The sequence below is a fragment of the Taibaiella koreensis genome, from assembly GCF_003545715.1.
Lineage (GTDB): Bacteria > Bacteroidota > Bacteroidia > Chitinophagales > Chitinophagaceae > Taibaiella > Taibaiella koreensis.
The window spans coordinates 1-57,671 of record NZ_QVNU01000002.1 but is presented as its reverse complement, the minus strand read 5'-3'; the positions used below and the strand labels follow the sequence as shown (position 1 = coordinate 57,671).

Below are 57,671 nucleotides of genomic sequence, written 5' to 3'. Positions count from 1 at the left end.
GGTGATCACACTCATATTCGGTAAGCGGCTGATACGCTTCCTGCAACGCAAGCAGATAGGAGAGACCATCCGCGATCTTGGCCTGCAGGGCGAAGAAAGCAAGCGGGGTACACCTACTATGGGCGGACTCATCATTATAGCCGGTATCCTGCTGCCGACACTTTTGTTTGCCCGTATCGGGAACGTGTACATTCTCATGATGGTGCTCTCAACGGTATGGCTGGGCCTTATAGGTTTCCTTGACGACTATATCAAAGTGTTCAGGAAAAATAAGGAAGGTCTGGCAGGCCGTTTTAAGATACTGGGTCAGGTGGGCCTCGGGATCATCATAGGCTTTACTATGTATTACAACCAGCATGTAGTAACCACGCGGGAGATCCGTAGCGGGCAGCCCATACTGAACAATAGTGCAGAGACATTGGCCGGCGAGCCATACACACGCATGGATGAGCAGGGCAATCTGCACACCTATGTGCAGGTGCAGGCAGCAGTGACCACAGTGCCTTTTTCCAAGAACCATGAGCTGAGTTATGCCAAGATAGCCTCTATTTTCGGCCAGGGGGCCGTAGGTTGGCTCACGCCTACGATCTATATCCTGTTTGTGATCCTGATCATTACCGGGATATCCAATGGGGCCAATATTACGGATGGCATCGATGGGCTGGCCACCGGGACCTCGGCCATTGCCGGCCTCGCTTTCGGTGTGTTTGCTTACGTATCGGGCAACTATGTGTTTGCCGGCTATCTCAATATAATGCATATTCCCAACCTGGGCGAACTGTCGATTTTCGTCGGTGCTTTCGTTGGAGCTTGTATCGGGTTCCTATGGTACAATTCTTACCCGGCGCAGGTATTTATGGGCGATACCGGGAGTCTGGCGCTCGGTGGCATTATTGCTTCGCTGGCGATCATTGTGCGTAAGGAGTTGCTGGTGCCCATCATTTGCGGCGTCTTCATCGTGGAGAACCTCTCGGTAATGATACAGGTGAGCTATTTTAAGTATACCAAGAAGAAGTACGGCGAGGGCCGCCGCGTTTTCAAAATGTCGCCATTGCATCACCACTACCAGAAGCTGGGCTATCATGAAAGTAAGATCGTTACCCGTTTCTGGATCATAGGGATCATATTGGTGGTAGTGAGCGTCGTGTCTTTGAAAATTCAATAAAAGAAGAACATGCAGCGGACATATAACAGTATTGTAGTGCTGGGTGCAGGGGAAAGCGGGAATGGTGCGGCTATACTGGCAAAGCAACAAGGGCTCCCGGTGTTTGTATCGGATAACGGGAAGATAAAGGAGCAATACCGGAAAGAGCTGGAGGCCGAAGACATTGCTTTTGAAGAAGGCGGGCACGATACAGAGCGGATCATGGCGGCCGATCTTATTATCAAGAGTCCCGGTATCCCCGAAAAAGCACCTTTGATCAAAGCATTGAGGACGGCAGGCAAGGAGATCATTTCTGAGATAGAGTTTGGCTACTGGTACAAAGGAGAAGGAAAGATCATTGCGATTACGGGAAGTAACGGGAAAAGCACCACGACGAGCCTGTTGTATTACCTGCTGAAGAGTGCGGGCCTGGATGTATCCATGGTGGGCAATATCGGGATCAGCTTTGCAAAGCAGGTCGCCCAAAAGCCAACGGCATGGTATGTAATGGAGATCAGCAGCTTCCAGCTGGACGATATCCAGACCTTCAGGCCGGAGATAGGTGTACTGCTGAACATTACGCCCGACCACCTGGATCGTTATGAGTACCAATTTGAACGATATGTCAACTCGAAATTCAGAATAGCCAGGAACCAGACAGCAGAAGACCTGCTGGTCGTCAATGTGGATGATCCCGCGATCGGGGCCTATTTGACACAACATATATTTAAACCGAAAATTATACCTATAACGATGAGCGAACACAATCTGACCCAGGACGACGGAGCTTTTATGAAAGATGAAGAAATGCACCTGAGGTATCGGGGTGACGATACGAATTTATCTATACACGACCTGGCCTTGAAAGGCCGGCACAACCAATATAATTCAATGGCAGCTGGAATTTCAGCCATGGCTTCAGGCATCCGGAAGGAAAAGATCAGGGAAAGCTTCTCCACTTTTGAAGGATTGGAGCACAGGCTTGAATTCGTAGCGACGATAAGGGGCGTAGACTTTATTAACGATAGCAAAGGGACTAATCTCAACTCAGTATGGTTTGCATTGGAAAGCATGAAGCAGCCGGTGGTGCTGATCCTGGGTGGACAAGACAAGGGTAATGACTACAATGAGATCATGGACCTGGTACAGGAAAAGGTGAGGGCGATTGTTTGCATGGGCGTAGACAATGCACCCATACACAAGGCGTTTGAGCATGTGATCAAGAATATTGTTGATACGGGAAGCGCCGTCGATGCAGTAAAAGCGGCTTATGCGCTGGCCGAGAAAGGTGATGTTGTGTTGCTGTCGCCGGGCTGCGCCAGCTTCGACCTCTTTAAAAACTATGAAGACAGGGGAACGCAATTCAAGCAGGCCGTAAGAGAATTGTAAATCCTTCCGGAATCTAATATCTAATATCTAATATCTAAGGCCTAATATCTAGTATCTAAGGTCTAATATCTAACATCTAATATCCAAACCATGCAGCAGGTACTGCAAAGAATAAAGGGAGATAAGGTTATCTGGTCGGTAGTATTGGTACTATCGTTGCTGAGCCTGCTTGCCGTATATTCCGCCACGGGTTCGCTGGCCTGGCGCATGGATAAGAGCTCGGGCTTTTACATGGTAAAGCAGCTGGGCGTGCTTGTAGCCGGCCTGGGCATCATCTTCGTGGTGCACCGGATCAACTACACTAAGTTTGCGCGCTTCTCGGTGATGCTGTTCCTGATCTGTATTCCGCTGCTGATCTATACGCTGTTCTTCGGAACCAAGCTGAACGAAGGCTCGCGCTGGATACGCTTACCCTTGATCAACCTTACTTTCCAAACCTCCGACCTGGCCCGCCTGGCTATCTTCATGTTCCTGGCCCGGCAGCTCAGCGTCAAGCAGAAAGTGATCAAGGATTTTAAAAAGGGATTTTTGCCCGTATTGATACCGGTGCTCATCATTTGTGGCCTGATAGCGCCGGCCAACCTGTCGACGGCCTTACTGCTGGGATTGACCTGCTGTATTTTGTTTTTCATCGGCAGGGTAGATATCAAACATATCATGCTGCTGGCTGGGGTAGGGCTTGTTGGCGTGCTTATGCTGTTCATGGTGTCGAAGGCGCTGGGTGTAGGACGTGGCGCTACCTGGGAAAAGCGTATTGAGAACTACATGGGCAAGGGCACCGACGACAAGGACGGCGATAGCAATTACCAGATCACCCAGGCAAAGATCGCGATCGCCAGTGGCGGTATTACCGGCCGCGGACCGGGCAAAAGCTGGGCCAGGGATTTCCTGCCCCACCCTTATTCCGATTTCATCTTTGCCATCATTATAGAAGAGTATGGTATTATAGGTGCCTCAGTATTGATTGGCGTTTACCTGCTTTTCCTATGGCGCAGCATTCTTATTTTCAGGCGTTGCCCCTATGCTTTCGGTGCTTTCCTGGCAGTTGGTCTAAGCTTTACGCTTGTATTCCAGGCGCTGATGAATATGGCAGTAAATGTGCACCTGGTGCCGGTAACGGGACTAACCCTGCCACTGGTGAGCATGGGCGGTTCGTCGATATGGTTCAACAGCATAGCGATAGGGATTATACTCAGTGTAAGCCGCTATGTCGATGAGATGGAAGGAAGTGAAGCCGTTAAGAATTAAAAAGTAAAAATGAAAAATGAAAAGTAAAAACAGGTGAGGTATGTAATGGTAGTGCAGGCGCAATTGAATGGATAGCTACCTTTTAAACTTTAGAATTTACCTTTTGAATTAATATTTATGAAAGTAGTAATAGCAGGCGGTGGTACAGGCGGGCACATTTTCCCGGCGGTGGCTATTGGCCATGCGTTACAAAGGCTGCAGCCCGGAACGGAGCTTCTGTTTGTGGGAGCGAATGGTAAAATGGAAATGGAGAAGATCCCGCAGGAAGGTTTCCGGATCGTGGGGCTGGATATCGCCGGCTTCAACCGGAGCAACCTGCTGAAGAACCTGGCGCTACCCTTCAAGTTGTGGAAAAGCCGGCAGCAGGCCAATAAAGTGATCAGCGATTTTGCGCCGGATGTCGTAGTAGGTGTGGGCGGTTTTGCCAGCTTTCCCATGCTCTATGCAGCACAGGCGAAAGGTATTCCAACTCTGATCCAGGAGCAGAATTCCTTTGCAGGGAAAAGTAATAAGATCCTGGGCAAAAAAGCAAAAGCGATATGTGTAGCCTATGAAGGTATGGAGCGGTTTTTTCCTGCAGACAGGATTATGATCACTGGCAACCCTGTACGGGCCAGCATAGCGCAGTCAAATATCAGCAGGGAGGAAGGCCTGGCTGCTTTCGGGCTCAGCCAGGAACGGAAGACAATACTGGTGGTAGGAGGCAGCCTCGGCGCGAGGAGCATCAACCAGGCCATAGCGCAGCATATACAAGAAATCGCCGGCTGGGAAGTACAGCTTATCTGGCAGACCGGAAAGCTGTTCATCGATCAGGCAAAAAAAGTGACTGAATCCCTGGGTAAGAGAATGATCGCGCAGGAATTTCTTCGCAATATGGAATATGCCTATGCAGCAGCAGATATTGTGGTGTCAAGAGCGGGGGCCCTGGCCAGCGCAGAGCTGTGTATCGCCGGAAAGCCTGTGATCTTCGTGCCTTATCCTTTCGCTGCCGAAGATCATCAGACCAGCAATGCCCTGGCCCTGGTGGAGCATAACGCCGCGATGATGGTAAAGGATAACGAAACCCAGACAGAACTGGTGCGTAAGCTGCAGACCTTGCTGGAGGATGAGAGTATGCAACAGATTATGGCGGCCAATATTGTGAAACATGGTATTAAAGACGCCGATGAACGGATTGCGCGAAAAGTGATCGGGATCAGCGGCCAATTATAGCATTAAGGAACACGACAATGAACATCGCAAATATAAAAACTATCTATTTCATCGGTATCGGCGGCATCGGTATGAGCGCCCTGGCCCGTTTCTTTAAAGAACGGGGCGCCAGGGTAAGCGGCTACGATCGTACTGAAACAGAGCTAACGCTCAGGCTGGCTGCCGAAGGAATGGATATTCATTATGCTGATGATAGCAACCTGCTTGATCAGAAGGCGGAGCTGGTCGTGTACACGCCGGCAGTGCCGGCCGATCACGGAGAGCTGAACTGGTATCGCCAGCATAACTATCCGGTGTTCAAGCGGTCCGATGTATTGCAATGGATTACCGAAAGCATGTTTGCCATTACCGTCGCCGGTACGCACGGTAAAACCACTATCAGCACTATGATTGCTTACCTGCTGAGAGAAACGGGCTACGGCTGTAATGCTTTCCTGGGTGGGATCGCGACCAACTATAATACCAATTATTGGGGCAATGAGCGGAATGTAGCGGTGATCGAAGCCGATGAATATGACCGTAGCTTCCTGAAGCTATGGCCGGATATTGCGGTGCTGACGGCCATGGATGCCGACCACCTCGATATATATGGTGACATTACTGCACTGGAAGATGCCTTTGTACAATATACCAGGAACATCAAACCGGAGGGTACGCTGTGGAGTAAGCATGGTTTAAAGCATGGCGATAAGCTGCAGGCGGCCCACAAGCATACCTACAGCCTTCAGAACGATGCTGCCGGAGCCTATGCCGGTAATGTGCAGATACGCGATGGTGGCTACGACTTCGATGTACATGGCCCCGGCTGGTACCTGCCGCAGCTACGGCTGAATATCGGTGGTATGCACAATGTAGAGAACTGTGTGGTTGCCATATCGGTGGCGAAGCAATTGGAGATCGACGATGCGCTCATCAGGCAGGCGATAGCCGGCTTTAAAGGTGTCAGGCGCCGGTTTGAATACATTGTGAGAAATGAGCAGGTTACCTATATCGACGATTATGCGCATCATCCGGAGGAGTTGGCGGCATTGATCAAAAGCGCTAAAACTTTATTCCCTGATAAGCGTTGTGTGGTGGCATTTCAGCCGCATCTTTTCAGCCGCACCCGGGATTTTGCCGAAGGGTTTGCCCATAGCCTGGACCTGGCAGATGAAGTGTTGCTTCTCGATATTTACCCGGCCAGGGAAAAGTCGATGCCGGGTGTAACCATTGATACGATTGCCGGCTTGATGGCTAATCCCAATCATACCGTGTTATCGAAGGAAGGGCTGGTACGCTATGCGGCTACAGCGCCGCTGGAGCTACTGATCACAGCAGGCGCCGGTGATATCGACAAGTTGGTAATACCTATAAAGGAGGCGATCCTTGACCGGATCAAACAAGCGCAGGATAGCGAAGCATGAGCGAACAAAGGAACATATCGACCAAAAAAGTGATCCGCTTCTCGGTGGGAGCGCTACTCGTTGCCATTTTTATGGTCGCATTGGTGGCTGCGTCGCGTAAGCAAAGCAGCAAGCATATTAATGGACTCGAAGTACATCTGAACGACGATAAAGAATATAGCTTCCTGCAGCGGAAAGACATTGAAACCTTGTTGCTCAGCAACAGGAATATCCGTCTGGCGCAGACCTCGATCGCAGACCTCGACCTGGAGCAGATGGAACGGATTGCCCGTACCAATCCCTGGGTAGCTAATGCAGAGATCTATGTCGATAGCCGGCAGGTGCTGCAGGTAAATATTACCCAGCGCGATCCCGTTGCCCGCATCTTTGATGTGAACGGGGCCAGCTATTATATGGACAGCGCATTGCATACCATGCCCGTGAGCGCCGGCTATGCCTACGCAGCTCCTGTTTTTACCAATGTGCCGGTAACGCGGCAGGACAGCGCCAACCGGCTCTTGCTACATAAGATCGCCAGGATGAGTGAGGTAATCGGCAGGGACAGTTTCTGGCAGGCCCAGGTGACGCAAATAGAAGTGCAGCCGGGCCAGACTTTTGTCGTGATCCCGCTTATAGGCGACCAGCGTATATTGCTGGGCGACACGACCCGGCTGGAAGAAAAGCTGGGCAACCTGCTGGCTTTCTACAAGAATGTATCGAACAAAATAGGCTGGGACCGCTATACGATACTCGACGCCCGTTACAAAGGCCAGGTTGTTGCCAGCCCTTCGATGGGTTGGGTGCCACCCCGGGTTACCGATACGGCGCAGATACCGATGGACGTGCCGGCCACCGCGCCGGGTGCAACGGCGGCAGACGTTAAGCCTGCTGCAACGACGGCTGCAGCTGTTAAGCCTGCAGTAACCACAGCAAAGCCTGTCACGGTAAAACCAACAGTGCAGCCTGCTAAACCATCAGCAACAATAGTAGTGCTGCCTAAGCCGGTTCATAAGCCTGTGCCCGTGAAGGCAGCCCAGACACGGATACAGCAGGCAAAAGCAAAGCCCGCTTTGCAGGCGGCGGCCAGGACAAAAGAGAAGAAAAAGGAAACAAAGGACAATCATAAAAACCCCCAAACGCAAACACCGAAATACATTTACCCAGGTAAGCATTCCGGTAATCGTTAATTTTTTAGAAGTAATCGTTATGAATAGAAAAGAACAACCCATCATCGTCGGCCTTGATATAGGTACTACCAAAGTGGTAGCGATCGCCGGTCGCAAAAATGAATTCGGAAAACTGGAGATACTGGGCTTCGGCAAAGCCGATTCTGCCGGCGTAAGTCATGGGGTGGTGCTGAATATAGAACAATGTATCCGCTCTATTGAGCAGGCCATAGATAAGTGTGTCCAGTCCAACCCTAACCTGGAGATCAATGAGGTGTATGTCGGTATCGCCGGCCAGCACATCAAGAGCCTGCAGACCAGGGGTGACCGGGTGCGTTCTATGACCGACGAAGAGATTACTAAGGAAGACATTGACATGCTGATCAAAGATCAGTATAAGACCTATATCCCTGCTGGCGACCAGATCATCGACATCATCCCGCAGGATTTTATGATCGACAATACGCCCAATATCCTGGATCCGATTGGTATGAGCGGAGTCAAGGTTGGCGCCAATTTTCATATCGTTACCGGCGATCGCAATGCGATCCGAAACATCAAGCGCTGTGTAGATAAATCGGGTCTGAAGACCAACGACCTGGTATTGCAGCCCCTGGCTTCGGCAGCCGCGGTAATGAACAATGAAGACCTGGAAGCGGGTGTGGCTATCGTCGATATAGGCGGTGGTACTACCGATATGGCTGTGTTTTATGATGGCATATTGCAGCATACTGCGGTGATTCCTTACGCCGGCACCAACATTACGAATGATATCCGTCAGGGACTGGGTGTGCTGCGGGCGCAGGCAGAAGCCATGAAGGTGCAATTTGGCATGGCGCTGGCCGATGAAGCGAAGACCAATGCTTACATCACCATCCCGGGTCTGCGGGGCTTACCGCCCAAAGAGATCTCCGTGCGGAATCTGGCCCATATTATCCAGGCCCGTACCGAGGAAATACTTGACTATGTAATGTATCACCTGAAGCAGGTGAACCTGGATAAGCGCCTCTTCGGTGGCATCATCCTTACCGGTGGGGGTAGCCAGCTGAACCACCTGATCCAGCTGACAGAATATAAGACAGGCCTTGGCGCCCGCATAGGGCAGCCCAACGAACACCTGGCCGGTGGTCATCATGAAGCGTTGAATCATCCCATGTACGCGACCTGTATCGGCCTCATCCTGCGGGGATACTCCGACTTCGAGACCGGTAAGCTGAACTTCAACAGCAGCAATAAAGAGATCGGTATTGCGAAGGAAACACCTTCAAAGGACGTATTCATCAAGATGGAACTGCCAAAAGCGGAAAAGCATGTGGAAGAGCCTGCAGCAGCTGTTTATGAAACACCCGAACAACGCCTCGAAAAGCAGGAGCGGAACAATAAGCGTTCCGAAACCATAAAAAAAGTCTTCAACCAGATCAAGAACGGCTTCATGAGCTTCTTTGAAGAGCCCGAAGATCAGAAGATGGAATAACAACCGTATTCCGGCCCGGGAAGAAGAAGGTTCCGGCCGTCAATATAAAGCGTCATAAAAAAAGACCGGTGCAAAACCATTAATTACTAACCCATCGATCAACATTCTGTACGGAATGGCGACAACATTAAAACAACAGTAGCATATGATACACTTTGAAATCCCTAAAAATCAATCATCGATCATTAAGGTGATCGGTGTGGGCGGCGGCGGCGGCAACGCGGTAAACTACATGTACAATTTAGGCATTGACGGTGTGGATTTCATCGTCTGCAATACAGACTCCCAGGCCCTTGCCCAGAGCCCGGTACCCAACAAGATACAGCTGGGACCACACCTGACACAAGGACTCGGCGCCGGCGCCAATCCCGAGATTGGTAAACAGGCGGGAGAAGAGTCGGTAGACGAAATATCCAAGATACTGAAGGTAAACACGCGCATGGCCTTTATTACTGCGGGCATGGGCGGCGGTACCGGTACCGGCGGTGCACCCATCATCGCCAAGGTTTGCCGGGAGCTGGGTATTCTTACTGTTGGTATTGTAACCACGCCCTTTGCCTACGAAGGCCGCAAGCGGCTTAAGCAGGCCCAGGACGGTATTGCCTCCATGAGGGAGCATGTGGATACTATCCTTATTATTTCCAACGATAAGCTGCGTCAGCAATACGGCAACCTGCCCTTTACACAGGCATTCTCCAAGGCCGACAATGTGCTGGCTACCGCAGCGAAATGCATCACGGACCTCATCACTGTCGACGGTAAAGTAAACCTTGACTTCAACGATGTGCAGACCGTAATGAAGAGCGGAGGCGTGGCCATTCTCGGCAGCGCTATGGCGAGCGGCGAAGGCCGTGCACGCCAGGCGGTAGAAGAAGCGTTGAGCTCTCCCCTGTTGAACGACAGCGAGATTGAAGGCGCTCAGTGGATACTGCTTAACGTTACCTCTGCAGCAGGCAATCACGAGCACACGCTCGACGAGTTGGAGATCATCCAGGGCTACGTACAGCAACAGGCCGGCAATACCTGCGACATCATTCTTGGTATGGGACACGATCCCAACCTGGAAGAGAATATAGCCGTAACCATTATCGCTACCGGTTTTCATCATCACGAGATCAATACCGATATTCTCGACCGCAAGCAGCCGGTACAGGAAAAGATCATCGTGCCGCTGGGCCAGGCCGGTGCAGAAGCGCTGGTGGAAGCCAAGGCTCCTGAAATGCCCAAGCCTGCAGCCGATCCTATGGCTCCGGTACTGGTAGAAGCGCCTACCGCTTACTACCAGGCGCCAGCCCCAGCTCCTGCCCCCCTGCCGGAACCCGCTCCTGTAGCAGAGGTCAGGACTACGTTAAACCTGGAGTTGCCCAAAATGGAAGAGCCCAAAGTAGCAGCACCGGAACCAAAGCCTCAGGAATATAAGGCGCCGGAACTAGAGTTGATCATTAAGAACGAAGAGCCGCCCGTACAACAGGAAGCAGCTAAACGCGGCGATCGCTACCTTACTGCCGATGAGATAGAAGAACAACGTCGCTTTGAAGAGCAAAAGAAGGCGTTGGAAGAGCGTGCCGACCGCCTGCGCCGTATGAGCTTCAATGTTCAGGGTACTGAAAACGCCAGCGAGGTTGAAAATGTGCCGGCTTATATGCGTCGCCAGACCAACCTCGACAATACGGTGAACTCTTCGGATAACTTTTTGTCCGGATATTCCATCAATGCCGACAAAGACGGTAAGCAAGGGAATATCAGCACCATCAACACTTTCCTTGATGGAAAGAAACCGGATTAGTGACTGATCCGCTATATGGCTAACAAAAGGCGTCCTGTTTTCGGGACGCCTTGCCTTTTATCAAGAGGTATGATAAACTTGGCGCACCCTTATCTATTTACTACTTTTAACCTCTCAAAACACGCTCATCTTTATGCAACTGTATACGATCGATACCGGACTGTTCAAGCTCGACGGCGGCGCCATGCATGGCGTAGTGCCCAAGTCTTTGTGGAATAAGGTCAACCCTGCCGATGAAAGCAATATGTGCTCCTGGGCCATGCGTTGTCTGCTGGTGGAACACGATGGCCGGCTGATCCTGGTAGATACGGGTATTGGCAACAAGCAGGATGAAAAATTCTTCGGGCATTATTACCTGCATGGCGACGACACCCTGGAACGTTCGATACAGGCCAAAGGTTTTTCGATGGACGATATCACCGATGTATTCCTTACCCACCTGCATTTCGATCATGTGGGCGGCGCCGTTAAAAGAGAAGGGGACCGCCTGGTGCCTACTTTCAGAAATGCTACCTACTGGAGCAATAAAGCACATTGGGACTGGGCCGTTCATCCTAATGACCGGGAGAAAGCTTCCTTCCTTAAAGAGAATATATTGCCCCTGGAAGAAAGTGGACAGCTACAGTTTGTTGAGACCAGAGAAGGAGAGGAGTGGCTGCCTGGTTTCCGTATCCGTTATGTGCAGGGACATACCGAAGCCATGATGCTGCCGCAGATCCGCTATAAAGACAAAACGATATTGTATGCGGCGGACCTTTTGCCCAGCATGCATCATATTCCCTTGCCCTGGATCATGGGCTACGATATGCGCCCGCTGGACACGCTTAATGAGAAGAAACGTTTATTGGCTGAAGCTGCATCCGGCGACTGGCTGCTGTTCTTTGAACATGATTATAAAAACGAGCTGTGCAACCTGCAGCAGACCGACAAAGGCATTCGTTCCGGGGATGTAATCCGTTTAGCAGCGCTTTAAACAAACATCTTTTAGCTTATTTCCCTACATGTTCCTGCGCCATATCCCTTTCCTCAAGGCAGTCTTCGCCTATTCGCTTACGGCCTTCGGCGGACCGCAGGGGCATATTGGTATGATGGTAAAGACCTTTGTGCGTAAGCGGAAAGATGTAACCGAGGAAGAACTGATCGAATACAATTCCTTTTGCCAGATGCTGCCCGGCCCCTCGTCTACGCAGACCGTGATGCTGATCGGGTGGAAGCGTGGCGGTATTCCGCTAGCCATCGTTACGCTGCTCATATGGATATTGCCGGCAACCTTGCTGATGTCGGCTTTTTCTTTCCTCGTCTATTTTCTCGATACAAAGTCCATACAGCAAAATCTTTTCCTGTATGTACGGCCTATGTCAGTAGGCTTTGTCTGTTATGCCGCCATCAACATGATGCAGCGCAGCGTATCCAATAAAATGACGCTGGCGATTATGATCGGTGGAGGCATACTCACGGTGCTCATACGATCGCCTTGGCTTTTCCCCGTATTGCTCTTGATTGCCGGCATTCTTACCAATTTCAGCAATAAACGCATTGTAAACAAGGTAGAAAAACCCAAGCCGGTCAAGTGGATCAACCTGCTGGTATTTGCATTGGTGTTTATAGCCGCTGGTGTGGTCAGCGAGATCGCCCGTCACCAGCAATGGGAGCACCGCCGTATCGTAAACCTGTTCGAGAATTTTTACCGTTTCGGCAGCATCGTATTTGGTGGAGGGCAGGCGCTGATCCCTATGATGCTGGTACAGTTTGTGAGCCTGCCTGCCAAGCGTGGCTTTACGCCTTATATGACGCCGGGCGAACTCATGACCGGCTTCGGCCTGGTACAGGCCATGCCGGGGCCGGTGTTCTCCGTTTGCGCCTTCGTGGGTGGTTTGGCTATGAGCAAGTTTGGACCGGTCTGGCAGGCCGCAGGCTGCCTGGTCAGCATCATCGCCATCTTTCTGCCGAGCACCTTATTGCTCCTTTTTCTTTTTCCTGTATACCAGAACCTCAAGCAGCATGTGGTGATCTACCGTTCGCTGGAAGGCATCAATGCCGTGATCGTAGGTGTGATATGGGCTTCGGGCATCATCCTTTTTATGGAGATCAACAGGACGGGCTTCGACTTCATGAGCTTAGTGGTCGTCATCATCACCTTCTGCCTGCTGCAATTCACCCGTATACCGGCGCCGCTCATCGTGCTGGGCTGGCTGTTGCTGGGCTGGACACTGCATTGATGCTATCGCCGGATATATGGTATAAAAAAGAGCCCGTTGCCGGGCTCCTTTAGTAAAGCTTGTTTTCGTAGTGAGCATTAGCAAACCTGGCAGGTAACGATCGAATCGCAAATGCAGTTGGTGACCCAATCGCAGGTTCCCCCATCCGAAGGGCCAGGGCATCCGACGGTATCAAACTGGCAACCTGCGTTTAGAGTGACATCTATCGGAGGGATAGGGTTGTCGTCGCTGCAGCGGAAAAACGTACCGCCACCCAGGATGTGCTTACGGTCCAGTTTGCTGATCACCTGTTTGTTTAGCGTTAGTTTCTTCAGGCTTACTTGTTTTTTCTTCATAAAAAGGTGTTTCAAGCAAAGCTGAAGTTTTTCTCCAGGCTGATCAATACCCTATCCCGGGCATATTTGTTTACCGGTTACCGGGTAGGCTTCTTCGCCGTTGTAGACACTTTCTTCTTAGGCTGATTCTTCGGCGCAGGATCTGGCATCCTTATCATACCCATGATTTGCGGCTTAAAGGTATCAACCTGTGGCACAGCTTGAGGTTTAGCGGTATCCGCCGGCTGCATTACTGCCGGTTCGCCCAGGAGCTGCTGTTGTGGTTGTTGGGTTACTTTAATCTTACCTACTACCTTCTGAGCATGCGTTTCCTGCACACTGCCCAGGCCAAAGTAAAGCACGATCACGGCAGCTATTTTGCGCAGCAGCGGCATTGCCGAGCGGAATACACCCTGCAGCAATTCCTGTTGTGAAGGCGCCGGCACGCTTGCTACTTGTTCCGCATTAAAGCGTCCGCAAACCCTTTCGCCATTTTTGTTCTGCAGGTAGGCCAGGATGCTTTCGTTGTCCCAGGTGGAAAAATCGACTACGGTCTTGCAGCAGCTCAGGCAATGCCTGCCCTGCTCTTCCCGTAACATATTGTCCCAGTTCTCATGACAGGGTTTCGGAATATGGATGCTGTTATTCATGTTCTTAAGCTTTTATAACAACAGGATGAGATCACAAACCAAATTCCACAAGGGAACCGGATATTTTTTTGCCAGGGAAAACACTTTCCTGTTTTTCATCATGCCGCATGACATTGTCTGCGGTGGCACGGCTTGCCGGTCAGAACGCGATAGCGGTTTGAACGGTGGGAGGCAGCATCTGTTTCATGGCCGATGTAGCCGGAGTGTAACAAAAAATAAAAGGCTCAAGCCTGTTTGCACGCCGGATCGCTCCATGCAACAGGCTTGAGCCTTTTTAGGGCAATTGCCGCTTATGTTTATAAGTACTGCGCCGTATGGCTCTCTTTTACCTGCTTGATGCCGTCCGGCTCGCCGCTGTACAGAAGCTGTCCGCCACCGGCGCCGCCTTCCGGCCCAATGTCGATAAGCCAGTCGGCATTACGGATCACATCGGTATTGTGCTCGATTACGATAATGGAATGACCGTGCTCGATGAGTTCGTTGAACGAACGCAGCAGTTTGTTGATGTCATGAAAGTGCAGACCAGTAGTAGGCTCGTCAAAAATGAACAGGATCTTTTCTTTGGTGACGCCCCTGCCCAGGAAAGAGGCGAGCTTAACGCGCTGCGCTTCTCCACCGCTAAGGGTATTGCTCGACTGACCCAGTTTTACATAGCCCAGTCCCACGTCGCTTAAGGGCTGCAGCCTCTGGGCCAGCACTTTCTCGTCTTTAAAGAAATCGATCGCCTCATCTACGCTCATCTCCAGTACATCGTGGATGCTCTTTTCACGATAGGTCACTTCCAGCACCTCGTCTTTAAAACGTTTGCCCTTACAGCTTTCGCACAGCAGGTGCACATCGGCCAGGAACTGCATTTCCACGATCACCTCGCCCTCGCCTTTGCAGGTATCACAGCGGCCGCCGTCTACGTTGAAGGAAAAATGCTTGGGCTGGAAACCCCGCATCTTCGCTATTCTTTGTTTGGCAAAAAGGTTGCGGATCTCGTCGTAAGCTTTGATATAAGTTACCGGATTGCTGCGGCTCGACTTGCCTATGGGGTTCTGGTCCACCATTTCCACCTGGGCGATGCTCTTGAGGTCGCCGCCAAGCGAACGGTGTAGCCCCGGCCGGTCGGTACCCTCGCCGAAATGCTTCATCAGCGCGGGATACAGGGTCTGTTTTACGAGCGTGGTCTTGCCCGATCCACTGACACCGGTCACCACGCACAGCATATTCAGCGGGAAAGCAACATCAATGTTCTTGAGGTTATGTTGCCGGCAGCCTTCCAGCTTAATAAACTGTATCGCTCTGCGTTTAACGGGCTTCTGCGTCTCTTTGCGGCTGATCACCCTGAGCGCACCGGAAAGATATTGGCCGGTAAGGCTTTTGGGGGCTTTCAGTATTTCGGGATAGCTGCCGCTGGCAATCACTTCACCACCCAGATGTGACGCTAATGGCCCCATGTCGATAATGTAGTCGGCTTCTTCCATCATCATCTCATCGTGCTCTACCACCACTACCGTATTGTTGAGGTCGCGTAAATGCTTCAGCACTTTGATCAGCCGGGCGGTATCCCTGGGATGTAAGCCTATGCTGGGCTCATCCAGTATATATAACGAATCGGTAAGGTTGCTGCCCAGGAATTTGGTCAGCTGTATACGCTGGCTTTCACCGCCGGAAAGCGAATTGGCCAGGCGGTTAAGTGTAAGATAGTTCAAGCCCACATCCAGTAAGGTTTTTAGCCTTTGGTTGATCTCTATGAGGATACGGGTAGCGATGGTTTGCTCATGCGGCGTAAGCTTGATGCGCTCAAACCAGGTATTGAGATCCGATACCGGCATGTCGCTTAAGGCAGCAATGTGCTCGCCGTTGATCTTTACATACAAGGCATCGGGTCTCAGGCGGGTACCGTTGCAGGTAGGGCATTTGGTGCGGCCGCGGTAGCGGGCCTGCATCACACGGTACTGGATCTTGTACAGGTTCTGCTCCACCATTTTGAAAAAATCGTCGATCCATTTTTGCAGTACGGTACTTTGCTCTGCGTTCAGGTCCGATACCGGCTTGTGTATAGGAAAGCCTTTTTTGCCTTCCGTACGAATGAATGAGTCTTTCCATTCCGACATCTTTTCTCCCTTCCAGCAGACTACAGCATCTTCATAGACGCTGAGTCCCTTGTCGGGGATCACCAGGTCCTCGTCGATACCCAGCACCTGTCCGAAACCTTCGCATACGGGGCAGGCACCATAAGGGTTGTTGAAGGAAAAGAAATTGGGGCTGGGCTCCTCGAAGGTCATGCCGTCGGCCTCAAAGCGGTTGTTGAAGGTATGCAGCTTGGCGCCGCCGGTCTCAAGCAGACATTCGCCATCACTCTCGTAAAATGCCGTTTGTACAGAGTCGGCAATACGGTGCAAGTCGTCCTCATCAAAGTCATCTTTAGCAACGATACGGTCGATCAACAGGTAGATCTGCGCCTTGGTACCCGGCATCAGGGCGTCATTTTCCAGCACATCCTCGATACGGACTACCTCGCCGGCCGCATTTTTCTTTTCCTGCACATAGATCCTTGAAAAGCCCTTCTGCAGCAGGATATTCATCTCTTCCGCTGCACTACGGCCGCTCAGCGTACGGAAAGGCACCATGATCTGTATCTTAGTCCCGGAAGGCATACTTTTAATAAAATCCACCACATCGGTTACGTCGTCTTTCTTCACTTCTTTGCCTGAGACGGGAGAATAGGTCCGCCCCACGCGTGCATAGAGAAGACGCAGGTAATCCTGCAGCTCGGTCATCGAGCCTACGGTAGACCGTGGGGTACGCGTGGTCACCTTTTGCTCGATAGCTATGGCCGGGCAAATGCCTTTGATAAAATCGACATCGGGCTTGTCCATACGCATCAGGAACTGGCGGGCGTAGGCGCTCAGGCTTTCTGCATAGCGGCGCTGGCCTTCGGCGAATAAAGTATCCATGGTCAGGGACGACTTGCCCGAACCGGATACACCCGTGACCACCACAAGCTTGTTGCGGGGGATCGAAACGGTAATATTTTTCAGGTTGTGCATGCGCGCACCTTGTATCACAATGGCGTCCTGCTCTGGTGCTGCTGCTGTCGTTTTGGCTCTTTTCTTCGGAGGGGCTCCTGTTGCTGGCATGGATTATTTTGCTTGAATGAATATAGGTTTCCAGGGGAAACCCATCGTTGCGGAACTTAAAAGTTCCAGGAACGTAAAGTTACGATATGCCTGTGGCAGCGCGATATTTTTTTGTTTGATCTGGCCATTAGCCGTCCCGCATGGATATACGCGGTATTTTTTGTATATTACTATAGCAGCGCGCCTTTCCGGTAGGAAAAGCGCGCTGCTATACAAGGTCTAGTAATTTATTCTTTAATGAGTTCCAGGAACTCCTGCTCGGTGAGCACTTTCACCGTACCCAGCTTTTTGGCCTTTTCCAGCTTGGATCCGGCATCTTCTCCCACGATAAGGTAATTGAGCTTGCTGCTGACACCGCTGAGCAATTTACCGCCGCGTTCTTCCACCATAACTTCGGCGTCGTTACGCTTGAAATGGGATAGTGTGCCGGTAAACAGGAAGGTCTTGCCGCTAAGGGCGCCGTCTTCAGTAGCGGCATTGCGCTTATGCGTGTTGGTGAGCGTGAGGCCCAGGGCCTCCAGCTCATTCAGCAGATGGACATTTTCATGTGTCTGGAAAAACTGGTGTACCGAACCGGCCACTTTGGGGCCAATATCTTCCAGGGTACACAGTTGTTCAACCGACCAGGATGCAAAATCCTGAAGATGGTCGATGGCATTGGCCAGCGTCTTGGCTGTCGTTTCTCCCACATAGCGGATACCCAAACCGAATATAAGCCGGTTGAGCGATTGCTGCTTGGACTTTTCAATAGCCTGTTGCAGGTTCACCACCGATTTTTCACCAAACTTATCCAGCTGTCGTATGGCATCGAAGTCGATCTTATAAATGCCGGCAATATCTTTCAACAGACCCATCTCGTAGAAACGGCGGATATTGGCATCACCCAGGCTACGGATGTCCATGGCGTCTTTCGAAGCAAAATGGATAATACGCTCTACCACCTGTGCCGGACAGCTAAGGTTGATGCAGCGCCAGGCAGCCTCGCCTTCGGGCTTAAAGAGATCTTCGGAACAAACAGGGCATTGACGGGGAAAAATGATCTCCTGCTCGGTACCGTCGCGCAGCTCTGGATTCGATTTGACGATATAAGGGATCACATCGCCGGCACGTTCCACCAGCACGGTATCACCGATCTTGAGGTCTTTCTCTTTGATCACTTCTTCATTGAACAGGGATACGCTGGTTACCGTAACACCGCCGATGGGTACGGGATCGATCTTGGCTACCGGGGTAATGCTGCCGGTGCGGCCCACCTGGAATTCTACACGCTGCAATTTGCTGGTGGCCTGCCGGGCTTTGAATTTATAGGCTATGGCCCAGCGTGGGTGATGGGTGGTCATGCCCAGTTGATCCTGTATGTCCAGGTGGTTGATCTTGACCACCATGCCGTCGATCTCAAAAGGCAGATCATCGCGATGCTGCTCAAAGTCGAGGCAATAATCGATCACCTCATCTATGGTGTTGCAGCGCTTCATGCTCTTTACCGGTGAGTTGAAGCCCATACTGTACAGCCATTCCAGTGTGCCGTAGTGGGTAGTGAGCACTTCAGGATCGGGTTGGTTGTTCTCTGTGGTATGGTAGCTCACATGGTACAGCACAGCGCTGAGGCCTCTTTTGGCAACCTCCCTGGGATCGAGCATACGCAAGGTGCCCGAAGCGGCATTGCGCGGATTGGCCAATGGGGCCAGGCCTTCGGCCACCCTTTGCTCGTTGTATTTCTTAAAGGTTTCCTTGTGTATGATTACCTCGCCTCTTATTTCCAGCGACTGGACATGCTGCTTCGACAAGGGCGCCGAAAGCGGGATCGATTTGATCTGCCGTATATTGGGGGTAATGTCTTCGCCCATGATACCATCGCCGCGCGTCGCGCCCCGCACCAGCTTATCGTCCTCGAAATACAGCGAAATGCCGGCGCCGTCATACTTAGGTTCGACCGTATACTCGATGTGGTCCACCTTCGCGCCTTCGCGGCAACGGCGGTCCCATTCTCTCAAGTCGTTGGCGTTATAGGAATTTTCCAGGCTGAGCATCGGTACCAGGTGTGCGACGGCATTAAACTGTTCGCTCAGGCCCAGGGCAATGCGTTGTGTGGGCGAGTCGGCGCTCACAAGATCGGGATGAGCGGCCTCGATATCTTTCAGCTGGCGGAACAGGGCATCGTATTCGGCGTCGGCCAGTACGGGGTTGTCCTGCACATAATATTTCCAGTCGTTGTAATTGATCACTGCCCGCAGGCGGTCTATCTTTTCAGAAGGGATTTCCGTGTCGGTATGGCCCAGCAGCTCTTTGGCCCAGAGGGAAAGGCGCTGTTCGTCTTCGGATTGGTACATGTGGAGCGTCTTGTCTGTAATGAGCAATTATCAGTGGCAATCGTTAGTTGGCAAAGATCAGTAATTCCCCAAATAACAGTATCACGCACAGGAATTATATTCATATGGGCGTCGATGCAGGCAAGCTTCCCATCCCGCTGGAAATTACTTAACCGCCACTAACCATCAATTATCTGACGGCCCATTGCCCATTACCTGCTTTCTCATCGCTGACACTTCCATTGCCCACTTTCCACCTGCCAACCCGTTATTTACCCCAGCATCGCTGCGCTTTTTTTAATGCCTTCCACCAGGCGATCCACTTCTTCTTTGGTATTGTAAAAGGAGAAGGATGCTCGTACCGTGCCGGGTATATTGAAAAATTCCATTACCGGCTGGCAGCAATGGTGACCGGTGCGTACAGCTATGCTTTGCTTGTCCAGCAGCTCGCCCAGGTCGAAAGGATGTATGCCTTCCACCAGGAAAGAAATGGTGCCGGCTTTTTCTTTTGGCTGGCCGATGATGCGCAGCCCTGGAATTGTTTGCAGCCGCTCCGAGGCATATTGCATCAGCTCATGCTCGGCTTCTATGATGGCTTCCAGCCCGATCTCGTTCACATAATCCAGCGCGGCGCCCAGGCCTATGATGCCCGATACATCGGGCGTGCCGGCTTCAAACTTAAAAGGCAGGTCGGCCCATGTGGTTTTGGCAAAAGTCACCTGCTTGATCATTGAGCCGCCGCCCTGGTAGGGCGGCATCTCGTTCAGCAGGCTTTCTTTGCCGTACAATACGCCTACACCCGTAGGTGCATAGATCTTGTGCCCGCTGAATACCAGGAAATCCACGTCCAGCGACTGTACATCAACAGGCGTATGCTGTATCGCCTGTGCCGCATCGAGCAGTACCGGTACCTGACGGGCATGCGCCCTGGCAACAAGCTCCTGCACGGGATTCACGGTGCCCAACGAATTGGAGACCCAGGTAAGCGCTACGATCTTCGTTTTTTCCGAAAACAGCTTTTCATACTCGTCCAGCATCAGGTCGCCGTTGGCGTCCATCGGAACCACTTTGAGCACCGCTCCGCGATCCTCACAGGCCAGCTGCCAGGGAACGATATTGGAATGATGCTCCATGGCAGAAATAATGATCTCGTCGCCGGGTTGCAGAAACCTTTTGCCAAAAGAATATGCCACCAGGTTAATGCTTTCCGTAGTGCCACGGGTAAAGATGATCTCGTGATCATGCCGGGCATTGATAAATTGCGCTACTTTCCTGCGGGCAGCCTCCTGGCCGTCTGTCGCCTTCTGACTCAAAAAATGAACGCCACGATGCACATTGCTGTTGTAGCTGCGATAATACTCTTCCAGGGCCTGTAGCACAGGGAGCGGTTTCTGCGTTGTGGCACCGTTGTCGAAATACACTACCGGCCTGCCATAGACCTCTGTTTGCAGCAGGGGGAAATCTGCCCTTATTTTGGCTATATCCAGTTTTGTCGTTGCAGACATATTGTTTTATTTTAAGAAATGATGTTGTGCCGGCAGCAGGCTCACCATGCCTGCCTGTGGCGCCGCTGCAAAGTTAGGCAAAAGGGAAAGGGAATCGTTATCTTGCAGCGCCAAATGTCATATCGTTTCTTTATCTGCCTATGAAGATCCTGCAGCTGGTCAACCGGATACCTTATCCCCTCAACGACGGGGGCAGCATCGGCATTCACTACTATACCGAAGGCTTTCTGCAGGCAGGCGTATCGCTCAGCATGCTGGCGATGAATACCACACGGCATTGGGTCGATACCGCAGCCTTGCCGCCGCTGTACGGGGAGCTGGACCATTTCGAAGCGATAAAAGTCGATAACCACATTAAGCCACTGGATGCCTTGCTGAACCTGTTCAAAGACACCTCCTACAATATCGATCGCTTTATTTCGCCGGAGTACGAACAGGCGCTGATCCGGCTGCTGCAGCGGGAAACGTTTGATGTGGTGCAGCTGGAGGGCCTGTATGTGGTTCCTTATGTCAATGTGATAAGGCAATACAGCAAGGCAAAGATCAGTATCCGGCAGCATAATATCGAGTACCGCATCTGGGAGCGCCTGGCTGCCCGGGCCCGCAACCCTTTGAAGAAAGCCTACCTGAAATTGCTCACCCGGCGATTGAAGCAATTTGAGCTGCAGCACCTGCAGGATTACGACCTTATACTACCTATTTCCCGCGAAGATGCCCGCCTGTACAAGGCTCTGGGTACTGAGCAACCGATGTTCCTTCATCCCTTCGGCATTGAGGTGGACAAAGTGCCCTATTGTCCCTCGGATAGCCAGCCGCTAAGCCTGTACCATATTGGTGCTATGGATTGGCTGCCCAACCAGGAGAGTGTCGACTGGTTGCTGGAAAAAGTAATGCCCCTGGTGCGCAAGCACCTGCCGGGAACAACACTCTACCTGGCAGGCCGTAATATGCCGGAGCGTTATTTGCGCCTGAAGGCGCCTCAGGTAACAGTCCTGGGCGAAGTGCCTGATGCGCTGGCCTTTGAACGGGACAAAAGCATACTCGTTGTGCCCTTGCTGTCGGGCGGCGGCGTACGGATCAAGATCTTCCAGGGTATGGCGATGGGGAAGACCATTGTTACCACACCAATGGGCCTTGAGGGTATTGAAGCGCAGGATGGCGAGCATGTTATGCTGGCCCATACACCGGAAGATTTTGTACAGCGGATAGCTGAACTGGTCCGGCAACCAGGTAAAATACAGGAATTGGGCGCGGCGGCGCGACAGCTGATGGAGGAGAAATACGACCGGAAGCGGCTTATTGCGGCATTGCTGGAGCGTTATGCCGCCTTATAACGGACAAAGGCTTGTGACAGGCGCTATTCATTCAGTTTCCTGAGGCTGCCGTCGAGATTGTAGACAAAATTGTAGCTTTTGTTCTGCTTCTTGCTTTCGAAAGATATTGCGTAATAGATCCCTTCTTCTTTCGTATTCATCTGCTGGCTGGCTTTAATTTGCGCCAGGATAACCTGCGCATCATCGGCTCCTTTTGCGGCCAATTGCTTGCGGGAGACGTCCATGAGGTCGCCCAGCTTGCCCAGGCTTATCTCTTTGTCCAGCTGGAACATGAAGGACTTGGGCGCTGCGCCCTGTATGGATAAGGTTATATCGGCCTTTTTGTCCCAGAAACCGTGAAATTGCGACCATTGCTCCTGCTTCAGCGAATTGGGGTCTTTGGTGAGGTCTACTGTAACCACATCGTCCGATCCGCCACTGTTGGCCAGCTCGATGCTGGTATACCAGGCATTGGCGTTAAATTCCTCTTTCAGTTCCTTGTTGAGCTTTTCCATGCCGGCACGGTTGTGCTCAAAGCCGCTTTTGCAGGAAAACAGGAACAAGGGGAGCGTCAGTAGCAGCAAAATGAATGATCGCATAGAGATGTATTTTTTAGCATAGTTGTAAATATACTGATGAATTCCATAAAGCGTGCCTGAGCGCCTCTTGTAAGTATCGATTTTGACGCGTTGGTGACCATTGCGGGGCCTTCCCAGGCTAACAAATCTTTATATTTTGGTTACACAAAACTCAGGGTCCATTTCTTTATCTTTGCTGCATTTCAAAAAAGATTAAAATCTAATATTCAGTAAGATACACTGTTTTACGTTAAATTCGAGCTTTGAATGAGCGCATCTTTGAAACGCCTTTTTTTATATTCCGGTATCCTTTCGGTCATCTCCTTCACCTTGTCCGCTCCCGACACTCTGGCCCAGGTACCGGTAAGTAATCGTAGCGAGTATGCCCTGCTAAAGCATGGCGTGGAACAATTCCAACAGGAGCATTATGTGCTGGCCGCGGCTTCCGTAACCGACTTTTTGAAACAACCTTTCCAACCAACCGAAAGTCTGAATAAAGAGACCCTGCTGCTGTCTATACAGCAGGCAAAATATATCTTGGCCCTGAGCAACCTGAAGGCTAATGCTTACCATGCCGTTGAAGAGATCACCGACTATATCGGCACGACCGTAAACCCGGTTTACCGGCAGCGTGCCGCCTTTGCCCTGGCGCAATATTACTTCCAGCACAACAATCTCCCGGCTGCGATCCAAAACTATGAGCTTGCCGGTATCGATAATCTGAGCAACAGCGAGATTGCCGATGCCAAGTTTGAGCTGGCTTACTGCTATTTCAATGAACGGGACTTCGATAAATCAAAGCCGTTGTTTGCCGTGATTAAGGAACTGCCGGACAACAAATACTACGATGCCGGCAACTACTACTACGGTCTGCTGGCCTACAACGACAAGAGCTACGACGAAGCCATGAAAAGCTTTGAACGTATCCATAACCAGGAAGCATACAAGGATATCGTACCTTACTATGAAGCGGAGATACTCTACTTTCAGGGTAAATATGAAGAGGTGCTTGTATTGTCCAACCGTTACCTGCGCAAAAAGGAAAAGCTATTCTACGATAAGGAAATGCGCCTGCTGACGGGGCAAACCTTGTTTGAACAAAAGAAATTCAAGGAAGCGCTGCCCTACTTCGAATACTACTACGACAATTCGGAGAAGATAAGGAAAGAAGAACTGTATGAGCTGGCTTATGCTTACTACCGGCTGGAAAAATGGCCGCAGGCGATCGAAAAATTCCAGCCCCTGAGCAACGCCCAGGATTCGCTGGGCCAAACAGCGATGTACTTGTTGGGGGATTGCTATCTGAAGACCGGAGACAAAAAGGGCGCCCGGAATGCTTTCGGAATTTGTGCCGATATGGATTTTAATGCTTCGCAAAAAGAAGCCTCAGCGTTCCTGTATGCCAAGCTTTCTTACGAGCTTGGCAGCGAGAGCATTGCCACCCGCAAGCTGTACGATTTTCTGAAGCAGTATCCCAATTCTGCCTTCACTACAGAAGCACAGAAACTCTTGACTGGTCTGCTGGCCAAAAGCAGTAACTACAGCGAGGCATTTGCCATCATGAGCGATATGGCCGTAAAAGACAATGCGACCTGGGCGGTGTACCAGCAGGTAGGATTGGGTCGCGCCCTGCAATTGATGCAGAACAGCCAATACTACACTGCCGACAGTGTGCTGAGCCTGACCTTGCAGCAACCGATCAGCCCCGTCTATGAAGCGATCGCCTATTTCTGGAAAGGTGATATCGCTTACCGGGAAAAGCGTTATCCGCAAGCAGTGCAATACAGCAAAACCTTCCTGGACAGGACGAAGGGTCAGGAAGAAAGTGTTCGGCGGATAAGTCCGCAAGCGACTATACAGAATGCTAACCTCAACATAGGCTATGCCGAGCTGGAGACGGAAAACTTCGGTAATGCCCGTGACGCTTTTTCCCAGGCGCAAAAAAGCAACGATGGCACCAACAGCCAGCTGATCTCCGATGCCGTGGTACGTGAGGCGGATGCCATGTTTATGCAGAAAGAATTTGATAAAGCTGCCCAGCTTTATGATAAGGCGATTGCAGGTAATGCCGGTAATCCCGATTATGCCCGTTACCAAAAGGCGCTTATTCTTGGACTGCAGGATAAGCAGGAGGAGAAGATCAACCTGCTCCAGGGCATCGTGAGCAAAACCCCGGCTTCCGACTACAAGAATGATGCGCAATACGAGCTGGCCGTATCTTACCTGGAACTGGACCGCTACGCAGAAGCCATTACTTTGCTGCAATCTGTAACGGGCAACGGCGCTATAAACGACAACCTGAAAGCTAAAGCCATGCTCAAGCTGGCTTATGCTTACCAGGAGGCCAATCGTAATGAGGAAGCAATTGCCGCTCTGAAAAAATATATAGCCGATTATCCGGCTGCAACTGACCGGAATGTCGCACTGGAGGCGCTCCGGAACCTGTACATCGCTACCGGTCAGCCAGAGGCTTATGCCGCTTTCCTGAAAGAGAATAATATGCCGGCACAGGATAATGCCGGCGTAGAAAATACTTTTTATGCCGTTGCAGAAACCGAATATGGTAACGGCAACTGGAGCAAGGCCACCCTGGCCTTTAGCAAATATCTGGGTCAGTTTCCCAAAGGAGGTATGGCTACAAAAGCGCATTATTACCGCGGTGAGTCCTACTACCAGATGAAGGACCAGACCAATGCCCTTGCCGATTTTGAGGCTGTGGTCAGCAGTGGCTGGAGCGATTTTGCCGACGAGGCTGCTGCCCGCGCTGCAGATATTACCTTCCGCAACAAGGACTATGCCGCCGCACAAAAATATTATACAGTCCTGCGTAATGCTGCGATGGACAATACCAACTTGCAAAAGGCTTACGCCGGGCTGCTGCGGTCATCGTTTGAGCAGCAAAGCTATGCGGCAGCCGATGCCTATGCCGATACGCTGATTGCTCTTCCTGAGGTGAACAGCGGCTTGCTGAATGAGGCCCAGCTGTACAAGGCAAAAGCTTTGCAGCGTAACGGGAAGCTGGACGATGCCAAAGCGCTGTACCAGGTAATCGATAAGAAAAACATAGGCGAGGCCAGCGCGGAAGCCCGCTATCGCCTTGCTGAAATATTGTTGGCCCAGAAGCAGCTTAAAGAGGCGGAAGCCCAGGCCAGCTATGCCGCGCAGGCTGCAGGCGGCTCCGATTACTGGGTCGTTCGGTCCTATATGCTGATCGCCGATATCCTTATCGAGCAAAAGGACTACTTCAATGCCAAGGCAACGTTGCAAAGTATTATCAAAAACAACAAGGATAAGGATATAAGGGATGAGGCCAACCAGAAGCTTGAGAAACTAAAGACCCTGGAAAAGGCAAAATCCAAACTGACAGAAGAATAATGCTTGAATCGCTTAACCCCATTTATTAATGAACCTGATCTGCAGATATATTCCTTTACTTGCCGCCGGAGCTTTGGCGCTGGCTGCTATGCCGGCCAGGGCCCAGCAGCGAAGAAACGATACCACAATAGCCGGGCAGACCATCGAGATTACACAATCTTATAAGCCGGAGATCGCCAAGCCGGTAAAGCCGGTGATCACGCCTACGCTGCCCAATATCGATACCTCACGTCCCCGCTTCCAGTACGAGGTGCCGCAGCAAACACTTAGCTATACTTATCATTCGGTACCGATACGGCCGCTGGCCCTGGGCCGGCAGGACCGCCTGATGCCTTTCCAGAATTATCTGAAGGCCGGCTTTGGCAACCTGAGCTCTATCTATGTGGATGCAGGAGTAGGCAGCCTGCGTTCGGAAGAATATGAAACCAGCTTTCACTTTTCCCACCTGTCGCAGAAAGGTCCGCTTACCAATCAGCAATCGTCCCGTACGGGCTTCGATGCCGCCGGGAAATACTATACAGGAGGACATGCGCTGAGTGCCGAATTGAACGTGCTGCGCCGTGGCTATACCTATTATGGCTATGACCACGATAGTTTTGAATACGCTAAGAACGGTATCAAACAGGTTTTTACCGGAGGCAATGTCCGTATAGGGGCCGAAAATACAACGGCCAATCGCTGGAATATATGGTACAAGCCCACACTGGATTTCGGTATGTACAGCGACAAATTCAATGCTAAGGAACGCACCTTCGCTTTCGATGTGCCGGCCAGTGTTGCTATCGATTCCACGCTGAGCTTTTCGCTCGGCGTAAGGGGGAATTTTACGCAGTTCAAGAATGATTCTTCAAACATCGGGAATAACCTGATCCAGGTAAATCCCGCATTGGACGTTCATTTCAGTAATACCAATATCCATATCGGCGTAAGCCCCACCTGGGGTAAGGACAATACCTGCTATCTGTTGCCCGATCTGCGTCTGAAGGCCAATCTGTTCAATAGCGGCCTGGCGCTGGTAGCGGGCTGGAAGGGCGACCTTGTGCAGAATACCTACCAACAGCTGAGTGCCAAGAATCCATTCCTATACAATATCTACGATGTAAAGCAATCGAAAACCGACCAGGTATACGGCGGCTTCGAAAGCGCGCTGGCGCAGCATGTGTCTTTCGGTGGTACAGTGAGCTGGCGGCAATGGAAAGACCAGGCCTTGTTTGTTAACGACTATGCATTGAGCGAGGACGGCAAGCAGTTTGCAGTGGTGTACGACAGTAAAGTGCAGGCCATCAGCCTGGACGCCTTTATCCGTTATCAGGTAGGGAATATATTCGGCCTCAGCGCCAGCGGCACCTGGTACAATTTTTACAAGACTACGACCTTCGACAAAGCATTTCATGAACCTATGCTGCGACTGGGAGGCAATATGTACATCCATCCCATGCAGCAGCTGCACATCAATATCAATGCCGACTTCTGGGATGGCATCTATGCGCTCGAGCGGAATGGCGATAGTCATAAGCTACCTGGCTTTTTCGACCTGAGCGCGGGAGCCGAATACAATATAATTCCCCGTTTATCTATATTTTTACAATTGAATAATATATTGGGCACAAAGTACGAGCGTTGGAACCAATACCAGGCTTACGGATTCAACATTATAGGCGGTCTGCGGTTTAAATTCTAGGTCTGTTGCCGGGAACCGAATTTTTTGCAAAAAAACTTTACAGCATACAACATTGTAATTGAAATGGATATAGCCAACTATGTAGGATTGTTTCTCCTGAAAAATGAATATTGTTTCATGCCGGGGATCGGGAGCCTTCAGATAGAAAAGCGGCCTTCTGTATATGATAAGGAAACACAGAAGATGACTGCGCCTGTCTACGAAGTGAAATACCGCCAGGCCGGAGGTTCAATCGATGATTCCTTTGCCAATTTCATCGCCAACAACGAACGCATCAGTATTGCTCATGCTGCCAACCACCTGAAGGATTTTTGTGCCCGCGCGCGCATGGATCTGCGGGAGGGACGCGAGGTGATCATACCTGGTATCGGCAAGTTTACCGGCGGCGCCAACGAAAGTATCCATTTCGTCACTGATCCCCAGCTGCAGATTGAAGGCAAGGCCATTCCTTTCTTCCGGAACAGCCCTGCAGTAACCCAGAAAAAGGAAGAAGCCATCAGTAATATCATCGAGCGCACCACGATACGGGAGCCCAAGGCAGATGAAGAGATCGAGTACAAAGCCCCCTCGGTAAACTGGGGCAAGATCATAGCTTTGATCGTGATCCTGCTGGCAGTGGTAGGCGGTATTGCTTACCTGATCATATACCTGAATAAAAATAAGGAGACACCAGTCTCCCAGCAGGAAGCCTCGGCCACGAATGATACTGCGACAGCTGCGGTTACCACAACACCGCCGGTGAGCGACACAGCAACACCAACAACACCAACAACAGCCCCTGTAGCATCTGCCGATGGCAGCTATAAGGTCGTATTGCAGCAATATCCCACCAGGGATAAAGCCGAAAGCAGGGTTGCCAAGCTGAAATCGTATGGCAACAGTGTCGAGCTGTATGCGCCGGATTCGGCCAGCTTTTATGTGGTTATGCCGGTGAATGGTATTGCAGATACCACTAAGCTGATCGATTCGCTGAGAAGGCAATTCAACCCCGGCGGCAAAGTGTTTATTGTGCACTAGCGGCATCCTATTGGCATTACAGTTGAACGCAGACTACAAGGTCTGCTTTCTTCGTTTGAACAGCAACCTTCTTTTTTAGCCGGGACAGGTAATAATCGCGTGGCTGGTGACATTATCAATATCAATCATCTCTCTATCCCATGAAAAACAAATGTCTTGCCTTAGCCCTCCTGTCAGTACTCTTTGTACAATGCAATGAACGAAACCCGGATAGCCGGCCGGCGGAAAAGAAGAAGCCCCCTGTCGATGAACATAGCCTGCCACCGGTAACGGAACTGACCGGGGCAGACCGCACCGTTTTTGTGACCACGATGGAAGAGCCGTTCACACCGGGTCTTAATGTCGTTTATACCCCGGCTTTCCTTTATACCTGGGACGCGCTAAGGGAAACCCAGCACGGGCATCTTTCGGTACCGGCCGGGGAGCCCATACTTCAACTGATCCATACTTCCAGCTCCTGGAAAAATACGCTTGACGAGGGCGAGTATGACAAGGACGTTGCCGTGTCGGGCGAGATGATCAGTATTCAAACGGCCTTTAAACGTACCGTCGCTTTTGAAATGCCCTTTGATACAATTGCAGATCTTACCTTTCTCGGGCAGCATGTAAAAGGCTTCGGCATGCGTGATTATTCCGGTCAATTGTCGGAGCAGGTACTGATCCTGTATTATAAGGATGATGAGCACTTTATTGTAGAACTTCGTACCCGCAGCAGCAACGACCGTCTGATACTCGCCCGCGGCTTTGAGCAGGAAACGCCGCTCTCCGGTATGTATGCCGCAATTGGCAAGGCAATAGCACAGGGCGCCGAGGAAATGCAGATAACGGAAGAGGCCTGGAAATACACGCTCAACAAGGGCGACCGCCTCTCCGTTCCCCGGCTTTGTTTCAATATACATGCTGCCTATACAACGCTTGTTGGCCGTATCCTACAAGGAGAGCAGCGCCCCTTGCGCATCCAGAAAGCAGGTCAGCGCACGGCGCTGCTTCTCGATGAATACGGCGCTAAAGTGGAAAGTGAGGCGGTGCTGGCAGCAGGGTCGGCTGCTCCCGGACCTGTAGTGCAACAACCAGCGCCTAAGTTGCTACTCTTCGATAAGCCCTTTGTAATGCTTATGGAGAAGCCGTCAGCTGCATTCCCTTATTTTATGATGAAAGTGGAAAACACCCGTCTGATGACCGCACGCTAAGCGGGGCTTACTTACGGAGTACGAAAATGAGGTTGCTTGTCTTCTTTGTCAGGTCCAATATCTCAACGCTCATAGACCTTTCTGCAGCCCAGCGCTCGATGAAGGTCCGGCTCAGAAAGTGCAGTCCGTTCTGTGTTTTATTGAAGCCCAGGATCTTTGTCGACCACATCTCTGTACGCTTGGTGCCTTCGTGCCGTGCCTCCAGCTCTTCGACGCCGTCGCGCAGGATGAGTACGCCGCCCGGATCCAGGGCGGCATAGCATTTGTCCAAAACTGCCCGTTGCTGCTCCGGTAACAGGTAATGCAGCACATCGCTGATGATGATGCCCTGACAGGGTTGCAGCGCGTATCGGGTAATGTCGGCCTGCTCGAAACGGATCAGGGGCTCGGCGCCTGGCGGGGCGGGTATGGATGTTTGTAGCTTTCTGTGCTTGCGGTGATGAAGCTTACGGGCTTTCTCCCGCAGATAATGATGCTGCGCAGCCACGATCTTGTCCTCATCATAATCCACGCCAATAAACTGCCTGTCTTCCGACGCCCAGTGCAACATATAGGTCATGAAACCGTAGCCGCAACCCAGGTCGTAGAAGAGGCCTGTAAGGGGCAGCAGGCTATGGAAGGGCTCGTAGTTATGTTCCAGCTTCGTTTTAATGCGGCAATACCATTCCAGCACAGGGCCTTTGTATATATTGCCCTTGATGATCTGCTCCCGGAAATATTTGGGCGTTTCGTTGGCTGCTTTTTCTGCAGCGAACAGCTTGCGGAAATGACGGCTGATCATTTTGGCACGCTGGCTGTATCCTTCTCCGAAAGCCGTATCGCCAGGGGCGATATGCGGATGCAGCTTCAGGGTGGTTGTGCCATCCTTAAGCAGGAAATCACCTTTCTGCATGGTATAATGCACGCCGTGCAATACCAGGGGTACCACATCCAGCTGCAGTTGCTCGGCAATATAGAAGGCGCCTTTGTGGAAGCGGTGTATCGTGTCGTCATAGGAGCGGGTGCCTTCCGGAAATACTATGATCCCGTAACCCCGCTGTACAAGGTCGCGCAAGGGTTCTATGCTATCCTCTGCGCCATCGGCCACCGGGTAGTATTCCGCCATGCGCACGATCTTGCCGAACACCGGGGAACGCCATACCCAGCGGTTGGTCAGCAGTACCATTTTGGGGTGCAGCATGGTTGTGAGCAGGATGTCGAGGAAGGAGGAATGGTTGGCGATATAAATGGCGGGCTTGCTGAAGGTCTCTCCGTTACGGAATACCTTCTTGGCTACATTGGTCATGATGTACATCACGCTGCCCGTATACTTGCTGAGGAAATAGTGGAAGATATATTTGCTCCGCGCTTTACCAAAAGGCCTCAGGCTGATGAGGACGATACCGGCCAGGGTAACCAGCAGGCAGCCGGTAAAAAAGTACAGGAAAGAGAATGTTGATTTGCACAAGCTCCATAAGGTAAAGGGCATAAAGCCCTTGTCGGCCCTGCGTTGTATCATGAAGTTGAACAGGAAGGGTTGCAGCACCTGCGATACGAAAACCACGCTAAGCAAGCCCAGCATGGCGATCACGGCGATGGAATGCAGGGCCGGATGCCTGGCAAAAATAAGCGTGCCGAGACCAATGAGGGTGGTAAGTACAGACAGGTACACGGCCGAGCGGGCATGGCTGATCTTGCTTTCGCCGGTCCGGTATTTTTCCATCAGGCTATCCATCATAAAGATGCTGTAATCGTCGCCCAGCCCGAAGATCAACGTCGAGATGATGATATTGACAATGTTGAATTGCAGGCCCAGCAGGCTCATGATGCCCAGTATCCATACCCAGGTGAGGGCCATAGGTAGGAAGGAGATCAGCGCCAGCTCTATACGGCCATAAGCGATAAGCAAGGCCAGGAATACCAGCAGCCCCGAATAAAGCAGCAGCTTGTTGAAATCCTGCTGCAGCAGGGCCAGCAACCGTTCCGATACCGCCTGCTTATCGGTCGCGGCAATAGTGTGGTTATTGGAAAACGCCTGCAGCACATCTTTCCGGGCGCCGGGTGTCACCTTAAGGGCCGCTATGGCGTAATGCAGGCCGTCTTTTTCATTGATGCTGTTGGGGAATAATTGCAGCAAGAAGTTGCGGGCAGCCGTGTCAAACAAGGTGTACTCCTGCTGCAGCATCTGCCGGAATCCGTCGAAGGCCCCGGGGCTGAAGCCTTCTGCAGCGGCTGCTTCCTGTACCGCCGTCCAGGTCCTGTTCTTCCGCTCCCCACTCCAAAAGGCATGCCATCGTTGCAGCCGGCGGCGCTGTTCCTGTTCTGAGGGGAGGAGCAGGGTGGGGTTCAGACTATTGCGTATGTGGCCATCTGCCTGCAGCTTTGCGGTGGTTGCAGCGATCGTTTCCAGTTTTTGCGCAGCGCCCTCGGCACTCCTATCCTTTGCCACCACAAATACCGAGCTCAGCGCATAAGTGTTGTTCCTGTTGAGCTCGTCCTGGGCCGTTTTCAGCCGGGGCGACATGTAGTTAAGGTGCATGAGGTCGCCGTCGAATTGTACCTTCCGGGCAAAATACCAGAGTACGGGCGTAGCACATAGTACCAATGCCAGCAGCCATTTATTGCCTTCCGGCCGTAGCTTCGCCAGCTTGTCGATCCAATTGGGCTTGGATGGCGTATGGCTGATGCGATCTGCCTGCCCTTTCAACAAATGCGGCAGGAAGATCAGCGTGAACAAAGAAGCACCTGTGAGGCTGGCGGCTGCAAACAGGCCAAGATCCTGCAGCAGGGGCGCATTGGCAAACCGGAGCGCGAGGAAGGCGCCCACAGTGGTAATAGCGCCCAGCGTGAGCGGGAATACCAGCGTACGCACATTTTCACGCATATCGGGATGGCTGCGGGCATGGCTCATGAAGTGCACCGAAAAATCGATCGCAATACCGAGGATAATGGCCCCGGCACCCAGGGCAATTATCGAAACGCTACCTTGTACCAGTGCCGTTATGGCCAGGCCGAATACTGCGCCGAATACAACCGGCACCATGAGCAGGAAGGGCGCCCGTTTACGCCGGAATACATAGAAGGTCAGCGCCAGCAGCAATACAATAGTGATGCTGAGCGTGAGTATCGTGTCGGTCCGCATTTGTACGGCATTGCCCGCCGCTACGGCCGGCCCGCCGAAATAGCTGATGTGCAGGCCGGGTCGTTCTTTTTGCCATTGTGCCAGGAGCCGGTCGGTTTTTTCGAAGAAGACCGCATTTCTTCCTGTTGCGGAGGCCGGGTAGCTCAGGTCCAGCAGAAAGGTCAACCGCTTGCCGTCCCGGCTGAAGATATAGCCGTTGTATAGCTCATAGCCGGGATCAAACTGCAGCGATTGCAGCTTACGGAAGGCAATGGGAATGATCCCTGCGGGATCCTGGGCGATCCATTGTTTGGCGACCATGCCCGCCGGAGAAAGCAGTAATTTATGCTCCTTGGCCAGGGTAGCTTTGAGCTGTGCGGGTTGTATAAGAGAATCGATGGTACGATAGTCTTGTGCTTCCAGCAGCAAGGGCAGGTATTGGAGGGCCAGTGTGGAGAATTGCTGTTCTTTTTCTTCGTCGATCTGCGCCTGTATTGCTTTGATATATCCCTTTCCTGTTTGCGCCAGATCCCGCTCCAGCGCCGTGCTGGCCCTGATCAGGCTGTCGGGATCGCTGATTGTGCTGTCGCCAAAGGATAAGCTAAAGATGATCTGCTCCCCGGTCCTGGTCTTGTTCAGCACTTCGTTCATAGCCTCGATCGAAGGATCGTGCGGGATCATCTTATTGATATCGTCGACAAAGCGGATGCGGGTAGCGCCAAGGATACAAAGGACAAACAGAGAGATGAAACAAAGCCAGTATAGTGTTTTGTGCTTTGCCAGGTAATCGTATAGGGATGTGAACAATGCCCGCATAATCGTCAGACAGCTGACCCTATCGGGTGACCAGCTGTTTCGTTTTTGTAAATTTTATGGATCAGGTCCAGCAGGGGGCCGGTCATCACGGTAGTAACCAGGGCCATAATCACCAATATGGTAAAGACCTGTGGTGTGATTACCCCCAGGTCGTAGCCGATATTAAGCACAACCAGCTCGGTAAGGCCGCGTGTATTCATTAAAGCACCCAGTTTGAGGCTTTCGCTCCAGCTCTGACCGGTAAACCGGGCCGCAAGGGCGCTGACGCCAAACTTGGCCACAACGGCAATCACGATCACCAGCAGGCATAGCAACCATAAACCGGTACTGTTGAGCAGGCCTATCTCAGTGCGCAGGCCGGTGGAGACGAAGAATAAAGGAAGCAGCAGGAACAAAGCGACGCTCTCTATTTTTTCAATAATAAAGTTGCGGATACGCATATCGGCAGGCATCACAATGCCTGCCATAAATGCGCCAAACAAGGCATGGATGCCTATGGCGTCGGTAAGATAAGCAGAGGCAATGAGCACGATGAGGTATATGGCCAGCACCCCGGCGGGTATCTTAGCCGCTTCCTGTTGCTTCATCGGCTTGCTTAGTAATGGTTTTACCACTTTCAGCATCAGCAATACATACGCAACCGACAGCAGTATGGTATAGGTAGCGCTCCAGATGCTGCCGGCTTTTACCACTGCGATCACCAGGGCCAGGATGCACCACGCTGTTACGTCGTCGGCAGCAGCGCAGGTAATGGCAAGCGTACCCAGGTTGGTCTTGGCCAGCTTCCGTTCCTGAATGATCCTGGCCAGCACCGGAAAGGCGGTAATGCTCATAGAAATGCCGACGAAGAGTGCGTAAGACAAGAACTGCACACCCTGTGGCGCATGCTTGCTATACGTGAAGTAAGCCAGGCCTACTCCCAGAGTAAAGGGAGCGACGATGCTGGCATGGCTGATCACCACGGCCGTATTGGTCTTGCCCTTAAGCAAGCCCAGGTCCAGCTCCAGGCCTACAATGAACATGAACAATACGAGACCCACCTGGCTGAGCAGGTTGAGCGTGCCCAGCGACTGGGGCGGGAACAGGAAATGAGATACGCCGGGCAGGTAATGACCCAGAAAGGAAGTGCCCAGCAATATTCCGGCGATCATTTCACCAATAACAGCAGGTTGCTTGAGCCTTCGGCAGATATAACCCATAAGGCGGCCGGCGACAAGTATCGTAGTGATTTGCAGCAGCAGGATCGTTAGCGGGGCCTGTACATTGGCCTTGAGCACTGCGGTAAATGGCTGGCCGGTTGGTCGTTTGCTCTCGATAAGGGAGGGGATGTTTTTGCCCGACTGAAGCAGGCTGCCCTGGTCAATGGTCATCCAGATCAGCACGATCGCGGCGGCAACGGTAATGACGTAGAAGAGTAGGTTTTTGTAACGTTTCATAGGTCCTGATGGTCGGGTGCAAAAACGTTGCAAGATATTGCGTTTGGCTGGTTTGTTCCTTATTTTTTTATAGTAAAAATTTGAATACTTTTGAAAGACCCTATAAAATACCCGGATACCATGAGTTTTCCCCACATACGCTATCTTATTGTAGATGATAACGAGGTAGATCGTATCATGATTGAAATGCTTGCGGCAAACTATCCCTCACTCAGCCTTGCCGGAAGCTATGAACACGCGCTGGAAGCCCTGGAAGGAATTAAGTCGCTGAAACCACAATTGGTTTTCCTGGATGTGGAGATGCCCGGCGCTACAGGTATTGAGTTGCTGAGAACGGTACGGGATATTGTACCCATGGCGGTATTGATTACTTCCTATCCCGATTTTGCGATCGAGGGCTTTGAGCTATCCGCCCTGGATTACATTCTTAAGCCGCCTACAGAAGCGCGGTTTGCCCACACCGTGCAAAAGATCACTGAATATTGGGAGTTAAAGCAAAAATCTGCGGCTTACGATGTTATTGTGAGCGAGGAGACCATCACGATTAAGCAGGGACACGACCAGGTGCGGTTGCCCGTAGGTGATATTGTTTACCTGGAGGCCATGCAGGATTATACCAAGCTGGTATTGGACGGAAAACAGTATATGACCTTGGTCAACCTCTCCCGGTTCCTGGAGCAGTTGCCGTTGAAGCGCTTTCTGCGTGTGCATCGGAGTTATGCGGTAGCCATTGATAAAATTCAAAAGGTCAGCGGGCATGAAGTTGCCATTTATAATGATATCCTGCTTCCGGTAAGTAAAACGTATCGTAAAGCGTTGCGTGCTTTAATTCTTTAAATAGCTTATGCTACGGAAATCCCTGATTGTATCGTTGTTGTTGTTCTCTTTTGCTTTGCGGGGGCAAAAGGGAAATCCTGTTCCCGATCTTTCCGGGTACAAGACTATCCAGGCAAAGCTGGAAGCCTTACTGACAGCGTGTGGTGGTTTAAGAGAGGGTCCTGCGGCCGATATGATAACAGTAGCGCGCCTGGGACTGCATTTATCTCCTTCTGGTGATTTTTATCATTTGACCCGTTTTTCATTTTACATCGGTTCTGGTTATTGGGGCATTACTGCAGGTAACGACAGCGCGATACACTATATGGAACTATCTCTTTATTATGCCAGGGAAGGGCGTGATGCTCAGAAGATAAGATCGGCTTTAAACCAGTTGCTGCTGCTTTATTCCAATACACCCGGATATGCAGATAAAAGGGACAAAACGGCGCTGCAGGTACAATACATTTTAGACACCACGCACTCCGATGTCATCAAGTCTGATCTTTATACACACCTGGCTACCTACTATAATGAATTGGGTATGTATGAAAAGGCAGTGCAGTATAAATTGTCTGATCTGGATATATCGACCCGGCTGATGAAGCAGGGTAAGTTTTCAGGTGATGATACCGCCAATTACGGCGTGGCCTTTATTGCTGTAGGGGAAGCTTATCTGGCAATGGAGCAGCCCGCAAAGGCATTGGAATATATAAGACAGGCGCGTCCCTACTTTTATGATTACAAAAGTGGTGTGGTCCATTATTATAGCACCATAATAGCGGCTTCACTGGGTTTAGATGATATGGCCGCCTCAAAGCTATATTATGATAGCCTGACGCAAATGGGTACTGAACAAAATCCTGTTGCTGATCAATGGTATCAGCGTGTAGCGGTCGATCTTTCTTTTACAGATTATTATCTGCAACATAAAGACACGGGGAATGCCTGGATATATGTAAGCAGGGCCCGTAAGCTTGTTGCCGGCCTGAAGGATGAGGTATATACCGCAGAAGTGAATTTCATGATGGGCCGGGTATTGGTCTTTCGGGGGGAATATGCCAAAGCGTTGCCTTTGCTCCGGGCCGCAGAGCCTTTTTGCCGTGATCAAAGTAAAGAAACCTATGCCTATTTATTACAGACCATGGCCCAGTGTTATGGCGCGCTGGGGCAGTGGCAGCAAGCTTATGAATACTATCGCAAATACGATCCCATACATGATTCTATTACCACCCAGGCCGCGAAGCAAAGTATTGCCAACGCCGAAGCAAGATACCAGAACAAAGACAAGCAGCAGCAAATAGAAGGTCAGAAGATACAACTTGCCTACGCCGGCAGGCAAAGGCTCTGGCTCATCGCAGGGCTTTCCTTGTCAGGATTAGTGGCTTTGCTGCTCATGATCATTTATCGTAACAAAAAGCGGACTGCCGATGTGCTGGATGATAAAAACAGGAAGCTGGGACAAATGAATAATGAACTTGAAGAAGCTAACCGTACCAAAGCCCGGTTGTTTGGCATTATCAGTCACGATCTGCGGTCGCCTATCAACCAGGTATACCAGTTCCTGAAATTGCAGCAGCTTGATCCGGACCGGCTGACTGAGGCGCAAAAGACCCGTTTAAGCGATAAGATACAAATGGCTACCGGCTCGCTTCTGGAAACCATGGAGGACCTCCTGCTTTGGTCCAAAACGCAAATGAATGCCTTTGTTCCCGATAAACAGCCCACTACGCTAAAACCTTTGCTGGATCAATGCTTCGCTTTGCTACGCCTGAATATGGAGGCCAGGCACATAAGCGTGATTGGCGATATACCGGATAATACAACGGTACAAACCGATCCTTATTTTCTACAAACAATTCTCAGGAACCTACTTCAGAATGCAGTTAAGGCTGCACCTGCTCATGGCAGTGTGCAGATAGGTTATGAGCAAAAAGCCGGTTGCGGACTACTTTTCATAACTAATAAAGGGGATAGCTTTACCCAGCTGGATTATGAAAGGGTGCTGACGGCTAAGGAAGACTATACCTCCTTGTCCGGTCTTGGGCTAAAGCTGGTACACGAACTGGCCGGGAAAGCAGGCATCGGCTTATGGTTTGCTGCAGATGGCACAACAGGAACGAAAGTTGTGCTAAGCATCCCCCTGCATTAATGGTGTTTCTTTGCCGGCCATCTTTCGTGCCGTGAATATTTATTTCACTTCAACGATACCCCTTCTTTATTATCTTCTTCTTGTTGCCCTGGGCCTGCTTACATCCTGGCAAGAACATATTTCCATCCGCCGGTCTATAATAAAGGATACCACCCGGAAGGGCCGGTTACCGGCCCTTTGCAGGTCATAATTATGATGAAATGATCGTTCGGCGATTATAAAATGCCATTCGGCGATTATCGTTAGCCCCTTACGCTGTCGGGGATACTTTTGACCTGCAAACCCTTTTAATCATAAAAATGCAAACGCATGAAAACAATTTTCTTCAAATCGTCCCTCGGTACTATGTTGCTCCTGACAGCAGCAGGTATCTTCTCTTCCTGTAATAAAAAAAGCGATGCCGCTCCTGCGCCTCCTGCCGAAAAGCAACACTGGGTTAAAGTGTATAAAGACGTCATGTTGGGCGACCAGGAAAACCATGGCATCGGACATTTCCTGAAAACCCAGAACGGACAAGTGGTAGCTGTAGGGGAAGCACAAACCCAACAGGAATTTTTGTCAATGATGTACTATACACAATATGGCGCCAATTATGTAGTGTTTACTTTTCCGGGGAACGGACGTAGCGCGTCGGCATACACCGACATTGAAACCAATCGGCTGTTTGTACAAAATCCAGGCGGTATCGATCATTGGGCGCAAGCCAATCTGAATACCGGGGAAATCGACCGTGCTTATAGAAACGGAACGTATATGAGCCTGAGCGAATTTGAAGCATTGGCTTCAAGCCGTAGCTGGAGCGATTTCAATAGCCGGTTTGTCTACTTCAACGGGGGCGAGACGGATCTGTCGGCCGGCAGCTTTGTTGTTCCGGGCAATGGAGAAATTTATATGATCCAGCTGAACAATACGGTTCGTGGTTTTATCCGGGTGAAGAGTGTAGTGCCATCAAGCGGCAACGGAGGCAGCATCAAATTCGATATGGTGATCGAAGGCGGTGATGATTATACTACAAGCAGTGAGGCTAAGAATATACAACCGGGTAAAGACTAAGGGAAGTCGTCCTGTTCCGTGTCGGCTGGCAGGATAGGGCAGCAATGCAAAGTTTCGCCCGTCGGCACGGTCTTCGCTTATCTCCACTCTGATAAAGGCGATGAACAAGAGGAATGTTTACTTTTTCTATAGCCGGTTTACTGGCATTGCGTATTAAAGAGGAATACCGGATAACAGAAGCAAATAACCTTATTTTTTACCCGGATATTCAGGAACGGTTGTTGCTGGTAACCTACGATGGCAGTACCGGTCCCGGCAGGGTGGATTGAAAACACAGCGACGATGATGCTGCGAACATAACGAGGTAAAGAATGTACTGCCAGGCAAAGACGAAGGCATTGCGCCGAAGCTAAGATGTTCTGCTCAGTATTAGCAAACCCCATCCTGCGAAATAAAAACCCGCCCTGTTTAAACAGGGCGGGTTCATTTTTACCTACTTTAAAACGGGTTTCCGGAATTATTTTCCTTCTTCTTCGTTCTTCATTTTGTTTTTCAGGTCGGCCAGTGCACCCAGATCGCCCAGTGTAGCTTTTTCTACTTTGGACTGGATGTTTTTAACCGCTTTCTTGGTGTTCTCAGCATCGGCCTGGTTGGCTTTGTGCTCAGCTTCCCTTTCGTCGGCCCTGGATTGTTCCCAAACCTTGCTGTGTGATACCATGATGCGCTTGTCGTTGCGATCAAACTCGATGATCACGAAAGGCAGCGTTTCGTCCAAACTTACAGTGCCTTCGTCTTCCTTACGCAGGTGACGGGCAGGAGCAAATGCTTCCAGGCCATATTGCAGCTGTACAACAGCGCCTTTGTCATCTTTACGGATCACGGTACCTTCATGATGAGAGCCGATGGGGAATACACTTTCGAAAGTGTTCCAGGGATCATCTTCCAGTTGCTTGTGTCCGAGGGACAACTTGCGGTTTTCCTTATCGATGCTCAGGATGCTTACCTCGATCTGGTCGCCGACTTTGGTAAACTCGCTGGGGTGGTTGTAACGCTTGGTCCAGCTCAGGTCGCTGATATGGATCATGCCGCCAATGCCGGTTTCCAGCTCTACGAATACACCATAAGGAGTAATGTTCTTCACGATGCCTTTGTGACGGCTGTCGATGGGGAATTTCTCCTCGATAGCGCCCCAGGGATCATCGGTCAGCTGCTTGATAGACAGGCTCATTTTGCGCTCCTCTTTGTCGAGGGTCACAACCCTTGCGCTGTACTCATCAGCCATCTTGAAGAATTCCTTGGCATTGATCGGCTGGCTGCTCCAGGTGATCTCTGATACGTGTACCAGGCCTTCTACGCCGGGCAGCACTTCGAGGAATGCACCATAATCTTCGATATTCACTACTTTGCCCTTTACGGTAGCGCCTTCCTGGATCTCTTCAGGCAGGTTATCCCAGGGGTGAGGAGTCAATTGTTTCAGACCGAGGCTGATACGTTTTTTCTCATCATCGAAGTCAAGTACCACAACGTTCAGTTTCTGGCCGTTGCTCAGCACTTCGTTCGGGTGAGAGATACGACCCCAGCTGATATCGGTAATATAGAGCAGGCCGTCTACGCCGCCCAGATCCACGAATGCACCGAAATCGGTAACATTTTTGATGGTTCCTTCGAGCACCTGGCCTTTCTCCAGTTTGGACATGATCTCGCCACGCTGTTGCTCCAGGTCGCTTTCGATAAGCGCCTTGTGAGATACCACGGCATTGCGGATCTGCTCATTAATTTTTACTACCTTGAAGTCCATGGTCTTACCCACATATTGATCGTAGTCTGTAACAGGCTTAACGTCGATCTGTGAGCCGGGCAGGAAGGTTTCCAGACCATTAACGTCCACAATAAGGCCGCCTTTGGTTTTGGAAGTAATTGTACCGGTAACCACTTCGCCGGATTTGAAATAATCCACCACATTCTGCCAGCTGCGTACCTGGCGCGCCTGGCGGCGGCTGAGGCTCAGCTGACCATCACGGTCTTCTTTTTCCAGAACCAGAACTTCGATCTCGTCGCCGATTTTCAGGTTGGGAATATCACGGAACTCGTTCAGTGATACCAGACCGTCTGATTTAAAACCAATGTTTACAATAGCATCGGTTTTTGTAAGACCTACAATCGTACCCTGGATCAGTTCAGATTCCTGGATGGTTTTGAAGGTTCCTTCGTAGCTTTTTTCAAGCTGTTCGCGTACTTCTTTGGGATAAGAAGCTACGTTGCGCTTATCGACGTTCCAATCGAAATCGTCATGCGCGTTGTTTTGAGTGTTAACAATTAGGTTTTCTTCCAAGTTAAAGTCCTCCTTTTTATAAGAAATTTTGGCCTGCAAAGGTAATGATTTTTTGTAATGAGAAAAATTTTTTTTTGCCCCCAAAAAAGCGGCCGGAACTGATCCGGCCGCTGGTTTCATTTTTGATGTTTGCGGGAGTTACCTTACCAGGGTCACATCGCCTTTCAATACCTTGGGTACACCGCCGGGCAATGTGAGCTTGATTAAATAATAATATACATCGGGCGCTGCGGGTTTGCCGTTTATCGTACCATCCCAACCCTTAGTCGGTATGTTGGTCTCAAATACCTGGCGTCCCCAGCGGTTGAATATCCTGAACTCGGTCATTTTGTCGAAGCGCAGGTTCTGGATCTTGAACACATCATTCATACCGTCTCCATTGGGAGAGAAGGCATTGGGCATGCCGCTGCGGGTATCGTATTCCACCTTGATCTTTACAAGCGCCGTATCGGTACAGCCATATTGGTTCATGCCAATAAGCCTGTATTGCATGTCTTCCAGCGGCGTTGCCAATGGCTCCCTGGCCAGCGCATCGCTCAGGTAGGTCACCGGATCCCATTGCCAGTAGATCGCTTCGCTCCTGGAGCTTAGCTTGATCTGGTCGCCATAATGAATCGTTGTATCCACCGGGGTCACCGACTCAAATTCGAAGGGAGGCACCACATGGATCAGCATGCTGTCCTTATTGCTGCAATGCGCTACCGGCGTTGTGGCCGTAACCACATATTTGTAGTCGCCTGGCGCCGCGTAGAACTTATTGTTGGGCGAGAAATCGTCTCTCAGGTAATCGGCCGGCGTCCAGCTCCAGGTATAGTTAATATTGCCGGGTTCAGCGTACAGGTTGATATTGAGCGAATCGGGCAGACACTCGGTACGCTCTTTAACCAACGTTATTTGTGGTATAGGCTCGACCACAGCTACATAAGTGCGGCTTACTGGTGGACAGGTGGCCGGGGCGCCGGGCTGGGTCACCGTGATCTTATAAGGTGTTGTTACCGAAGGTACTGTCTTGATGTTCTGCAGGCTGGGATCCAGGATCAGTGCAGCGGGCGACCAGGAGTAGTTAAGGCCTGCGGCCATTTCGCTATTGATCCGGAAAGTATCCCTGGGGCATTTCACCATGGGATCGGTAGGAATATTCACATAAAGCGAATCATAGATCCATACGGTATCACGGGATACGATAGGCGGATTGGGTGCACCGGCTGCAACAGAATCGGGGTTGTAAACACCGACAGTTACAAATAAAGGGTTACCAGAAGGATATTGCACATTCTTCGCCTGGATGATCATTGTGTCGGTATTGGTATTGGCAGGAATGGTAAAGGTGTTGGGCAGGGTAGCATAATCCACGCCATTTACAGCAGTACCACCGAGCTGCAGCTGATAGGTAAGGGATACTGTGGAGTCGCAGGTGCTGCGTCCGAAAGCTATTTTGGCAGGCTTACAGCCCCTTACGGAGTGGGCCTTCTCGTTATTCTGACCGCCACCGGTAGCGGGGGTCAGTTTTACCTTGGTCGTCATGAGACTGCCGGCTTTGATAAATACACCGGAATCGTAGGAAGCATCGCTATAGTCGGCTATAGCCAGCTTCAAATGATAACTCATACAGGGTTGTACTTTGGCCACAGCGGTGAATACGTCGGTATAGCCGGTATAAGAGATCACAGTGCCGCCGGCATTGCTATTGTAAAAACCGGTATAAGGGCCTGCGCCAAAGGTATTGGCAAAACAGGGATCTGGTGTATTGGGGAAGCCGGGAACACCGTCGTTAACCGTACTTACACCTACCATCACATTGGTGCCGGGCACCAGGGCAATATTGGTGGGGGTGGCATAGCCGGGACCGGATATGAAAAAGCCGAAAACGTCGTTGATGCTGCAATTGTAGTTCCAGCCAAAACCATTACAGGTAGGGCAGTTGTACTCTTCGGAGGCAAATACATAATCAAATTTTACCGTATCGCCCGAAGGAATAAAGTCAAATTCCAGCACACAGGCATCATTGGTCCCTGTAACTGCGCCCGTGTATTGATTGGCAAGGGCGGTCAGGTCGTCATCTCCGGGAGCGCCGGGAAAGCCTGTAGAAAATTGATTGTTGGCAAAATCATTGTAGGTGGCATTCACGCCAAAGTTGGTGCCGGAGGTTACCACCCGGCCACAGGTAAGCACAATACCGCTATCGATGCCGATAAGGCTGGGGCCTGTAAAGTCAAATTTGCCGCGGGCTGTGCCGGGGCAGGTGCCGTTGATCGTAGGATTGGATATTTGTACCCCCTGACCTACCAGCATCTCGGCAAGTTGCTGGGCAGTTTGTCCGTCGGATACAGTGATCTGCGAACGGGCATTGAAATAGGACAGAACGACAAAGGATAAGAGTAGCAGTTTTTTCATAAAAAGATAATAATATTTGGTCTTAGACTGACGGTGCTCATCGTTATGGTGGCTACAAGATAACGTAATTAAAGATAATATCCGGTTAATTTGGGGAGACAATTCCCTTCTTTTGCAAAACAGTTGCTGTGCCAACCTAAGAAATGACCCGCTAAAAAAAAGAAAGGTTGGGTGGAAAATTGGCAAATTTTCACAATGAAATCGTGGCGCTGATCACAGATACCTGTCAGCCGGTATACTTTTGTTCGATCTTAGGCCTTATCTTTATAGAACCAACGGTTTTAATTATTGTTAGTGTCTTACCTTTGTTGTAGGTACGGCTATTCAAGGCTTAACAGAAAAGACGTGTGATATAAATGAGCAAGCATTTAAGAAGATGGTATGGGGCCATTATTGTATTTCTGGCTGTCTGTTTCCCGGTTATAACCCATGCTTCGCATATGATCGGAGGCGATGTCACCTATCGGTGTCTCGGGGGCAATAATTTTGAAATTACGATTACACTGTTCCAGGACTGTCTCTATGGTGAGCCGGGCGCCCTGGCTCAGGACAATCCGGCTTTTTATTCGATTTTTTCCGGTAGCAGCCTGGTCAGGGCCGACAGCGTGTCGGCGATTTCGACCGAGATTGTTAATCCCAACTTCAGTAATGCCTGCATCAATAATTATCCCAATACCTGTATGCGTAAACAGGTGTTCCGCTTCAGAGTAAACCTGCCTGCGACCAATGTAGGCTATACGATCGTATACGAGCGTTGCTGCCGCAACGCCTCGATCAACAATATCGTTACGCCAGGTAATGTAGGCGTAACCTACTATGCGACCATTCCGCCGTTCACTTCCGGCTCCTGTCCCAATAACAGCGCTGTATTCAAAAATTTTCCGCCGCAGATCATCTGTGCCAATAATCCTTTGGTCTATGATTTCTCTGCAAGCGACCCCGATGGAGATTCGCTTAGCTACCGGCTGTGTTCTGCACGCCCCGGCGGCTCTACCACCGACGCCAAGCCTTATGGCGCAGCTATGGACCCCACACCGGCCAATAATTCGGTCAGCTACCTGCCGCCTTATAGCGCCGCAATGCCTATGTCGGGTATTCCGCCCCTGCAGGTCAACCCCGTTACCGGTCTTATGACCGGTACGCCCAATGCGATGGGGCGTTTTGTTGTTACCGTATGTGTGGACGAGTGGCGTAATGGATCAGTGATCAATACGGTTTCCCGCGATGTGCAGTTTGTGGTCACCAATTGTTCCAAAGCGGTAGTCGCCAATATCCCTGAGCTTCCCGATGAGCCAAACACCTACACAGTGGAATGTAAAGGATTTACCGTCCATTTTGTGAACCTGAGTACCGGTGGCTTCAGCTATCTCTGGGAATTTGGTGTTCCTGGCGCCACCTCCACCGATTTTGAGCCTACGTTTACATATCCCGATACCGGAACCTATGTTGTACGGCTTACTGTAAACGCCGGCAGTACCTGCCCCGACAGCATTAGTCGTCTGGTGAAAATATATCCCGAGTATCATGCCGATTTCGATTGGGCAGGCAAGTTGTGCCCGGGTGAGGCCATACAATTCAACGATCGTTCTACGGCTACCTATCCCCCCGTGGTGAAATGGGACTGGAGTCTTGGCGACGGCAGTACTTCTACCGATCAAAACCCTGTTCATGTATATGCCAAGCCGGGTGGCCCACAGCAAGTTACCCTTTCTTCAAAAAGCCGCCTGGGATGCCGTGATGTGGTGACCAAAACTTTGCCGATGCCTTATTTCGATCCTTTTGCCGGCAACGATACGATCATTGTGCTGGGCTACCCTTATACGCTCAATGGTACAGGAAGCCAGTTCTATCAATGGACCCCTACAGATTTTCTCAATAACCCCAATATCGCCAACCCCTCAGTTACTTTTCCCGATACGGGGCATTATACCTATGTTTTACATGGTACGAGCGAAGAGGGCTGCCGGGCCAACGATACGATAACGATATGGGTGGTTAGCTACGGCCAGATCTTTGTCCCCAACGCGTTTTCGCCCAACGGTGATGGTATTAACGATGTGCTGATGCCCCGTATCGTGGGTTTTTCCCGCATTAATTTTTTCCGCATATTTAACCGCTACGGCCAGCAGGTGTATGGAACAGTCAATGATAACTACCCGGCATGGGACGGTCGTCAGAACGGAAAAGTGGTCGACGTGGGTACCTATTTCTGGGTGCTGAACGCAACGGCCGCCGATGGGACCAAAGTCACCAAGAAAGGAGACATTACACTGATCCGTTAAGCCCGCTTCAATCAATAACACTTAAACTTACCGATGAAAGTATTGATCACCGGAGCCACTTCCGGATTTGGAAAAGCTATTGCAGAAAAATTTGCCCTGCCCGGAAACGAATTATGGATCACAGGCAGGAGAACGGAACGCCTGGATGCTTTACAGCAGGACTTACAGCAGAACGGAATAATTGTGAAAACCACCGGGCTCGATGTGCGGGACAAGCAAAGCGTAAATGCCCTGGCGGCAGCGGTAGAGCAGGAGTGGCATGGGGTTGATGTATTGGTCAATAACGCCGGGCTGGCCCTGGGTGCAAACAGCATCGATGAAGGGGATACGGAAGACTGGGACGACATGATCGATACCAATATAAAAGGATTGCTGTATGTGACGCGCGCCATTGCGCCGCTGATGCGGCGGCAGCGCTCGGGTCACATTATCAATATCGGCTCTACAGCCGGCAAAGTCGTTTACCAGAATGGTAATGTGTACTGCGCCACCAAGTTTGCAGTTGACGCGATAAGCCAGAGTACGCGTATCGATTTGCTGCCCCACCGCATCAAGGTGACTTCGATTAATCCCGGAATGGCCGAAACGGAGTTCTCGCTGGTACGGTTTAAAGGGGATGGCGCGAAGGCAGGGCAGGTATATAACGGCTTTGAAGCGTTACGTGCGGAGGATATAGCCGATACAGTGTATTACTGCGCTACGCTTCCCCCGCATGTATGTATCAATGATCTTACCATCACCTGCACACAGCAGGCCAACAGTATCTATAAAGCCGGCAATTAGCCGTAGCCTCAGGCACCGGCAGTTTTATCCTTGGCTGCGGCAGTGCGGAACAGCATAATATCGCGGTCGAAAAGATAGATACCGCCTTTGTCATCGCCTACCAGCTCAAGCTTGTCGTTGAGCGTGCGGGCCAGCCTTTCTTCTTCCAGTTGCTCGGAAACATACCATTGAAGGAAGTTGTGTGTGGAAAAGTCCTTTTCCTTAAGCGACAAATCAACAATATCGTTGATGCTTTCCGATACTTTCAGCTCGTGCTTGAGCAGCTCTTCAAATACCCGTTTCAGCGACTGGAAAGTAATATTAGGCTGGGGTAGCGGTGGTACTACAGCAAAGCCGCCCCGCTCGTTGATGAAGCGTATCAGCTTGAGCATATGGATCCGCTCTTCGTCAGATTGCTTATAGAAGAAGTCGGTGATCCCATCGAGACCGGGCTGTATCTCGGCCCAGGAAGCCATAGCGAGATAAGCCTGTGAAGATTCGGCCTCCATAGCAACCTGGTTATTGAGCGCCTCCTGCATCGTTTTTGACAACATAGTGCTTGTGTTTTTGAATGTGAAAGATGAGTCGTGACGGGGTATAGCCATAGGCCAATACCCGCTCTGTAAATATAGGTAAATTTTGTGCCGCCGGTCCAGCCTTTATACTGTTCCGGAAAGGCTTTTCCATATCATTTGCGCTGCGAGAAAGGTGACGACTACGGCGAATCCCCAGCGTAGCCACTGGGTTTGCGCCCGTACCAGCACCCTGGCGCCCAACATGGCGCCCAGCAACACGCCCAGCATTACCGGAGCTGCAATGCCGGGAACAATATAGCCTTTCTGAAAATAGATAACAGCACTGGCAGCGGCCGTAACGCCGATCATGAAATTGCTGGTAGTAGTAGATACCTTGAAGGGCACCCGCATAATGTTGTCCATGGCAATAACTTTAAGCGCGCCGGAGCCAATGCCCAGAAGGCCCGACATAATACCGGCAAACAGCATCATGAACCAACCGCCGATCACATTCCGTACGGTGTAAAAGCTCGGGCCCTGCGCCGTAGGATAGCTGCCGTTCAGCTTGAAGAAGGATGCCCAGTAGCCGGAAGGGCCATGATCTTCATGGCTGATCTTTTTGCGTATGGACATAAAGGCGGAAAACAGGAGAATGGCGCCGAAGATAATGCCCAGCACATTCTTAGGCAGGTAATTGGTCAGGTAAGCGCCTGCAATCACTGCTCCCAATGTGGTTGCTATTTCCAGGAACATGCCGATGCGCATATTGGTAATGCCTTCCTTCACATATGCAGAAGCCGCGCCTGAAGAGGTGGCGATAACCGATATAAGCGAGGCGCCGATGGCATAATGAAGATCGACCTGCAGCAGCAGGGAGAGTAGCGGAATGACGACAATGCCGCCGCCCAGGCCGGTGAGGGCGCCCAATAATCCTGCGGCAAAGGAACCGATAAAGGTGATAAGTGAGAAAAGATCGACAGACATGTACGGCAAAAGTACAAATTAGGCCCCGGAACTTTCAGAAAAACGAATGTGAAATTAAGAACACCCGGGAACGGGATCAGGGAACCGGATCGTGACCATGGCCGCCCCAGGGATTGCAGGACAGGATACGCCGGAAAGCCAGCCATCCGCCTTTAAAAATGCCATATTTCCTGAGGGCCTCAACGGCATACTGCGAGCAGGTAGGCGTATAGCGGCACTGTGCTCCCAATACAGGAGACAGGAACTTTTGATAAAGCCGGATGAGGAATATAAAGAACCTGCTGATCATGGTTTGGTCGCGGCCACTTTGGCGGCAAGCTTCTCGATGGCCTTCTTAACGACGGTGCAGGCCTCCTCAAAATTAAACTTTTCGGCGCCGCTGTAAATAAGAAAAAGATGCATTTGTTTGCCTTCCGGAATTACCTGGTATAAGGTATGCTTTTGCAGGCGCCAGGCTTCCCGGAGCAATCGCCGGATGCGGTTACGGCCCACAGCTTTGCGTATCCTTTTTTTGGGTATGCTAAATCCGGCACGCACGGGAGCAATGTCTTCCGCTCCGGCCGGGGTTAGCCGGAAGACCAGTCTCAGGGGAAAAACAGAAAACGCCTCTCCGGTTTGGAAAAGCGTCTCAATCTGTTTACGCAGCTTCAATCGCTCGATAGCTTGCAGCGTGAACCGTTGATGAATACTAGGGGTACTCAAGACGAACGGATTAAGTAAGCTAATGATTTATTTCAGGCGAAGCTCGTCGGAAACGGTCAGCTTCTTACGGCCTTTCTTGCGGCGTGAAGCCAATACTTTGCGTCCGTTAGCTGTTTCCATGCGCTTACGGAATCCGTGAACTGATTTACGACGACGACGCGAAGGTTGATAAGTACGTTTCATAATATGCTAATTCTTAAAATGATGCAATTTTTTCCTGCCTGGTCAGACATCTGTGTGACGCCTTTTTCCAAAAGGACTGCAAAGGTATGCGTATTTTTCTGAATGGCAAAAAGATTTTTCAATCATTTTCTCCCCTTCGCTGCCTGCAAATATAAATGGATGAATGATTTCTAAAGAAATCATTCATCCAGCTCATTATCCTCCTTATCTGTTAGCCATAAGAAAGATTCGCCTGGCTCTGTTCACAGTTTTTTTTATCTCCTTTAACTGGCTATCCGCATATGGGAAACATTGGATCATTCTGCCTTCTCTCACGGCTGCTGAGCCTGTCGAAGCACCATAATATCGTTGCCCTTTCGACAGACTCAAGGACCGGAAATAGCTTGTTTCCTATATGTGGATGGTCAATCTCTTTTAATATTGCGCCAGCTTATTGATGGCCTCGTCCAGCCGCCCTTTGGCCAGGAAGGCCTGCTCCAGCTCCACGGCGAAAGGCACTGGCGAATCCAGGCTGGCACAGCGCATTACGGGAGCGTCCAGCCGTTCAAAGCAATGCTCGGCGATCCAGGCGCTCAGCTCGCCGCCAATGCCGCCGGTAAGTGTGTCCTCGTGCAATAGCAGCACCTTGCCCGTGGCTTCGACAGCTATACGCACAGCTTCATAGTCGAGCGGCAGCAGCGTACGCAGGTCAAGTATATACAGGGAACGGTCGGGATGCCGGCGGGCGTAATCCATGGCCCAGTGTACGCCGCTGCCATAGGTAATGATCGTTAACTCCTCGCCTTCTTGCACCACGCGGGCCTTTCCGATCTCGATCGTATAATAGTCGCTGGGTACCATGCCGCTCACACTGCGGTAAAGGGCCTTGTGCTCAAAGAACATAACCGGGTTGGGGTCTTCAAATGCCGCCAGCAGCAAGCCTTTGGCATCTTCCGGTGTGGAAGGATAAACCACCTTGAGGCCTGGGGTATGGGTAAACCACGCCTCATTGCTTTGCGAATGAAAGGGGCCGGCGCCCACGCCTCCGCCGGTAGGCATGCGCACCACCACATCGGCATGCTGGGCCCAGCGGTAATAGATCTTTGCCAGGTTGTTGATGATCTGGTTGAAGCCTACCGTTACGAAATCGGCGAACTGCATTTCCATCATCGACTTGAAACCCTTAATGGAAAGGCCAAGCGCCGTACCTACGATCGCGCTCTCGCACAACGGGGTATTGCGTACCCTTGCTTTGCCAAATTGCTCGACGAATCCTTCGGTTACCTTGAACGCGCCGCCATATTCGGCGATATCCTGTCCCATCAGCACCAGGTTGTCATGGCGTTCCATGGCCTGCTTCATACCCTCGCTCAGGGCTTGTATCATTTTTTTCTCACTCCGGGCCATTGCCGAAGTATCGGTGGTTACAGACCGGAAAGGCTTATAAACATCAGCCAGCTCTTCTGCTACATCCGGCACAATGGGGGCCGCAGCAAAGCCGATTTCCAGGCCTTCTTCGATCTCCTGTTGGATAGTTTCTCTTATTTTTTCAATAGCGCCGGCGTCCAGCAGCTTTTCTTTCAGCAGGAAATCTTCGTAGTTCTTTACCGGGTCTTTCTTACCCCATTCCTCAAACAGCTCCTTGGGTACATATTTGGTACCGCTCGCTTCCTCATGACCGCGCATGCGGAAGGTCATCGCTTCGATCAATATCGGTTTCTGTTCCCTGATGCAGTATTCGCGGGCTTCCTGCACGGTCCGGTATACTTCGAGCAGGTTATTGCCGTCGATCGTGATCCCTTTCATGCCATAGCCAACCGCTTTGTCGGCCAGTTGCCGGCACACAAATTGCTCATTGACGGGTGTGCTGAGGCCATAGCCGTTGTTTTCGATCATAAAGATCACAGGCAGGCCCCATACGGCAGCAGTGTTCAGCGCTTCATGAAAATCGCCTTCGCTGGTGCCGCCGTCGCCGGAAAAAGCCAGCGAAACTTTGTCTTCCTTACGAAGCTTATGGGCCAGCGCCACACCATCGGCAATAGCCAGCTGCGGTCCCAGATGGGATATCATGCCGCAAATATGGTGCTCGTTGCTGCCAAAGTGGAAAGAGCGCTCACGCCCCTTGCTGTAGCCCTCTTTGCGGCCCTGCCATTGCAGGAATAGCTTGGAAAAAGGCATTTTGCGTACAGTGAATACACCCAGGTTGCGGTGCAAGGGCATTACATACTCGTCCTCATCCAGCGCCATGGTAGCGCCAACAGCGATTGCTTCCTGGCCAATACCGCTGAACCATTTGCTTACCCTGCCCTGGCGCAGCAGGATCAGCATTTTTTCTTCGATCATCCGGGGCTTTACGATGGCGGTATAAAGCGCTTTCAGCATATCGTCCGATATTCCTTCGCGGGAAAACTGCATAAATTCCAAAAATTTGGCGCAAAGGTAAAAGAAAAAGCAGAGGGCATAAGCTCTTTTTCCCCGGACCCGGATGGCTTTCCGTATATTAGCATCCAAAAAAATAAGCAATGAGCCTGTATCGCCTTTTCGTCATAGCCTTTGTACTATCCGCGCTGTCATTCGGCGTTTTTGTCTATTATTATATTCATCTGGTCACCGATATGCTACAAGCAGTGCACAAGGTCGCGCCAGGGCAGCTGCCGGAGAGTATGCTCAGAGACATGTTTTCTCCCGGCATATTCATTGCTGCTACGGTATTGGGTTTAAGTGGTATGCTTTACCGGGTGTTGGGCATTGTATTTATTGCCCGTAACCCGCTTCTGGAGGGTGGAGAGAAAGTAATGTGGATCCTGGGTTTCGTTCTGATGGGCTTTATTACCGCCATGTATTCATGGCTATGGCTTCGAGCCGTGCGCTTACCGCTACAGAAAACCGGACGCCGGAGGCGCCTCCGGCGTATTAACTTTCGGAAGAGGCTGCTATCGCAGGCTCGCCCGTAAGCGGTTTAAAAAAATATCAGCCCGGCTTTTGTTTTTCGATTCTAAAAATTATATTTGTAACGTCTTTTGTTAATCGTGTATTAAATTGGCTTGTCCGGAAGGACTTGCCGCTGTGTTTTTAAATACTAAAATTGTTCCCTTGAAAAGACTATTACTTTCTTGTCTTATTGCCCTTCCACTATTTGCTTCCGCTCAAAAGCATCATGAGATCGGTATTTGGGGAGGGGTAGCCAATTACTATGGCGACCTGCAATCCAAATGGATACCTACCGGAACAGCTAACAGCAGGACCTATAAGCCAAGCGGCGGCATCATCTATAAATATTTTATCAACCCGAGTGTCGGTTTCCGCTTCAGCGCCTCCTACATCAGGGTCACCGCTGCCGACAGTCTTTCCGAGATCGCGGCCAATAAGCGCCGTAACCTGAATTTTGCCAATAACCTGGTAGAAGTATATGGCGGTATCGAGCTGAACCTGCTGCCGATCGATATGGAGAAATTCCATTTCACACCTTATATCTTCGGCGGTATCGGTGCTTTCTATGGAAGCCCCTTTACCAAAGACGCTAACGACGATAAAGTGGTGCTGCGCAACCTGAGCACAGAAGGCCAGGGGCTGCCTCAGTATCCCGACCGTAAAGTATATCCCCTGGTGAACGCCGTTTTTCCATTTGGCGGCGGTGTAAAATGCTTTGTCGGCAACACATTGGTGATCTCCGCCGAAGTAGGACTTCGCTATACCTCTACCGACTATCTCGACGATGTAAGCCGTTCGTATGTTAACATGGATACCCTGCTGGCTTATAAAGGTCAAAAATCTGTAGACATGTCTTACCGCGGCAATACAACCCGCCAATGGGATGGTAACTATCCCAACTACCAGTTCCAGCGCGGTGATTATAAACGCAACGACTGGTACTGGACCGCCGGTCTTTCTGTTACCATTTATTTCGATGCCTTTGGCAATGTGAAAAAATACATTCAAACCACCTGCCCGCGTATTTTCGGACGCAGGTAACCTACCTTGATGTGATAAAATATCAAAAGGAAGCTGTACCAGGCTTCCTTTTTTGTTGTACCTGGGTCAAAAAAATGAACGTTTGTTCATTTTTTTGACAGTTAAATTACCGGCCAATCATATTTCTTAATTATCTTTGCGCACATTTCACTACTTAATTTTAAGCAAAAAATATTCCGTTCAATGAAAATACTTGTTTGTATTGCCCAGGCTCCGGACACTACGGCTAAAATTGCGTTCACCGACAACAATACCAGGTTCAACGAGCAAGGTGTCACTTACATCATTAATCCCTATGATGAGTGGTACGCGCTGGTGCGCGCACTGGAGCTGAAGGAAGCAGGAACAGCCTCTGAGATACACCTGGTAACTGTAGGCAATGCCGGCGCCGAAGCCGTAATGCGCAAGGCCCTGGCCCTGGGTGGCGATCAGGCCTTCCGTATCAACGCCGAGAGCCACGATACGTTTATGGTAGCCGACCAGATCGCTGCTTTTGCCAAGGATAAAGACTATGATCTTATCCTTACCGGTAAAGAGTCTATTGACTATAACAATGCCTCTGTAGGTGCTACTATTGCCGGCGCACTGGATTACAATTACATTGGCTTTGCTACAAGTCTCAATGTAGACGGTACAACCGTAACGGTGAAAAGGGAGATTGAAGGTGGGGAAGAAACCGATACGGCGCCCCTTCCAATGGTTATCTCCTGTCAGAAGGGTATGGCCGAAGCCCGTATCCCCAACATGCGTGGTATTATGGCGGCACGTACCAAGCCCCTGAACGTAGTGGAGCCCGTGGCGGCCAATGCACTTACTGAGATCGTATCTTATGAGATGCCTCCTGCCAAAACAGGTGTAAAGCTGTTTACCGTGGACCAGATGGATGAGCTGGTGGAAGCATTGCACAGTCAGGCCAAAGTGATCTAACCACTATCGTCAACCTTAATTCAAATTTCCCAATTTCAAAAGATATGTCAGTATTAGTATTTGTCGATCATACACAAGGTTCTTTTAAAAAGAAAGCCTTTGAAACTGTGAACTATGCTGCAGAAACCGCCAGGCGTATTGGCGGCGGCGATGTAGTGGCCGTGGTGCTGGGCACCGTAAGCAATGATGAGCTGAACCAGTTGGGCCAATATGGCGCCACCAAAGTACTGCACGGCAATGATGCCCGTTTCGATAGCTTCAACGCCAGGGCTTATGCCAAAGCGATCACCGCCGCAGCACAGCAAAGCGATGCCAAGGTGATCGTTGTTTCTTACAATGTAAGCGGTAAGGCTGTTGCCGGTATCGTAGCGGCCCAGTTGAAAGCAGGCCTGGTATCGGGCGCTATCGACTACCCCAGCACCGACAATGGTTTCGTGGTGAAAAAAACGGTATTCTCCGGTAAGGCCTTTGCTTTTGTAAAGATCAATTCGGATATTAAAGTGATAGCCTTGGTGCCCAATACTTTTGGTGTAACCAAAGGAGATGGCGCCGTGAGCGTGGAAGCCCTGAACCTTAACCTGGGCGATGCCGATTTCGGTATCAAAAAAGTATCTGAAGAGGTAGTAAAAGGCGAGATCCCGTTGAGTGAAGCGGAGCTTGTAGTATCAGGCGGTCGTGGTCTTAAGGGACCCGAAAACTGGGGCATCCTGGAAGATCTCGGAAAAGCCCTGGGAGCCACCCTGGCCTGCAGCCGTCCTGTAGCCGATGCACACTGGCGTCCTCACCATGAGCACGTGGGACAAACCGGTGGCACGATACGCCCTAATCTTTATATAGCCGTAGGCATCTCAGGTGCCATTCAGCACCTTGCCGGTGTCAACAGCTCCAAAACGATAGTGGTGATCAATAAAGATCCGGAAGCGCCCTTCTTTAAGGCAGCAGACTACGGCGTAGTAGGCGATGCCTTCGAGGTGCTGCCCAAGCTTACAGAAGCAGTAAACAAATTCAAAGCTTCTCATAATTAATTGCCGAAAAGGCGCACAAAGGCTATCGTTGGATGGCCTTTGTAACTTAATTCTTAATGCGTATTCAGCAGACTGGCTATTGCTCCCAAAGGGCAATAGCCAGTCTGCATGTAAGACATGCCTCATTCCGGCTAAGGTCTCGGCGATAAGCTATCCCTTGCCGGTTCTTCCGCACCGGTAATCATCAAAGTGCTCACCTTTTTGTCGCTTTCATAACGGGTCTTATTGTATTTCATAATGGCAATGTTGGCCACGGCCAGCACGGCAATAATCAATACATTCCGTCTCAAACTCCTCCACATAGATACATAGCTTTTACCTAAGTTAACACTTTCTTCTGAAATGGGAGATCGGTTCTGTAAATAAAGCTATCAATTAAAAATAGCTTATGCTTACAGATGACTATGTAGGCCTTGCCGGCCATTCTTCAACTACTTTAATGTTTCCTACCCTGTTTTGTACTTCTTTTGCAGGAAAAAATGAAAGAACGTATCTTATTGCTGGCATTGCTTGTTGTGCCCGCTATTACGGGTCCTCTGTATGCCCAGCAGAGCACTTTGGATCATAATCGCGGGATGATCCGGATTTACTTTGATGAAGTCTGGAATAAAGGCCGGTTGGAGGCCCTGGATACTTTACTTGATGCGGGTTATATCAACCATACCCCTTCTGTGGCCCATCCGGAACCTGGCCCGCAGGGCTTGAAGCCGATCGTATTGGCGATCCGTAAAGCCTTCCCCGATCTTCACTATGAGATCAAAGATATTATTGTAACGGAAGATCGCGTAGTAGCGAGAGTACTGATGACCGGAACCCATACCGGCGACCTGTTTGGTATGGCGCCAACGGGTAAGCGCATCGCCGTTGAGCAGATCAATATTGAAAAGATCAGCCATGGTCGTATTGTAGAACATTGGCGCGTTACCGACGAGCTGGGCATGATGAAGCAGCTGGGCAAATATTGAAAATTGAGTATCCCGATACAATGCCGTTTGGTTGAAACCTTTTTTCAAAGGAAAAATTCTTCGTTAACCGCAAAGGACGCTAAGTTGTACGCAAAGAACACAAAGATTTGGTGCGAAATATTTCATTAGTTTATAAGTATTGCTAAATCCGCCCTAAAAGTTGTTGTACTGCAGGGAAGCTGCAGCGCCTTACCGGAGTTTTGTAGCTTACCAAACATCAAGCGCAATGAAAAAGAAACACCTGAACGCGAAGCTTTCATTGAAAAAAAAGAACATAGCGCCGCTACAGGCGGGGGGTGAAGCCCTTGCCGGTGGCGCCAAAGGCGGCACCGTAACCATATGTCAGTATTATAGCTGTACCGGCGAAGCGACCTGTGGTATTGCCTGCACGGTGATCGATTGCCTTAAGACACAGCACAATTGTGATACCGTGCTCAACTGCAATACGAACACTTGCCCTACCTGGCCACCCAATTGCTCCCAGCTGCAGCCTTGTATTGGCTAATTATTGCCCCCCTGACGGCCCATTAGCAGCATTTGTACGCTATCCCGGGTCATAAGGGTTATAGCGTGCATCAGGTCTGGAAAAAAGTACCCCGCTTGAATCATGCCGGGGTACTTTCCTTTTGGGACTTTCAAGCCGTCGGGCCACCCTGCGCGGCAAGCCGGTCGGGATGCATTAGCGGCCTGACCGGTGGCTGAATACCTTGAGCGTGTTTATGGTGAAAATCATCCGGGTCCGTTCAGATCGCTGTGCGCTTAGTTATACCCGGGATATTGTTCTATAGGTACGATTGCGGCTGCTTCTGCGACTTGTAGCCAGCGCGTTCCGACCGGCGGTTTTTGCCAACCATTCTGTGCGGCAAGCCGGTCGGGACGCATCGCGGCCTGAACGGCGGCTGAAATACCTTGAGCTTGTTTATGGTGAAGATCATCCCGGTCCGTTCAGATCGCTGTGCGCTCGGTTATACCCGGGATATTGTTCTAGAGGTACGATTGCAGCTGCTTCTGCGACTTGTAGCCAGCGCGTTCCAACCGGCGGTCTTTGCCAACCATTCTGCGCGGCAAGCCGGTCGGGACGCATAGCGGCCTGAACGGTGGCTGAATACCTTGGGCGTGTTTATGGTGAAGATCATGGATCAAGCGGAATATCTGGGGGATTTCAAAAAAAGGACTTGCTTTGCGTCTAAAATCCAAACGTTTTGTCCAATCCCTATTTAGAGTTAATTAGCCTGACCCTGCCTGAAGGGTTACCC

At 50.8% G+C, this 57,671-nt stretch carries 44 protein-coding genes (1 of these 44 running past the window's edge); 27 read left to right on the top strand and 17 right to left on the bottom strand.

All coding sequences use genetic code 11. The features are described 5' to 3' along the window. The 10 genes from mraY to chrA form a co-directional block, all read left to right on the top strand. On the top strand, positions 1-1,165 hold the 3' portion of the coding sequence (gene mraY, locus DZK30_RS07200) for a phospho-N-acetylmuramoyl-pentapeptide-transferase (protein ID WP_118973458.1). It extends 107 nt beyond the left edge of the window; only the last 1,165 of its 1,272 coding nucleotides appear in the window; its start codon lies beyond the left edge, outside the window; the stop codon is at positions 1,163-1,165. Between the two features lie 9 nt (positions 1,166-1,174). Further along, positions 1,175-2,533: a UDP-N-acetylmuramoyl-L-alanine--D-glutamate ligase gene (gene murD / locus DZK30_RS07195; RefSeq protein ID WP_118973457.1), complete on the top strand. Its 1,359-nt coding sequence runs from the start codon at positions 1,175-1,177 to the stop codon at positions 2,531-2,533. Positions 2,534-2,623: 90 nt separating this feature from the next. After that, positions 2,624-3,781: an FtsW/RodA/SpoVE family cell cycle protein gene (locus DZK30_RS07190; protein WP_118973456.1), complete on the top strand. Its 1,158-nt coding sequence runs from the start codon at positions 2,624-2,626 to the stop codon at positions 3,779-3,781. A 117-nt stretch (positions 3,782-3,898) separates the two neighbouring features. Continuing rightward, positions 3,899-4,993, top strand: coding sequence for an undecaprenyldiphospho-muramoylpentapeptide beta-N-acetylglucosaminyltransferase (gene murG / locus DZK30_RS07185; protein WP_240432880.1), 1,095 nt, complete (start codon positions 3,899-3,901; stop codon positions 4,991-4,993). 17 nt (positions 4,994-5,010) lie between these two features. Beyond that, positions 5,011-6,396: a UDP-N-acetylmuramate--L-alanine ligase gene (gene murC / locus DZK30_RS07180; protein WP_118973454.1), complete on the top strand. Its 1,386-nt coding sequence runs from the start codon at positions 5,011-5,013 to the stop codon at positions 6,394-6,396. Further along, a complete protein-coding gene (locus DZK30_RS07175; RefSeq protein WP_118973453.1) occupies positions 6,393-7,562 on the top strand; it encodes a hypothetical protein in 1,170 nt (389 codons plus the stop codon). Before murC ends, DZK30_RS07175 begins: the two co-directional genes overlap by 4 nt. A gap of 19 nt (positions 7,563-7,581) precedes the next feature. After that, entirely contained in the window at positions 7,582-9,015 is a 1,434-nt protein-coding gene (ftsA, locus tag DZK30_RS07170) for a cell division protein FtsA (RefSeq protein ID WP_118973452.1), read from the top strand. 145 nt (positions 9,016-9,160) lie between these two features. Beyond that, complete coding sequence (ftsZ, locus tag DZK30_RS07165; RefSeq protein WP_118973451.1) at positions 9,161-10,801, top strand: cell division protein FtsZ; 1,641 nt, start codon at positions 9,161-9,163, stop codon at positions 10,799-10,801. 133 nt (positions 10,802-10,934) lie between these two features. Further along, positions 10,935-11,774 carry an MBL fold metallo-hydrolase gene (locus tag DZK30_RS07160; RefSeq protein WP_118973450.1) on the top strand — a complete coding sequence of 280 codons (840 nt, stop codon included), beginning with the start codon at positions 10,935-10,937 and terminating at the stop codon, positions 11,772-11,774. 28 nt (positions 11,775-11,802) lie between these two features. Next, positions 11,803-13,020: a chromate efflux transporter gene (chrA, locus tag DZK30_RS07155; protein ID WP_118973449.1), complete on the top strand. Its 1,218-nt coding sequence runs from the start codon at positions 11,803-11,805 to the stop codon at positions 13,018-13,020. 77 nt (positions 13,021-13,097) lie between these two features. Here chrA and DZK30_RS07150 read toward each other — a convergent pair whose 3' ends face one another. The 5 genes from DZK30_RS07150 to DZK30_RS07120 all read right to left on the bottom strand — a co-directional run bounded on the left by DZK30_RS07150 (position 13,098) and on the right by DZK30_RS07120 (position 20,926). Then, positions 13,098-13,355, bottom strand: coding sequence for a class I lanthipeptide (locus tag DZK30_RS07150; RefSeq protein ID WP_118973448.1), 258 nt, complete (start codon positions 13,353-13,355; stop codon positions 13,098-13,100). Positions 13,356-13,432: 77 nt separating this feature from the next. Beyond that, on the bottom strand, positions 13,433-13,984 hold the full coding sequence (locus tag DZK30_RS07145) for a hypothetical protein (RefSeq protein WP_118973447.1): 552 nt from the start codon (positions 13,982-13,984) through the stop codon (positions 13,433-13,435). A 296-nt stretch (positions 13,985-14,280) separates the two neighbouring features. After that, positions 14,281-17,112: an excinuclease ABC subunit UvrA gene (gene uvrA, locus DZK30_RS07135; protein WP_118973445.1), complete on the bottom strand. Its 2,832-nt coding sequence runs from the start codon at positions 17,110-17,112 to the stop codon at positions 14,281-14,283. Positions 17,113-17,339: 227 nt separating this feature from the next. Next, on the bottom strand, positions 17,340-19,442 hold the full coding sequence (gene ligA, locus DZK30_RS07125) for an NAD-dependent DNA ligase LigA (RefSeq protein WP_118973443.1): 2,103 nt from the start codon (positions 19,440-19,442) through the stop codon (positions 17,340-17,342). Between the two features lie 251 nt (positions 19,443-19,693). After that, the gene (locus DZK30_RS07120) at positions 19,694-20,926 is read right to left on the bottom strand and encodes an aminotransferase class V-fold PLP-dependent enzyme (protein ID WP_118973442.1); all 1,233 of its coding nucleotides are present in this window, start codon (positions 20,924-20,926) and stop codon (positions 19,694-19,696) included. Positions 20,927-21,066: 140 nt separating this feature from the next. Here DZK30_RS07120 and DZK30_RS07115 point away from each other — a divergent pair, with 140 nt between their 5' ends. Then, positions 21,067-22,260: a glycosyltransferase family 4 protein gene (locus tag DZK30_RS07115; RefSeq protein ID WP_118973441.1), complete on the top strand. Its 1,194-nt coding sequence runs from the start codon at positions 21,067-21,069 to the stop codon at positions 22,258-22,260. 23 nt (positions 22,261-22,283) lie between these two features. On the opposite strand, the gene DZK30_RS07110 is transcribed toward DZK30_RS07115, so the two are convergent. Continuing rightward, a complete protein-coding gene (locus DZK30_RS07110; RefSeq protein ID WP_162902921.1) occupies positions 22,284-22,838 on the bottom strand; it encodes a hypothetical protein in 555 nt (184 codons plus the stop codon). Between the two features lie 246 nt (positions 22,839-23,084). On the opposite strand from DZK30_RS07110, the gene DZK30_RS07105 reads away from it, so the two are divergent. The 4 genes from DZK30_RS07105 to DZK30_RS07090 all read left to right on the top strand — a co-directional run bounded on the left by DZK30_RS07105 (position 23,085) and on the right by DZK30_RS07090 (position 30,080). After that, positions 23,085-26,192, top strand: coding sequence for a tetratricopeptide repeat protein (locus tag DZK30_RS07105; RefSeq protein ID WP_118973439.1), 3,108 nt, complete (start codon positions 23,085-23,087; stop codon positions 26,190-26,192). A gap of 28 nt (positions 26,193-26,220) precedes the next feature. After that, positions 26,221-27,873 (top strand): TonB-dependent receptor, encoded by a 1,653-nt coding sequence (locus DZK30_RS07100; protein ID WP_118973438.1) that lies wholly within the window; start codon positions 26,221-26,223, stop codon positions 27,871-27,873. 63 nt (positions 27,874-27,936) lie between these two features. Then, the gene (locus tag DZK30_RS07095) at positions 27,937-28,890 is read left to right on the top strand and encodes a hypothetical protein (RefSeq protein WP_118973437.1); all 954 of its coding nucleotides are present in this window, start codon (positions 27,937-27,939) and stop codon (positions 28,888-28,890) included. Between the two features lie 140 nt (positions 28,891-29,030). Further along, complete coding sequence (locus DZK30_RS07090; protein ID WP_118973436.1) at positions 29,031-30,080, top strand: hypothetical protein; 1,050 nt, start codon at positions 29,031-29,033, stop codon at positions 30,078-30,080. Between the two features lie 7 nt (positions 30,081-30,087). Here DZK30_RS07090 and DZK30_RS07085 read toward each other — a convergent pair whose 3' ends face one another. Next, positions 30,088-33,987, bottom strand: a complete 3,900-nt coding sequence (locus DZK30_RS07085) for a trifunctional MMPL family transporter/lysophospholipid acyltransferase/class I SAM-dependent methyltransferase (RefSeq protein WP_162902920.1) — start codon at positions 33,985-33,987, stop codon at positions 30,088-30,090. 14 nt (positions 33,988-34,001) lie between these two features. Next, positions 34,002-35,432: a cation:proton antiporter gene (locus tag DZK30_RS07080; protein WP_118973434.1), complete on the bottom strand. Its 1,431-nt coding sequence runs from the start codon at positions 35,430-35,432 to the stop codon at positions 34,002-34,004. Positions 35,433-35,552: 120 nt separating this feature from the next. On the opposite strand from DZK30_RS07080, the gene DZK30_RS07075 reads away from it, so the two are divergent. From DZK30_RS07075 to DZK30_RS25735, 4 genes are all read left to right on the top strand, one after another. Then, complete coding sequence (locus tag DZK30_RS07075) at positions 35,553-36,269, top strand: LytR/AlgR family response regulator transcription factor (RefSeq protein WP_162902919.1); 717 nt, start codon at positions 35,553-35,555, stop codon at positions 36,267-36,269. A gap of 7 nt (positions 36,270-36,276) precedes the next feature. Next, positions 36,277-38,400 carry a tetratricopeptide repeat-containing sensor histidine kinase gene (locus DZK30_RS07070; protein WP_118973432.1) on the top strand — a complete coding sequence of 708 codons (2,124 nt, stop codon included), beginning with the start codon at positions 36,277-36,279 and terminating at the stop codon, positions 38,398-38,400. A 309-nt stretch (positions 38,401-38,709) separates the two neighbouring features. After that, entirely contained in the window at positions 38,710-39,453 is a 744-nt protein-coding gene (locus DZK30_RS07065; RefSeq protein ID WP_162902918.1) for a hypothetical protein, read from the top strand. Between the two features lie 113 nt (positions 39,454-39,566). Further along, positions 39,567-39,722, top strand: a complete 156-nt coding sequence (locus tag DZK30_RS25735; RefSeq protein ID WP_162902917.1) for a hypothetical protein — start codon at positions 39,567-39,569, stop codon at positions 39,720-39,722. Positions 39,723-39,910: 188 nt separating this feature from the next. Here the strand turns inward: DZK30_RS25735 and rpsA are convergent, their stop codons facing one another. After that, the gene (gene rpsA / locus DZK30_RS07060; protein ID WP_240432879.1) at positions 39,911-41,725 is read right to left on the bottom strand and encodes a 30S ribosomal protein S1; all 1,815 of its coding nucleotides are present in this window, start codon (positions 41,723-41,725) and stop codon (positions 39,911-39,913) included. Between the two features lie 138 nt (positions 41,726-41,863). After that, on the bottom strand, positions 41,864-44,119 hold the full coding sequence (locus DZK30_RS07055; RefSeq protein ID WP_118973429.1) for a choice-of-anchor L domain-containing protein: 2,256 nt from the start codon (positions 44,117-44,119) through the stop codon (positions 41,864-41,866). 356 nt (positions 44,120-44,475) lie between these two features. On the opposite strand from DZK30_RS07055, the gene DZK30_RS07050 reads away from it, so the two are divergent. Beyond that, the gene (locus tag DZK30_RS07050) at positions 44,476-46,401 is read left to right on the top strand and encodes a PKD domain-containing protein (RefSeq protein ID WP_118973428.1); all 1,926 of its coding nucleotides are present in this window, start codon (positions 44,476-44,478) and stop codon (positions 46,399-46,401) included. A gap of 33 nt (positions 46,402-46,434) precedes the next feature. Continuing rightward, a complete protein-coding gene (locus DZK30_RS07045; RefSeq protein ID WP_118973427.1) occupies positions 46,435-47,184 on the top strand; it encodes an SDR family NAD(P)-dependent oxidoreductase in 750 nt (249 codons plus the stop codon). Between the two features lie 8 nt (positions 47,185-47,192). On the opposite strand, the gene DZK30_RS07040 is transcribed toward DZK30_RS07045, so the two are convergent. The 6 genes from DZK30_RS07040 to DZK30_RS07015 form a co-directional block, all read right to left on the bottom strand. Beyond that, a complete protein-coding gene (locus DZK30_RS07040) occupies positions 47,193-47,717 on the bottom strand; it encodes a ferritin (protein WP_118973426.1) in 525 nt (174 codons plus the stop codon). Positions 47,718-47,822: 105 nt separating this feature from the next. Continuing rightward, the gene (locus DZK30_RS07035) at positions 47,823-48,662 is read right to left on the bottom strand and encodes a sulfite exporter TauE/SafE family protein (RefSeq protein ID WP_118973425.1); all 840 of its coding nucleotides are present in this window, start codon (positions 48,660-48,662) and stop codon (positions 47,823-47,825) included. 76 nt (positions 48,663-48,738) lie between these two features. Further along, positions 48,739-48,951, bottom strand: coding sequence for a membrane protein insertion efficiency factor YidD (gene yidD, locus DZK30_RS07030; RefSeq protein WP_118973424.1), 213 nt, complete (start codon positions 48,949-48,951; stop codon positions 48,739-48,741). After that, positions 48,948-49,364: a ribonuclease P protein component gene (rnpA, locus tag DZK30_RS07025; protein ID WP_162902916.1), complete on the bottom strand. Its 417-nt coding sequence runs from the start codon at positions 49,362-49,364 to the stop codon at positions 48,948-48,950. Before rnpA ends, yidD begins: the two co-directional genes overlap by 4 nt. Positions 49,365-49,391: 27 nt before the next feature. Then, positions 49,392-49,547: a 50S ribosomal protein L34 gene (gene rpmH, locus DZK30_RS07020; protein WP_118973422.1), complete on the bottom strand. Its 156-nt coding sequence runs from the start codon at positions 49,545-49,547 to the stop codon at positions 49,392-49,394. Positions 49,548-49,961: 414 nt separating this feature from the next. After that, positions 49,962-51,941: an alpha-ketoacid dehydrogenase subunit alpha/beta gene (locus DZK30_RS07015; protein ID WP_118974006.1), complete on the bottom strand. Its 1,980-nt coding sequence runs from the start codon at positions 51,939-51,941 to the stop codon at positions 49,962-49,964. Positions 51,942-52,048: 107 nt separating this feature from the next. Here DZK30_RS07015 and DZK30_RS07010 point away from each other — a divergent pair, with 107 nt between their 5' ends. From DZK30_RS07010 to DZK30_RS06995, 4 genes are all read left to right on the top strand, one after another. Further along, entirely contained in the window at positions 52,049-52,480 is a 432-nt protein-coding gene (locus DZK30_RS07010; RefSeq protein WP_118973421.1) for a hypothetical protein, read from the top strand. 139 nt (positions 52,481-52,619) lie between these two features. Then, positions 52,620-53,498 (top strand): type IX secretion system protein PorG, encoded by an 879-nt coding sequence (gene porG / locus DZK30_RS07005; RefSeq protein WP_162902915.1) that lies wholly within the window; start codon positions 52,620-52,622, stop codon positions 53,496-53,498. Positions 53,499-53,681: 183 nt separating this feature from the next. Further along, on the top strand, positions 53,682-54,425 hold the full coding sequence (locus tag DZK30_RS07000) for an electron transfer flavoprotein subunit beta/FixA family protein (RefSeq protein WP_118973419.1): 744 nt from the start codon (positions 53,682-53,684) through the stop codon (positions 54,423-54,425). Between the two features lie 44 nt (positions 54,426-54,469). Next, a complete protein-coding gene (locus DZK30_RS06995; RefSeq protein ID WP_118973418.1) occupies positions 54,470-55,450 on the top strand; it encodes an electron transfer flavoprotein subunit alpha/FixB family protein in 981 nt (326 codons plus the stop codon). 131 nt (positions 55,451-55,581) lie between these two features. On the opposite strand, the gene DZK30_RS25730 is transcribed toward DZK30_RS06995, so the two are convergent. After that, positions 55,582-55,752 carry a hypothetical protein gene (locus tag DZK30_RS25730; protein WP_162902914.1) on the bottom strand — a complete coding sequence of 57 codons (171 nt, stop codon included), beginning with the start codon at positions 55,750-55,752 and terminating at the stop codon, positions 55,582-55,584. Positions 55,753-55,929: 177 nt separating this feature from the next. Here DZK30_RS25730 and DZK30_RS06990 point away from each other — a divergent pair, with 177 nt between their 5' ends. Continuing rightward, a complete protein-coding gene (locus DZK30_RS06990) occupies positions 55,930-56,415 on the top strand; it encodes an ester cyclase (protein WP_118973417.1) in 486 nt (161 codons plus the stop codon). Between the two features lie 226 nt (positions 56,416-56,641). Then, a complete protein-coding gene (locus tag DZK30_RS06985) occupies positions 56,642-56,920 on the top strand; it encodes a class I lanthipeptide (protein ID WP_118973416.1) in 279 nt (92 codons plus the stop codon). Positions 56,921-57,671: the final 751 nt, after the last annotated feature.

Coding starts and splice junctions, on each gene's coding strand:
- murD (WP_118973457.1), top strand. CDS start 1,175: ATGCAGCGGACATATAACAGTATTGTAGTGCTGGGTGCAGGGGAAAGC.
- DZK30_RS07190 (WP_118973456.1), top strand. CDS start 2,624: ATGCAGCAGGTACTGCAAAGAATAAAGGGAGATAAGGTTATCTGGTCG.
- murG (WP_240432880.1), top strand. CDS start 3,899: ATGAAAGTAGTAATAGCAGGCGGTGGTACAGGCGGGCACATTTTCCCG.
- murC (WP_118973454.1), top strand. CDS start 5,011: ATGAACATCGCAAATATAAAAACTATCTATTTCATCGGTATCGGCGGC.
- DZK30_RS07175 (WP_118973453.1), top strand. CDS start 6,393: ATGAGCGAACAAAGGAACATATCGACCAAAAAAGTGATCCGCTTCTCG.
- ftsA (WP_118973452.1), top strand. CDS start 7,582: ATGAATAGAAAAGAACAACCCATCATCGTCGGCCTTGATATAGGTACT.
- ftsZ (WP_118973451.1), top strand. CDS start 9,161: ATGATACACTTTGAAATCCCTAAAAATCAATCATCGATCATTAAGGTG.
- DZK30_RS07160 (WP_118973450.1), top strand. CDS start 10,935: ATGCAACTGTATACGATCGATACCGGACTGTTCAAGCTCGACGGCGGC.
- chrA (WP_118973449.1), top strand. CDS start 11,803: ATGTTCCTGCGCCATATCCCTTTCCTCAAGGCAGTCTTCGCCTATTCG.
- DZK30_RS07150 (WP_118973448.1), bottom strand. CDS start 13,355: ATGAAGAAAAAACAAGTAAGCCTGAAGAAACTAACGCTAAACAAACAG.
- DZK30_RS07145 (WP_118973447.1), bottom strand. CDS start 13,984: ATGAATAACAGCATCCATATTCCGAAACCCTGTCATGAGAACTGGGAC.
- uvrA (WP_118973445.1), bottom strand. CDS start 17,112: ATGCCAGCAACAGGAGCCCCTCCGAAGAAAAGAGCCAAAACGACAGCA.
- ligA (WP_118973443.1), bottom strand. CDS start 19,442: ATGTACCAATCCGAAGACGAACAGCGCCTTTCCCTCTGGGCCAAAGAG.
- DZK30_RS07120 (WP_118973442.1), bottom strand. CDS start 20,926: ATGTCTGCAACGACAAAACTGGATATAGCCAAAATAAGGGCAGATTTC.
- DZK30_RS07115 (WP_118973441.1), top strand. CDS start 21,067: ATGAAGATCCTGCAGCTGGTCAACCGGATACCTTATCCCCTCAACGAC.
- DZK30_RS07110 (WP_162902921.1), bottom strand. CDS start 22,838: ATGCGATCATTCATTTTGCTGCTACTGACGCTCCCCTTGTTCCTGTTT.
- DZK30_RS07105 (WP_118973439.1), top strand. CDS start 23,085: ATGAGCGCATCTTTGAAACGCCTTTTTTTATATTCCGGTATCCTTTCG.
- DZK30_RS07100 (WP_118973438.1), top strand. CDS start 26,221: ATGAACCTGATCTGCAGATATATTCCTTTACTTGCCGCCGGAGCTTTG.
- DZK30_RS07095 (WP_118973437.1), top strand. CDS start 27,937: ATGGATATAGCCAACTATGTAGGATTGTTTCTCCTGAAAAATGAATAT.
- DZK30_RS07090 (WP_118973436.1), top strand. CDS start 29,031: ATGAAAAACAAATGTCTTGCCTTAGCCCTCCTGTCAGTACTCTTTGTA.
- DZK30_RS07080 (WP_118973434.1), bottom strand. CDS start 35,432: ATGAAACGTTACAAAAACCTACTCTTCTACGTCATTACCGTTGCCGCC.
- DZK30_RS07075 (WP_162902919.1), top strand. CDS start 35,553: ATGAGTTTTCCCCACATACGCTATCTTATTGTAGATGATAACGAGGTA.
- DZK30_RS07070 (WP_118973432.1), top strand. CDS start 36,277: ATGCTACGGAAATCCCTGATTGTATCGTTGTTGTTGTTCTCTTTTGCT.
- DZK30_RS07065 (WP_162902918.1), top strand. CDS start 38,710: ATGAAAACAATTTTCTTCAAATCGTCCCTCGGTACTATGTTGCTCCTG.
- DZK30_RS25735 (WP_162902917.1), top strand. CDS start 39,567: ATGTTTACTTTTTCTATAGCCGGTTTACTGGCATTGCGTATTAAAGAG.
- DZK30_RS07055 (WP_118973429.1), bottom strand. CDS start 44,119: ATGAAAAAACTGCTACTCTTATCCTTTGTCGTTCTGTCCTATTTCAAT.
- DZK30_RS07050 (WP_118973428.1), top strand. CDS start 44,476: ATGAGCAAGCATTTAAGAAGATGGTATGGGGCCATTATTGTATTTCTG.
- DZK30_RS07045 (WP_118973427.1), top strand. CDS start 46,435: ATGAAAGTATTGATCACCGGAGCCACTTCCGGATTTGGAAAAGCTATT.
- DZK30_RS07040 (WP_118973426.1), bottom strand. CDS start 47,717: ATGTTGTCAAAAACGATGCAGGAGGCGCTCAATAACCAGGTTGCTATG.
- DZK30_RS07035 (WP_118973425.1), bottom strand. CDS start 48,662: ATGTCTGTCGATCTTTTCTCACTTATCACCTTTATCGGTTCCTTTGCC.
- yidD (WP_118973424.1), bottom strand. CDS start 48,951: ATGATCAGCAGGTTCTTTATATTCCTCATCCGGCTTTATCAAAAGTTC.
- rpmH (WP_118973422.1), bottom strand. CDS start 49,547: ATGAAACGTACTTATCAACCTTCGCGTCGTCGTCGTAAATCAGTTCAC.
- DZK30_RS07015 (WP_118974006.1), bottom strand. CDS start 51,941: ATGCAGTTTTCCCGCGAAGGAATATCGGACGATATGCTGAAAGCGCTT.
- DZK30_RS07010 (WP_118973421.1), top strand. CDS start 52,049: ATGAGCCTGTATCGCCTTTTCGTCATAGCCTTTGTACTATCCGCGCTG.
- DZK30_RS07000 (WP_118973419.1), top strand. CDS start 53,682: ATGAAAATACTTGTTTGTATTGCCCAGGCTCCGGACACTACGGCTAAA.
- DZK30_RS06995 (WP_118973418.1), top strand. CDS start 54,470: ATGTCAGTATTAGTATTTGTCGATCATACACAAGGTTCTTTTAAAAAG.
- DZK30_RS25730 (WP_162902914.1), bottom strand. CDS start 55,752: ATGTGGAGGAGTTTGAGACGGAATGTATTGATTATTGCCGTGCTGGCC.
- DZK30_RS06990 (WP_118973417.1), top strand. CDS start 55,930: ATGAAAGAACGTATCTTATTGCTGGCATTGCTTGTTGTGCCCGCTATT.
- DZK30_RS06985 (WP_118973416.1), top strand. CDS start 56,642: ATGAAAAAGAAACACCTGAACGCGAAGCTTTCATTGAAAAAAAAGAAC.